Source organism: Rhizobium sp. AB2/73, from assembly GCF_020871915.1.
Classification (GTDB): Bacteria; Pseudomonadota; Alphaproteobacteria; order Rhizobiales; family Rhizobiaceae; genus Rhizobium; species Rhizobium dioscoreae.
Genome location: NZ_CP067073.1, coordinates 454,542 through 511,361, shown reverse-complemented (window position 1 = coordinate 511,361; position 56,820 = coordinate 454,542). Strand labels below are relative to the sequence as shown.

The 56,820-nt window shown below is 60.1% G+C and carries 55 protein-coding genes and 1 riboswitch (2 of these 56 running past the window's edge); of the genes, 30 read left to right on the top strand and 25 right to left on the bottom strand.

The window, feature by feature from the left end:
- The 7 genes from eutC to ehuA form a co-directional block, all read left to right on the top strand.
- Positions 1–285 carry the 3' end of an ectoine utilization protein EutC gene (gene eutC / locus I8E17_RS28395; protein WP_069615212.1) on the top strand. The gene continues 726 nt to the left of window position 1, outside the view, so the window shows 285 of its 1,011 coding nt (coding positions 727–1,011); the start codon falls outside the window, past its left edge; its stop codon occupies positions 283–285.
- 2 nt (positions 286–287) lie between these two features.
- On the top strand, positions 288–1,466 hold the full coding sequence (gene doeA / locus I8E17_RS28390; protein WP_219511734.1) for an ectoine hydrolase DoeA: 1,179 nt from the start codon (positions 288–290) through the stop codon (positions 1,464–1,466).
- A 9-nt stretch (positions 1,467–1,475) separates the two neighbouring features.
- Positions 1,476–2,495: a N(2)-acetyl-L-2,4-diaminobutanoate deacetylase DoeB gene (gene doeB / locus I8E17_RS28385; protein ID WP_113367425.1), complete on the top strand. Its 1,020-nt coding sequence runs from the start codon at positions 1,476–1,478 to the stop codon at positions 2,493–2,495.
- Between the two features lie 104 nt (positions 2,496–2,599).
- Positions 2,600–3,457 carry an ectoine/hydroxyectoine ABC transporter substrate-binding protein EhuB gene (ehuB, locus tag I8E17_RS28380; RefSeq protein ID WP_112723758.1) on the top strand — a complete coding sequence of 286 codons (858 nt, stop codon included), beginning with the start codon at positions 2,600–2,602 and terminating at the stop codon, positions 3,455–3,457.
- A gap of 93 nt (positions 3,458–3,550) precedes the next feature.
- Positions 3,551–4,216 carry an ectoine/hydroxyectoine ABC transporter permease subunit EhuC gene (gene ehuC, locus I8E17_RS28375; RefSeq protein WP_069615216.1) on the top strand — a complete coding sequence of 222 codons (666 nt, stop codon included), beginning with the start codon at positions 3,551–3,553 and terminating at the stop codon, positions 4,214–4,216.
- Positions 4,213–4,905: an ectoine/hydroxyectoine ABC transporter permease subunit EhuD gene (ehuD, locus tag I8E17_RS28370; RefSeq protein WP_069615217.1), complete on the top strand. Its 693-nt coding sequence runs from the start codon at positions 4,213–4,215 to the stop codon at positions 4,903–4,905. Before ehuC ends, ehuD begins: the two co-directional genes overlap by 4 nt.
- On the top strand, positions 4,902–5,666 hold the full coding sequence (ehuA, locus tag I8E17_RS28365) for an ectoine/hydroxyectoine ABC transporter ATP-binding protein EhuA (protein WP_112723757.1): 765 nt from the start codon (positions 4,902–4,904) through the stop codon (positions 5,664–5,666). Before ehuD ends, ehuA begins: the two co-directional genes overlap by 4 nt.
- Before the next feature lie 21 nt (positions 5,667–5,687).
- On the opposite strand, the gene I8E17_RS28360 is transcribed toward ehuA, so the two are convergent.
- From I8E17_RS28360 to I8E17_RS28335, 6 genes are all read right to left on the bottom strand, one after another.
- Positions 5,688–7,118: a PLP-dependent aminotransferase family protein gene (locus I8E17_RS28360; RefSeq protein WP_113367424.1), complete on the bottom strand. Its 1,431-nt coding sequence runs from the start codon at positions 7,116–7,118 to the stop codon at positions 5,688–5,690.
- Positions 7,119–7,260: 142 nt separating this feature from the next.
- Entirely contained in the window at positions 7,261–8,640 is a 1,380-nt protein-coding gene (locus tag I8E17_RS28355) for an aspartate aminotransferase family protein (protein ID WP_112723755.1), read from the bottom strand.
- Between the two features lie 30 nt (positions 8,641–8,670).
- Positions 8,671–10,167 (bottom strand): NAD-dependent succinate-semialdehyde dehydrogenase, encoded by a 1,497-nt coding sequence (locus tag I8E17_RS28350; RefSeq protein ID WP_113367423.1) that lies wholly within the window; start codon positions 10,165–10,167, stop codon positions 8,671–8,673.
- 119 nt (positions 10,168–10,286) lie between these two features.
- Positions 10,287–10,781, bottom strand: coding sequence for an Lrp/AsnC family transcriptional regulator (locus I8E17_RS28345; RefSeq protein WP_069615222.1), 495 nt, complete (start codon positions 10,779–10,781; stop codon positions 10,287–10,289).
- 281 nt (positions 10,782–11,062) lie between these two features.
- Positions 11,063–11,677 (bottom strand): hypothetical protein, encoded by a 615-nt coding sequence (locus tag I8E17_RS28340; RefSeq protein WP_229002262.1) that lies wholly within the window; start codon positions 11,675–11,677, stop codon positions 11,063–11,065.
- 293 nt (positions 11,678–11,970) lie between these two features.
- Entirely contained in the window at positions 11,971–12,915 is a 945-nt protein-coding gene (locus tag I8E17_RS28335) for a LysR family transcriptional regulator (RefSeq protein WP_112723752.1), read from the bottom strand.
- Positions 12,916–13,044: 129 nt separating this feature from the next.
- Between I8E17_RS28335 and I8E17_RS28330 the strand changes: the two genes are divergently transcribed.
- From I8E17_RS28330 to I8E17_RS28295, 8 genes are all read left to right on the top strand, one after another.
- Positions 13,045–13,758: a phosphoribosyltransferase family protein gene (locus I8E17_RS28330; RefSeq protein WP_113367421.1), complete on the top strand. Its 714-nt coding sequence runs from the start codon at positions 13,045–13,047 to the stop codon at positions 13,756–13,758.
- 461 nt (positions 13,759–14,219) lie between these two features.
- Positions 14,220–14,792 (top strand): aminotriazole resistance protein, encoded by a 573-nt coding sequence (locus tag I8E17_RS28325; protein WP_069615226.1) that lies wholly within the window; start codon positions 14,220–14,222, stop codon positions 14,790–14,792.
- A 19-nt stretch (positions 14,793–14,811) separates the two neighbouring features.
- Entirely contained in the window at positions 14,812–16,335 is a 1,524-nt protein-coding gene (locus I8E17_RS28320) for an ATP-binding cassette domain-containing protein (protein ID WP_113367496.1), read from the top strand.
- Positions 16,332–17,012, top strand: a complete 681-nt coding sequence (locus tag I8E17_RS28315) for an energy-coupling factor transporter transmembrane component T (RefSeq protein ID WP_069615227.1) — start codon at positions 16,332–16,334, stop codon at positions 17,010–17,012. Before I8E17_RS28320 ends, I8E17_RS28315 begins: the two co-directional genes overlap by 4 nt.
- Positions 17,002–17,634, top strand: coding sequence for a phosphoribosyltransferase family protein (locus tag I8E17_RS28310; RefSeq protein WP_069615228.1), 633 nt, complete (start codon positions 17,002–17,004; stop codon positions 17,632–17,634). Before I8E17_RS28315 ends, I8E17_RS28310 begins: the two co-directional genes overlap by 11 nt.
- A 1,150-nt stretch (positions 17,635–18,784) precedes the next feature.
- On the top strand, positions 18,785–19,759 hold the full coding sequence (locus tag I8E17_RS28305) for a mannonate dehydratase (protein ID WP_113367420.1): 975 nt from the start codon (positions 18,785–18,787) through the stop codon (positions 19,757–19,759).
- 36 nt (positions 19,760–19,795) lie between these two features.
- On the top strand, positions 19,796–20,704 hold the full coding sequence (gene kdgD / locus I8E17_RS28300; RefSeq protein ID WP_069615231.1) for a 5-dehydro-4-deoxyglucarate dehydratase: 909 nt from the start codon (positions 19,796–19,798) through the stop codon (positions 20,702–20,704).
- Between the two features lie 567 nt (positions 20,705–21,271).
- Positions 21,272–21,697, top strand: coding sequence for a DUF4168 domain-containing protein (locus tag I8E17_RS28295; RefSeq protein WP_113367419.1), 426 nt, complete (start codon positions 21,272–21,274; stop codon positions 21,695–21,697).
- A gap of 240 nt (positions 21,698–21,937) precedes the next feature.
- On the opposite strand, the gene I8E17_RS28290 is transcribed toward I8E17_RS28295, so the two are convergent.
- From I8E17_RS28290 to I8E17_RS28270, 5 genes are all read right to left on the bottom strand, one after another.
- Positions 21,938–22,243, bottom strand: coding sequence for a hypothetical protein (locus I8E17_RS28290; protein ID WP_162750984.1), 306 nt, complete (start codon positions 22,241–22,243; stop codon positions 21,938–21,940).
- 205 nt (positions 22,244–22,448) lie between these two features.
- Positions 22,449–23,480, bottom strand: coding sequence for an ABC transporter substrate-binding protein (locus I8E17_RS28285; protein ID WP_069615234.1), 1,032 nt, complete (start codon positions 23,478–23,480; stop codon positions 22,449–22,451).
- 31 nt (positions 23,481–23,511) lie between these two features.
- Positions 23,512–24,282: an ABC transporter permease gene (locus tag I8E17_RS28280; protein ID WP_112723743.1), complete on the bottom strand. Its 771-nt coding sequence runs from the start codon at positions 24,280–24,282 to the stop codon at positions 23,512–23,514.
- The gene (locus tag I8E17_RS28275) at positions 24,279–25,097 is read right to left on the bottom strand and encodes an ABC transporter ATP-binding protein (RefSeq protein ID WP_113367417.1); all 819 of its coding nucleotides are present in this window, start codon (positions 25,095–25,097) and stop codon (positions 24,279–24,281) included. The genes I8E17_RS28280 and I8E17_RS28275 overlap by 4 nt, the downstream gene beginning before the upstream one ends.
- Before the next feature lie 190 nt (positions 25,098–25,287).
- The gene (locus I8E17_RS28270; RefSeq protein WP_113367416.1) at positions 25,288–25,848 is read right to left on the bottom strand and encodes a type 1 glutamine amidotransferase domain-containing protein; all 561 of its coding nucleotides are present in this window, start codon (positions 25,846–25,848) and stop codon (positions 25,288–25,290) included.
- 132 nt (positions 25,849–25,980) lie between these two features.
- Between I8E17_RS28270 and I8E17_RS28265 the strand changes: the two genes are divergently transcribed.
- Positions 25,981–26,478: a cupin domain-containing protein gene (locus I8E17_RS28265; protein WP_113367415.1), complete on the top strand. Its 498-nt coding sequence runs from the start codon at positions 25,981–25,983 to the stop codon at positions 26,476–26,478.
- A gap of 19 nt (positions 26,479–26,497) precedes the next feature.
- Here the strand turns inward: I8E17_RS28265 and I8E17_RS28260 are convergent, their stop codons facing one another.
- A complete protein-coding gene (locus I8E17_RS28260; RefSeq protein WP_219511733.1) occupies positions 26,498–27,196 on the bottom strand; it encodes an isoprenylcysteine carboxylmethyltransferase family protein in 699 nt (232 codons plus the stop codon).
- Positions 27,197–27,355: 159 nt separating this feature from the next.
- On the opposite strand from I8E17_RS28260, the gene I8E17_RS28255 reads away from it, so the two are divergent.
- Positions 27,356–28,303: a bile acid:sodium symporter family protein gene (locus I8E17_RS28255; RefSeq protein WP_112723740.1), complete on the top strand. Its 948-nt coding sequence runs from the start codon at positions 27,356–27,358 to the stop codon at positions 28,301–28,303.
- 76 nt (positions 28,304–28,379) lie between these two features.
- Here the strand turns inward: I8E17_RS28255 and I8E17_RS28250 are convergent, their stop codons facing one another.
- Both I8E17_RS28250 and I8E17_RS28245 read right to left on the bottom strand, forming a co-directional pair.
- Positions 28,380–28,997, bottom strand: coding sequence for a 4'-phosphopantetheinyl transferase superfamily protein (locus tag I8E17_RS28250; protein ID WP_112723739.1), 618 nt, complete (start codon positions 28,995–28,997; stop codon positions 28,380–28,382).
- A gap of 7 nt (positions 28,998–29,004) precedes the next feature.
- Positions 29,005–33,048: a Pls/PosA family non-ribosomal peptide synthetase gene (locus I8E17_RS28245; protein WP_113367494.1), complete on the bottom strand. Its 4,044-nt coding sequence runs from the start codon at positions 33,046–33,048 to the stop codon at positions 29,005–29,007.
- 259 nt (positions 33,049–33,307) lie between these two features.
- On the opposite strand from I8E17_RS28245, the gene I8E17_RS28240 reads away from it, so the two are divergent.
- Genes I8E17_RS28240 through I8E17_RS28230 form a run of 3 tightly spaced genes read left to right on the top strand, consistent with a single transcriptional unit; the run spans position 33,308 to position 35,600 of the window.
- Positions 33,308–33,544 carry a hypothetical protein gene (locus I8E17_RS28240; protein WP_083258269.1) on the top strand — a complete coding sequence of 79 codons (237 nt, stop codon included), beginning with the start codon at positions 33,308–33,310 and terminating at the stop codon, positions 33,542–33,544.
- A 2-nt stretch (positions 33,545–33,546) separates the two neighbouring features.
- Complete coding sequence (locus I8E17_RS28235; RefSeq protein WP_113367414.1) at positions 33,547–34,218, top strand: response regulator transcription factor; 672 nt, start codon at positions 33,547–33,549, stop codon at positions 34,216–34,218.
- Positions 34,215–35,600 (top strand): HAMP domain-containing sensor histidine kinase, encoded by a 1,386-nt coding sequence (locus I8E17_RS28230; RefSeq protein ID WP_112723738.1) that lies wholly within the window; start codon positions 34,215–34,217, stop codon positions 35,598–35,600. The genes I8E17_RS28235 and I8E17_RS28230 overlap by 4 nt, the downstream gene beginning before the upstream one ends.
- Positions 35,601–35,681: 81 nt before the next feature.
- Here I8E17_RS28230 and I8E17_RS28225 read toward each other — a convergent pair whose 3' ends face one another.
- A complete protein-coding gene (locus I8E17_RS28225; protein WP_229002261.1) occupies positions 35,682–36,146 on the bottom strand; it encodes a hypothetical protein in 465 nt (154 codons plus the stop codon).
- A gap of 246 nt (positions 36,147–36,392) precedes the next feature.
- The gene (locus tag I8E17_RS28220) at positions 36,393–37,199 is read right to left on the bottom strand and encodes an MBL fold metallo-hydrolase (RefSeq protein ID WP_113367413.1); all 807 of its coding nucleotides are present in this window, start codon (positions 37,197–37,199) and stop codon (positions 36,393–36,395) included.
- Between the two features lie 380 nt (positions 37,200–37,579).
- Between I8E17_RS28220 and I8E17_RS28215 the strand changes: the two genes are divergently transcribed.
- Positions 37,580–39,265: a Na/Pi cotransporter family protein gene (locus tag I8E17_RS28215; protein WP_113367412.1), complete on the top strand. Its 1,686-nt coding sequence runs from the start codon at positions 37,580–37,582 to the stop codon at positions 39,263–39,265.
- 62 nt (positions 39,266–39,327) lie between these two features.
- On the opposite strand, the gene I8E17_RS28210 is transcribed toward I8E17_RS28215, so the two are convergent.
- From I8E17_RS28210 to I8E17_RS28195, 4 genes are all read right to left on the bottom strand, one after another.
- Complete coding sequence (locus I8E17_RS28210) at positions 39,328–40,281, bottom strand: sugar-binding transcriptional regulator (protein WP_069614393.1); 954 nt, start codon at positions 40,279–40,281, stop codon at positions 39,328–39,330.
- Positions 40,282–40,302: 21 nt separating this feature from the next.
- Entirely contained in the window at positions 40,303–41,769 is a 1,467-nt protein-coding gene (locus I8E17_RS28205) for an FGGY-family carbohydrate kinase (RefSeq protein ID WP_113367411.1), read from the bottom strand.
- A gap of 175 nt (positions 41,770–41,944) precedes the next feature.
- Positions 41,945–42,901: a transketolase family protein gene (locus I8E17_RS28200; RefSeq protein WP_069614391.1), complete on the bottom strand. Its 957-nt coding sequence runs from the start codon at positions 42,899–42,901 to the stop codon at positions 41,945–41,947.
- On the bottom strand, positions 42,901–43,710 hold the full coding sequence (locus I8E17_RS28195) for a transketolase (RefSeq protein ID WP_113367410.1): 810 nt from the start codon (positions 43,708–43,710) through the stop codon (positions 42,901–42,903). Before I8E17_RS28195 ends, I8E17_RS28200 begins: the two co-directional genes overlap by 1 nt.
- A 223-nt stretch (positions 43,711–43,933) precedes the next feature.
- On the opposite strand from I8E17_RS28195, the gene I8E17_RS28190 reads away from it, so the two are divergent.
- From I8E17_RS28190 to ribB, 7 genes are all read left to right on the top strand, one after another.
- Positions 43,934–44,914, top strand: coding sequence for an ABC transporter permease (locus tag I8E17_RS28190; RefSeq protein ID WP_112723734.1), 981 nt, complete (start codon positions 43,934–43,936; stop codon positions 44,912–44,914).
- A 116-nt stretch (positions 44,915–45,030) separates the two neighbouring features.
- Positions 45,031–45,960 carry a sugar ABC transporter substrate-binding protein gene (locus I8E17_RS28185; RefSeq protein ID WP_069614388.1) on the top strand — a complete coding sequence of 310 codons (930 nt, stop codon included), beginning with the start codon at positions 45,031–45,033 and terminating at the stop codon, positions 45,958–45,960.
- 28 nt (positions 45,961–45,988) lie between these two features.
- Complete coding sequence (locus I8E17_RS28180) at positions 45,989–47,467, top strand: sugar ABC transporter ATP-binding protein (protein ID WP_113367409.1); 1,479 nt, start codon at positions 45,989–45,991, stop codon at positions 47,465–47,467.
- A gap of 20 nt (positions 47,468–47,487) precedes the next feature.
- Positions 47,488–48,276 carry an SDR family oxidoreductase gene (locus tag I8E17_RS28175; RefSeq protein ID WP_113367408.1) on the top strand — a complete coding sequence of 263 codons (789 nt, stop codon included), beginning with the start codon at positions 47,488–47,490 and terminating at the stop codon, positions 48,274–48,276.
- Positions 48,277–48,280: 4 nt separating this feature from the next.
- Entirely contained in the window at positions 48,281–49,018 is a 738-nt protein-coding gene (tpiA, locus tag I8E17_RS28170; RefSeq protein ID WP_113367493.1) for a triose-phosphate isomerase, read from the top strand.
- Between the two features lie 77 nt (positions 49,019–49,095).
- Entirely contained in the window at positions 49,096–49,878 is a 783-nt protein-coding gene (locus tag I8E17_RS28165; protein WP_112723731.1) for a glucose 1-dehydrogenase, read from the top strand.
- 100 nt (positions 49,879–49,978) lie between these two features.
- Positions 49,979–50,125, top strand: a riboswitch (FMN riboswitch).
- Between the two features lie 112 nt (positions 50,126–50,237).
- Positions 50,238–50,864 (top strand): 3,4-dihydroxy-2-butanone-4-phosphate synthase, encoded by a 627-nt coding sequence (ribB, locus tag I8E17_RS28160; protein WP_069614449.1) that lies wholly within the window; start codon positions 50,238–50,240, stop codon positions 50,862–50,864.
- 57 nt (positions 50,865–50,921) lie between these two features.
- Here the strand turns inward: ribB and I8E17_RS28155 are convergent, their stop codons facing one another.
- The 5 genes from I8E17_RS28155 to I8E17_RS28135 all read right to left on the bottom strand — a co-directional run bounded on the left by I8E17_RS28155 (position 50,922) and on the right by I8E17_RS28135 (position 54,941).
- Entirely contained in the window at positions 50,922–51,842 is a 921-nt protein-coding gene (locus tag I8E17_RS28155) for a homocysteine S-methyltransferase family protein (RefSeq protein ID WP_113366045.1), read from the bottom strand.
- Positions 51,843–51,904: 62 nt separating this feature from the next.
- Entirely contained in the window at positions 51,905–52,594 is a 690-nt protein-coding gene (locus I8E17_RS28150) for an ABC transporter permease (protein WP_113366046.1), read from the bottom strand.
- A gap of 11 nt (positions 52,595–52,605) precedes the next feature.
- A complete protein-coding gene (locus I8E17_RS28145; protein WP_113366047.1) occupies positions 52,606–53,331 on the bottom strand; it encodes an ABC transporter permease subunit in 726 nt (241 codons plus the stop codon).
- Positions 53,332–53,343: 12 nt separating this feature from the next.
- Positions 53,344–54,117 carry a transporter substrate-binding domain-containing protein gene (locus tag I8E17_RS28140; RefSeq protein ID WP_113366048.1) on the bottom strand — a complete coding sequence of 258 codons (774 nt, stop codon included), beginning with the start codon at positions 54,115–54,117 and terminating at the stop codon, positions 53,344–53,346.
- Positions 54,118–54,161: 44 nt separating this feature from the next.
- Positions 54,162–54,941: an ATP-binding cassette domain-containing protein gene (locus I8E17_RS28135; RefSeq protein ID WP_113366049.1), complete on the bottom strand. Its 780-nt coding sequence runs from the start codon at positions 54,939–54,941 to the stop codon at positions 54,162–54,164.
- A 171-nt stretch (positions 54,942–55,112) separates the two neighbouring features.
- Between I8E17_RS28135 and I8E17_RS28130 the strand changes: the two genes are divergently transcribed.
- Positions 55,113–55,598 carry an Lrp/AsnC family transcriptional regulator gene (locus tag I8E17_RS28130; protein WP_113366050.1) on the top strand — a complete coding sequence of 162 codons (486 nt, stop codon included), beginning with the start codon at positions 55,113–55,115 and terminating at the stop codon, positions 55,596–55,598.
- A gap of 435 nt (positions 55,599–56,033) precedes the next feature.
- On the top strand, positions 56,034–56,820 hold the 5' portion of the coding sequence (locus tag I8E17_RS28125; protein WP_113366051.1) for an MFS transporter. Its footprint extends 554 nt past the window's final position; only the first 787 of its 1,341 coding nucleotides appear in the window; the start codon lies at positions 56,034–56,036; its stop codon lies off the right edge, out of view.

Below are 56,820 nucleotides of genomic sequence, written 5' to 3'. Positions count from 1 at the left end.
AAAGCCGCGCCCTACGTCGCCGATAGCCTGAAACAGACGCGGCGGCTGGGCGAGCTTCATCATGCGATCGTAGCAGGACTTGTGAGCGAGAGCGCCGATTTCCCCGAACTCGGCGCCATTATCGCCGGCAAGGCGGCGGGCCGCCGGTCGCCCGAGGCGATCACCCTTTGCGATCTGACCGGGACCGGCGTCCAGGATACCGCCATTGCCACGCTTGCCCATCGCCGCGCCGTCTCGGCCGGCGCGGGCCAAGCGATCGAAACGACGAAAGCATCAGGAGACTAAGCGTGAGCGAACCAACCCTCAATTTCACCCGCGCCGAATATGCCGAGCGGCTCGAAAAGACGCGCCGCGCGATGGAAAAAGCCGGTGTCGATCTCGTCATCGTCACGGATCCCTCCAACATGCACTGGCTCACCGGCTATGACGGCTGGTCCTTCTACGTGCATCAAGGCGTGCTGGTGCCAGGCTCCGGCGAGCCGATCTGGTATGGCCGCGGCCAGGATGCCAATGGCGCCAAGCGCACCGCCTATCTGGCCCACGGCAACATCATCGGCTATCCCGATCACTATGTTCAGTCCAATGAGCGCCATCCGATGGATCTCCTCTCGAAGGTCATCGAGGAGCGCGGCTGGGCCAATGCCTCGATCGCCGTCGAGATGGATAATTACTGGTTCACGGCGGCAGCCTATGCCTCGCTCGTCAAGCATCTGCCGAATGCCCGTTTCAAGGACGCCCAGGGGCTTGTGAACTGGCAGCGCGCCGTCAAGAGCCCGACTGAGCTCGACTATATGCGCAAGGCCGGGCGCATCGTCGAGGCCATGCACCAGCGGATCGTCGAGAAAGTCGAGCCGGGCATTCGCAAATCCGATCTGGTCGCCGAAATCTATGATGCCGGCATTCGCGGTGTCGACGGCTTTGGCGGCGATTATGCCGCGATCGTTCCCTTGCTGCCGTCGGGCGCCGATGCCTCCGCCCCGCATCTGACCTGGGACGACAAGCCGATGAAGAGCGGCGAGGGCACATTCTTCGAGATTGCCGGCTGCTATCGCCGCTATCATTGCCCGCTGTCGCGCACCGTCTTCCTCGGCAAGCCGACACAGGCCTTTCTCGACGCGGAGAAGGCGACGCTCGAGGGCATGGAGGCCGGCCTTGCCGCCGCCAAGCCAGGTAACGTCTGCGAGGATATCGCCAACGCCTTCTTCGCGGTCCTGAAGAAATACGGGATCGTCAAGGATAACCGCACCGGCTATCCGATCGGCCTTTCCTATCCGCCGGACTGGGGCGAACGCACCATGAGCCTGCGCCCCGGCGATCGCACCGAATTGCTGCCGGGCATGACCTTCCATTTCATGACCGGCCTCTGGCTGGAAAACATGGGCATGGAAATCACCGAAAGCATCGTCATCACCGAGAGCGGCGTCGAGTGCCTCTCCAACGTTCCCCGACGACTTGTCGTGAAGTGATCGCCTGAGATGAACAGCATGAGCATATCCAAACGTCCATCGCCGATCACGCCGTCAGTCGATTTCGATCGCGACGGCATTCAGCACGGGCACCTGCGCCTTCCCTGGTCGCGCGACGATTCCGCCTGGGGTTCGATCATGATCCCCATCTGCGTCATCAGGAACGGCGAGGGGCCGACGGCGCTTTTGACCGGCGCCAATCATGGCGATGAATATGAGGGCCCCGTTGCCCTCTTCGATCTCGCCCGGACTCTGAAGCCGGAGGAGGTCAGGGGAAGGGTCATCATCGTTCCGGCGATGAATTACCCTGCTTTCCGGGCGGGCACCCGTACCTCGCCGATCGACAAGGGCAATCTCAATCGAAGTTTCCCCGGTCGGCCCGACGGCAGTGTGACCGAGAAGATCGCCGACTATTTTACCCGATACCTGCTGCCGCTTGCCGATATCGTGCTCGATTTCCATTCAGGTGGCCGTACGCTTGATTTCCTGCCCTATGCCGCAGCGCATGAGCTGCCGGACAAAGGGCAGGAAAAGGCCTGCTTCGATGGAGTCGCCGCGTTCTCCGCACCCTATTCCATGCGGATGATCGAGATCGATGCTGTCGGCATGTACGACACAACGGCCGAGGAGATGGGCAAGGTCTTTGTGACCACCGAGCTTTCGGGCGGTGGAACCATATCGGCGCGCACGGCTTCCATTGCCAAGCGCGGCGTTCTGAATGTCTTGAAGCACGCCGGAATCGTTGCAGGCGCCCCGGAGGTCGAAGCGACGCAATGGCTCGATATGCCATCGTCGGATTGCTTCGTCTTTTCCGAGGCTGAGGGGCTTTTCGAGCCGCTGAAGGATCTTGGCGACACGATTGTCCAGGGCGAGATCATCGCCCGCATCCATCCAATCGGCCGCACCGGATCCGAGCCCTTTGACTATCGGGCGGCGCTGGATGGCGTTCTCGCCGCACGTCATTTTCCCGGTCTCATCAAGACCGGGGATTGCTTGGCCGTCGTCGCAACATTGACGGAGGCGCCTTGAATTCCCTCGCCGCGATGGCGCGGCGCGGGTCACCACCCCGTTGTTGGCAAAGATCCGGAAAACCGGACAGCCGATGACGAATTTCAACCACAGAGGAGTGAACCATGAGATCGAATTTTTACCGCAGCCTCGCCGCCATGGGTCTGACCGTTGGTCTGGCCGCATCTGCCCATGCCGCCAGCCTCGAGCAGATCAAGAAGGATGGCTACATCCGCGGTGCCAGCGCCAATGAGGTTCCCTATAGCTATATGGACGAGAGCGGTGCCGCCAAGGGTATTGGTCCCGATGTTGCCGCCGCCGTGCTGAAGTCGATGGGCGTTAAGGAAGTCGACTGGACCGTGACGCCATTCGGGTCGCTGATCCCCGGGCTGAAGGCCAAGCGCTTCGACTTCGTTGCCGCCGAGCAGAACATCCTGCCGGAGCGCTGCAAGCAGGTACAGTTCACCACGCCGAATTCGAGCTACGGCGAGGGGTTATTGGTGCCGAAGGGTAATCCGAAGAAGCTGCATTCCTATGAGGATATCAAGAAGGATCCGTCGCTCAAGGTCGCGATCGTATCGGGTGCCGATCAGCTCGATTTCTTCCATGGACTCGGCATTCCGGAGTCCCAGATCGTCATGATCCAGGCGAATGCGGATGCGCTGTCCACGATCCAGACCGGCCGCGCCGACGCCTATGCGGCAACCGAGCTGACTGTCGCCAAGCTCGTTCAGGGCAGCACGAATGTCGAGCATGCCGAGCCCTTCACCGATCCGGTGATCAACGGGAAATCCGTCAGAAGCTATGGCGGCTTCGATTTCCGGCCCGAGGACAAGGAACTCTACAAGGCCTTCAATACCGCTCTCGAAGCCTTCAAGAAGACCGACGACTACAAGAAGATCCTGATGTCCTATGGTCTCAGCGCCGAAAGCGTCGAGGCCGCACGCACGAAGAGCACCGAAGATCTGTGCGCGGGCAAATGAGCCTATCGATAGTCAAGAACGACCTGGCGGCCGGCCGCGGACGATTGCCGGGTCGTTCGGCCTCTCCCATTCTGGAACGGAGGTGACCCGGACATGAGCTGGACCCACTATCTGCCGGCATTGCTGAAGGGCGCGGAGGTGACGGCGCTCATCGCCATAGCCTCGATGTTCCTGGGCGCGATCCTCGCTTTTGCGGCCGGCCTTGCGCGCTTTGCCGGAGGGCGGCTGCTCTCCGCAATCGCGATCGTCTATATCGAGATCTTTCGCGGTACGTCACTTCTGGTGCAGCTTTTCTGGCTCTATTACGCGCTGCCGCTGATCGGGATCTCCTTCGATCCCATCACCACGGGCATCGCCGGCCTGGCGCTTAATATCGGCGCCTATGGCGCGGAGGTGGTGCGCGGCGCGCTGCAGGCGGTCCCCGATACGCAGCATGAAGCGGCGCGGGCGCTGAATTTCGGGCAGGGCCAGACGCTCTTCCATATCGTCCTGCCGCAGGCCGTGGTCGAAATGATGCCGGCTTTCGGCAATCTCGCCGTTCAGAATCTGAAGGACACCGCATTGGTGTCGCTCATCTCGATCAGCGATCTCACCTTCCAGGCGCAGCAATTGCGCAACATCACGCTCGACAGCGTGACGATCTACTCGTTGACGCTCATCGGATATTTCATCATGGCGCTCATTCTGGTTGCCTTCATGCGCTGGCTGGAGACCATTCTTCGTCGTGGCGTCGCCTTCCCGGGGAGGGCGCCGGCATGATGTATGGCTTCACCTGGGATACCTCGACGACGCTGTCCTTCGCTTTGTCGATCCTGCCGATCCTTGGCATCGGCCTGATCGTCACGCTGGAGGCGGCGGCCGCCGGCTTTGCGATCGCGCTTGTTCTCGGCCTTTTCTTCGCCTTGCTGCGGCGCAGCCGCTTCGCGGTGATCTCCTGGCCGACGGCTTTCGTCATCGAGTTCCTGCGCGATACGCCGCTGCTCGTCCAGCTCTTCTTCCTCTATTATGTCCTGCCGATCTACGGCATCGTATTGCCGGCCTTCCTGACCGGTGCGTTGGCGCTGGGGCTGCAATATTCGGCCTATACGTCTGAGGTCTATCGCGGCGGCCTGGATGCCGTGCCGCTCGGACAATGGGAGGCGGCGACGGCGCTCAATCTCAGCCGCGGCCGCACCTATTGGGATATCATAATCCCACAGGCGATCCCCCGCATCATTCCGGCCATGGGCAACTATCTCGTCTCCATGCTGAAGGAGACGCCGGTCCTGTCCGTCGTCACTGTGGTCGACATGCTCAATCTCGCCAATCTCATTGGGGATCGGACGTTCGAGTATCTGGTGCCGCTTTCCCTTGTCGGCCTGATCTTTCTCATCCTCACGCTCGTCTGCTCGGCGGCCATTCATTGGCTCGAAAAGGCGTTGCCGAAAAACGGAATTGCTCTCAAATGACGCAACCACTGATCCGCTTTCAAGATGTGACCAAGCGCTACGGCCACCTGACCGTTCTCGACAATTTTTGCTTCGACGTCACGCCTGGCGAGAAGGTGACGTTGATCGGTCCTTCCGGTTCTGGAAAATCGACCGTCCTGCGCATCCTGATGACGCTCGAGCCTTTCCAGGAAGGCACCCTGCATCTGGCCGGTATGTCCTACCATCAAGACAATGGCCGTGGTCGCTTCCTCGCCAGCGAGGCGCATCTGCGCCAGATCCGTACCCATGTCGGCATGGTCTTTCAGAGCTTCAACCTGTTTCCGCACATGACCGTGCTGCGCAATGTCGTCGAAGCGCCGACACGCGTGCTCGGGCTTGGTCGGGCGGAGGCCGAGTGCCGCGCGGTCGAGCTTTTGCGCATGGTGGGACTTTCGGAGAAGAAGGATCATTATCCAAGTCAGCTTTCCGGTGGTCAGCAGCAGCGCGTCGCGATCGCCCGCGCGCTCGCCATGCGTCCAAGGGTCTTGTTGTTCGACGAGCCGACATCGGCGCTCGATCCGCAGCTCGTCGGCGAGGTGCTCGGCGTCATCCGCGATCTGGCCCATGAACACGATCTGACCATGCTGCTCGTTACCCATGAGATGCGCTTTGCCCGCGAAGTCTCCGATCGCGTCTGCTTTTTCGACAAGGGCCGTATCTGCGAGCAAGGCAAGCCGGAAGAGATCTTCAGCGCGCCGAAGGAAGATCGCACCAAGGAGTTTCTGCGCTCCATTCTTTGATGGGATTGAGCTACGGCAAGGCTAAACGATTGATCCCACATCGAAGACGGGCGGCAGCTGTTCGAACGTGCCGCGAACGGTTTCGAGCGCTGAGCGGAGGGCGGAATGGGAGAGGCGGCCGCCGAGACAGATGCGGATGCCGCCGACTGGCCGCTCTCCACCGGCGACGAACGGATCGGATGGCGTGACCGCCACGCCCTTGCGGGCCAGCGCCCGCACGAGGCCTTCCTCGCTCCAACGTTCCGGAACAGAAAGCCAGGCGCAAAGCGACAGCGGATGGCTGCCGGCGACGAATGGCGCCAGCACATCGGAGACGATCGCCTGCCGGGCCTCCGCCTCGCTTCGCTGGACGGCAAGCAGGGCTTGCGCCGTCCCATCCAGCACCCAGCGCGACGCCATTTCGGCGACGACGTTGGTGGCGCTCCATCCGGTGACGCGCAGGATCGAAGTGGCGCGGATCGAATAATGAGCCGGCACGACGAGATAGCCGATGCGCAATCCAGTCATCACGGATTTCGTGAAGCTGGTCACGAAGAAGCCGAGCTCGGGTATGAGGTCCGCCATCGAGGGGAGGGGATCGCGCAGCATAGGCTTGTAGACCTCATCCTCGATGACGAAGATGCCGTGCCGGCGGGCGATATCGGCGATTGCGCGCCGACGCTCGGCCCCCATCACATGGCTGGTGGGATTACCAAGCGAGGAAACGATGACGAGTGCCGTCACGTCGCCGATGGCACATGCCGCTTCGAAGGCCTCGGGCAGGATACCCTCGCGATCGGCCGGAAGGCCACGCAGCGTGAAGCCGAGAACATTAGCAAGGCCGATGATGCCGTGATCGGTCAGGCTCTCGGTCAGGACCACCTCGCCGGGCCGAACGACCGAGGCGACGGCAAGGAAAAGTCCGTGCGCCGCGCCATTCGTGATCAGGATCCGGTCGGGATCGGTCTTCACGGACAGACCTGAGAGCCAGATCTGCGCCGCTGCGCGATGGGCATCGAGGCCGGCGATCGGCCGGCAGGGCCGCATGAAGCTGCTATTGTCGCTTTCGGCAAGCGCCTGCATCAGTTCACGGGCCGATCGCTCATGCGCCTCGGTATAGACAGCTCGGATGATGGAGAGATCGGCGCTGCCGCTCGGATCGCGATCGAGCATGAAGCTGTCGGCGCGTTCGGTGACGCGGCTGCGCACGAAGGTGCCGCGCCCCACCTCGCCGCGCAGGTAGCCGCGGCGCTCCGCCTCCTTGTAGCTCAAACTCACGGTTTGGACGGAAATTCCCAGTGCATGGGCAAGATCGCGATGCGTCGGCATCTGCGCGTGGACGGGCAGAATGCCGTCATCGATGTCCGATATGATCTTGTCGGTGAGCAGCTTGTGCTTGGTCACACCCTTGCGATGCTGAAGCACGGGCTTCCAGGCGCCATTGTCCTGGCCTTTTGAATCATGACGATACATGGATTGATCCGGTACAATTACAGGAGTCCATGTACACCATTCGGCACCGGATGGCGACGACCGAATGCAATGGCGCGGCCTATTGTCAACAACAGGCCGCGCCATTGGCTAGGATGTGCAGGGTCGCCTCGTCAGGAGCGGATCAGCGGTTCGAAAATACGCTTTCAATGGCGCCGGCCGCCGCCTTGACGACGATATCGGCTTCCTCGCGCGTCAGGCACAGCGGCGGTGCAAAGCCGAGGATGTCTCCCTGCGGCATGGCGCGGCCAATGACACCGCGCTCAAGCAGTGCCGCCGCCACCTGCGGACCGATCTTCTGCGCGGGATCGAAGAACTTGCGATCGTCCTTGTTCTCGACGAATTCGATGGCTGCCATCAGCCCGTCGCCACGAACCTCGCCGACATGCCGGTGGCCGCCGACGGCCTTGGCAAGTTCGGAGCGGAAATAGGCACCGGTCGAGCCCGCATTCTCGACGATGCCGAGTTCATCGACCAGCTCGAGATTGGCGATGCCGGCCGCCGCGCAGATCGGATGGGCGGAATAGGTCCAGCCATGGCCAATGGCGCCGAGCTGATCGGATCCCTGCACGAGAACTTGCCACACCTTGTCGGAGACGATGCTGCCCGAAAGCGGCGCATAGGCGGAGGTCAGGCCCTTGGCGATGGTGATCAAATCCGGCTTCATGCCGTAATGATCGGAGCCGAACATCGTGCCGAGACGGCCGAAACCTGTGACGACCTCGTCGGCCACGAGCAGGACGTCATATTTTTCGAGAACGGCCTGGATCTTCTGCCAGTAGGTCTTCGGTGGCGGAACGATGCCGCCGGTGCCGAGGATCGGCTCGCCGATAAAGGCTGCGACCGTCTCCGGACCTTCAGCGAGGATCATCTCCTCCAGTCTGTCGGCGCAATGCTGCGCGAATTGTTCCTCGTTCATCGCGCGGTCGGCGCGGCGGAAGAAGTAGGGCGCCTCGGTATGGAGGATCGGCGCACGTGGCAGGTCGAAGGCCTTATGAAACAGTTCGAGACCGGTGAGGCTGCCGGTCATGACGCCGGAGCCATGATAGCCGCGCCAGCGCGAAATTATCTTCTTCTTTTCCGGACGGCCGAGAATATTGTTGTAGTACCAGATGAGCTTGATGTTGGTCTCGTTGGCGTCAGAGCCGGAAAGCCCGAAATAGACGCGGCTCATGCCTTCCGGCGCGCGGTCGATGATCATCTTCGAAAGCGTGATGGAAGCTTCCGTGCCGTGGCCGACATAGGCGTGGTAGTAGGCAAGGTTCTTTGCCTGCTCTGCGATCGCATTGGCGATTTTCTCCCTTCCATAGCCGACATTGACGCAGTAAAGGCCGGCAAAGGCATCGAGGCTCTTCTTGCCGGTTGTATCCGTGATGTAGACGCCGTCGGCGCCGGCGATCACGCGAGTCGGCGTCTCTCCACGCGCGTGCATGCCCATATGAGTCGAGGGATGGAAGAAATGGTCCCTGTCCCAGGCATTCAATTCGTTGCGCTTGTCCAGCATATTATCGTTCCTTCTTTTTCATTCGCGGCGTCAGGCTGTCGTGTCGACGCAGAGATATTTGAGCTCGGTGAAAGCCTCGATGCCGTGGCGGGAGCCTTCGCGGCCGAGACCGGATTGCTTCCAGCCGCCGAAGGGGATCGGGCCGCCCGTGATCTTCACGCGGTTGATGGCCACCATGCCGTATTCGAGCGATCGGCCAAGCCGCATCTGCCGCGCACCGTTGGCCGTGACAACGTAGGCGACAAGGCCATACTCGCTGTCGTTGGCCCGGGCGACCACCTCGTCCTCGCTGTCGAAGACGCTGACGGCTGCGACCGGTCCGAAGGTTTCCTCATGCATGATCAACGCATCCGGCGCGGGATCGACGAGGAGGGTCGGCTGGAAGAAGAGGGAGCCGGCCGCATGGCGCTTGCCGCCGGTGATGAGCCTTGCGCCCTTCTTCAAGGCGTCCCTGACCTGCTCCTCGACCTTGGCAACGGCACGTTCGTGCATGAGGGGTCCGATATCGGAGGTGTCATCCAATCCGTTCCCGACCTTAAGAGCTTCGATGCGCTTGGCGAACGCCGTTACGAAAGCATCCATGATCGGGCGCTGAACAAAGATACGGTTGGCGGCGAGGCAGTCCTGACCAGAGGTCGCGAATTTGGCATTGATGGCGATATCGACAGCGCGGTCGAGATCCGCATCGTCGAAGACGATCAAGGGCGCATGGCCGCCAAGCTCCATCACAAGACGCTTCATTGTCCCGGCACACTGGCCGGCGATCATCTTGCCGATGCCGGTCGAGCCGGTGAAGCTCAATGCCCTGACCCGGAGGTCGTCGCAGAAGGCGCCGACGATGGTCGCGGCATCGCCGGTCACGACATTGAACACGCCGGCCGGAAGCCCGGCACGTTCGCCGAGTTCGGCAAGGGCCAGCGCCGATAGCGGGGTTTCGGACGACGGATGAGCGACGACGGTGCAGCCGGCTGCAAGCGCTGCAGCGGCCTTGCGCGTGATCATGGCGGAAGGAAAGTTCCAGGGCGTGACGATGCCGACGACGCCAAGCGCTTCCCGGCGCACGATCATTTCGGCATCCGGCAGATGGCTGGTCACGCTCTCAGCATTGATGCGCTTTGACTCCTCGGCATACCATTCGATGAAGCCTGCGGCGTAATCGATCTCGCCACGAGATTCGGCGAGCGGCTTGCCTTGTTCCAGCGTCATGATGAGCGCCAGATCTTCGCGTGCCTCCAGCATGAGTTCATACCACTTGCGCAGAATCGCTGATCGCTGCTGTGACAGCAGTGAACGCCAGGCGGCAAAGGCACGCGCGGCAGTATCGATGGCGTCAATGGTCTCCTGCCTGTCGAGACTGGCAACCCAGGCAAGCGTCGCGGACGATGCAGGGTCCGTGACCTCGAAGCTTTGATTGGCTTTGCCCGCGACCCAACGACCGGCAATATAGGAAAGATCTCGCAGCAGATGGCGGTCGTTCAGCCTTGAAAGGGCTTCATGATAGGTGGCGCGGGCGTGGAGCGCGGTCATGGTCGGGTCTCTCTTTCCAGATACCCGATGCTGCCATGGAACGCAGCGAGAGATTGTCCATTGCTGGCGGTTAGAAGAGAGAAAGGACCTAAAGTGAATGGTGTCTGTAGAGAATCTCTCTATTCGCCGCTAGGCGCATCCGGGGAAAGCAGGTCGGCGACGGGAAGCACCGTTTCTTCCTTCACGGTCTTGGTCACGATGTATGTGAAATAGCGTTCGATGCCGAGGTCGCGATTTAGAAGGTCGTCGATCAGACGCTGATAGGCATCGATATCTGCCGCCATGATCTTCAGGATGTAATCGACGCCGCCGCCGACGGCCCAACAGGCCACGATCTCCGGCGTCGCCGCGACCGTTCGTTCGAAGCGCTCGAAATCCGCCTGGCGATGATTGGCGAGCGTGACCTCGACCATGACGCTGGCGATCGGAGCAAGACGCCGCAGTGCCAGATGTGCATGGTAACCGGTGATAATTCCAGCCTTTTCCAGCTTTCGAAGGCGGAGCCAGCATGGTGTCGGCGACAATCCCACCTTATCGGCCAGCGCGAGCTTGGTGATGCGGCCATCGCGCTGAATGGCATCCAGTATCCGCAGATCGATTGCATCAAGTTTCATGTGAAAGCTGCTTGTTGTCGTCACTTATCGTTTCCAGACCAATGGCACTCGAAACCAGAGCTGACAAGCTTGCTTCGTGGAATTGGGCTGATCGCGCGGCGTTGTCTGATCCTGAATGAGGCTCTTTATCTGCCGGATGGGCAGCGCTGATAATGTTATGCGGCCGCTATCGGGAAACAGGTTTACGAGCGATGCTCTTCACATCCCGTCAGCGGTGGTATCATGGAAAAAATATAATAGATGTTTCTAATTTTGCGCTGCGATGCCAAATCTTCTAACGCCTATTCGATGACGTTCGGGATCGAGCGTTCAATGCGAACATCCAGACGGATGACGCGCGTGCTGAGAATTTGAGATTCGCGCACGGTTTCGAAAACGGGCAGGAAAACCGGACGAATGATCGTGAACCAGGAAGCGGCCTCGTCGATGCTCGCACTGACGCTTGTGGTCTTGCCGCTTTCATCCTTGCCGACGATCAAAAGATTGCCGGCCAGCGGCGAGGGGTGATCTTTCAAATCCGCTATGCTGGAAAGTCCGTCGATAAGGCCGTTATTATCGGCATAGAGAAGATGGGAGTCCGCGATTCGGACGATATCGATCCCACTGGAGCCGACCAACTTGCGGATGTGCTCGATCCGGTTGCCGGCGGGAAGCATCACCGTCCGGATCGTTCCGTCGACCGTGCTTAAAAGATATGACTTGGCTTCTGGCATGGGAATTTCTTCCGTTTGCCGTTCGACGAAGTGCGGCTCTTGCGCACGAACGAGGCGAAGCTGCGGTCGTGCTCTCCTATGGGATTCATATGGGCTATAATCATTCGCCATTCCCTTGCCACCTCGAGAATTAGCAGCAGAAGATATTGGTCCTATAGGCGCGAGGTTGTGCAACTTTTGCAAGCATCAAAATTCGTTCGGTGTGTTGCCTTTTCTTCAACGGCGTCGGGAGCGCGTCGCCTTCGATTCAAATATATTGAGCGATATTTACTTTAGCGGCCCCCGGAATACTTCCGCGATGTATGAATAACGTTACGCGCCGGCACTCCGGCCTGCCGCTCACGAAAATGACATGAGCGTCGACATCTCAAGCTGAAGTAAAAAATGCGATGCCTGCCACCTTTGATTGATAATGGGTCGACGGAGACGAGATAGCGCCGCCGAGCAAGGATCATCCTGTTGAGACAATGGAGCGACTATTCCAATGAATGCGCGGATGCCTTTCCGGCTCGAACTGCGATCTCATCGAGATATTCCTCGAAATATCTGCGGGCAATAATGGATGTCATCGAGAGGCTGCGTCTAGGGTCAACGATCAAGGAAAGGACCATTGGCGGCAAGCCGCTGTCGGCTAAGCGAGAATAGTGCAATCCGTCCTCATGCGGGAGGGGCATGCCGGAAGCGATCGCGGCCACCCCGAAACCGCAGCCCTCGCGGACCATGGACCGCATGAGCGACAAGCTGTTGGTCGTCAGGACAGGCTGAAAGCGGATGTCGATACGCGCCGCCGCAATATCAACGACATCCCGTAGATGACTGCTGGTGTCGGGAACGATCGTCGGCTTCTTGAAGAATTCGCCGATGGAGATGCTGGCCGGCTGCTCTACGCCGGGATCTGCGGGCAGCATGGCGATGAGATGAAAATCGGCGGAGCGTGTAACAATGACGCCCGGCAGGGGCAGGGGGCTGAAGGTCAGTCCGAAATCTGCGTTCCCGTCCTTGACCAGCTGTCGCACGCGATCGGAATCCTCCACTGCGATCGCATTGCGGATACGAGGATGGTCCTTCGTGAATCGCGCTATCACCGCCGGCAGGAAATCGGGCACGGTTTCCTGGGAGGCCGCAATTTTCACCTCGCCGCGGCGTAGTCCCTTCAGTTCCTCGATCTCGGATTTGATGCGGGAAAGGTCCTTATTCCATTCCCTGTAGCCGTTGACGAGCAATTCGCCCGCCGATGTCAGCCGCATGCCGCGCGGCAGGCGCTCGAACAGGGCAACACCGAATTCCTCCTCGGCGCTGATGAGCTGCTTGTTGATCGCCGAAGCCGACACATTCAGTCTTTCCGCGGCTTTTCTGATCGAGCCATGGTTGGCTATCTCGTCGAGGTAATGCGCGAAGCGAGAAAACATGAGTCTGCTCATTCGGAAGTACCTCGTTGAAGAAAAGGAAACACACCGGACGAATTTTGTTGGTTGTAAAAATCGTGTGATCTAGTGTCTATTAAGACAATAATTTGAATGCAATCAATTGGTGCCGAAAAAGGCCGCAGCATGTATCTGGAGACCCCGCAAACCCATCAGGTACAGGTTGCCGGCGAGAATTTCAGCTTGCCGATCGTCCAGCTGAGCGATCGGCGAGCAATCGCATTGCTGATGGTCATCGACATGGGTATCCGGTTCGGAGATCTCGTCGGCGAGGCCCTTGCCCGTCATTTTGCGCCGTTGCGGCCCGACATCGTCGTCGGCAGCGCTACCTTGGGCGTCCCTGTCGCCATCGAGGTCTCGCGGCGCCTTGGCATCGATCGATATGTAATCTTGCAGAAGTCGCCCAAATTTCACCTTGCCGACGCCTTGGTCGAGGATGTTCGTTCCATCACGACCGCAATGCCGCAGCGTCTTCTGCTGGACCGCCGTTCGATAAAGCTGCTTCAGGGCAGACGCGTTCTGGTTGTCGACGATGTCATCGCCACCGGTTCCAGCATGGCGGCGGCAATCAGGCTCGTGCGTCGTGCCGGCGCAAACATAATTGGTGCGGGCGCCATTCTAACCGAAGGTCATTCTTGGCGGACGCTACTCGGAAAGGACGCCAAGCTGGTGACCAGTCTGGGCCACATTCCGCAGTTTGATGTTATCGATGGAGTGGCGGCCCCGGATGCCGCGACCGAAAAGGATGCTTGGACGGAAGATCGCGTTTCGGTCGGCAAGCCTATCGCGCGGATCCGGCGGAAGCGTTCCATGGCCGAGAAAGACGTCGCGCGAATATAGGCAGGGTGCCGATGATTTGCTGAGCTATCTTTGCCGCACTCGTTGGTCGCGACGCGCATGATTGGATTGGCCTGCCGATGCTGCGGGTGCTAGATCAAGTTCCATATGCAATCATGGGTGGTTTTCGTGATTTGAATTCCTATACGTCGTTTGAATGTTTTGGAGAAAACTTCCGTGCGCGGGCAATTCATTCCAATTGCAATTCCAATCCGCGCGTTACGCTGGCTTTTTCTCCATTGTCCCTGTGAGTTTTAGGGGGCTGAAGCAGTAGTCTATGGGGGACCCCGAGGGTCTGTGGAGTGTGGCGTCCCGGCCTCCGTTCGTGATTGGATGAAGTCCGGGATCGGAGTAATCGGATGCGTCAATAAGAGAGCGCGAAACTGCGCCTGAATGATCGCGGAGGGCCTTCCAATGGGTTTTCCGAGAATTTCTGGAAATTACTTTTTAAAGGGACCAAGATCATGCAACCAGCGACCGTTTCACAAACCGACGGTAATACACTCTTTCCTATCGTACTCTCGATCGTGGCGGCTGCCGCGACTGGCGTGCTTTGGGCTTATGCCAATCCAATCCAGCTCGTGCCTGGCGTCATTCAATGGCGCATTTTCGCCTTCCTGCCATCGGTGATCGGCATTCTGCTCGGCTGGCGCAGCGGCTTCATTTGCGGCTATCTCGGCACCATCGTCTGGTCGCTGCTGGCCGGCACCTTCATACCTGCGCATTCGCTTCTTGTTGACGGCATCATGGTCGGCCTGACCGGCCTCGTGCCTGGGCTGCTTTTCGATCCTGCCAAGACGACCTTCGATCGCAGCGGGCTGATCAAGATTGCCGTGGTTTGCCTTATCGTCGGGCTCGTTATGGTGGCAGCAGTGTCTGCGAGCCTTGCCTATCTCGGCATTTTCCCGTTCTGGTGGGGTTTTGGCTATCTCGGTCTGTCCGACATCGTCCCGATGGTCGTCGGCACGCCGCTGCTGATCATCCCGGCCCTGAAAATTCTGAAGAGTGCGCATCCATCCGGTTTCAAGCGCTTCTGAACCCGATCTGGATCAACAAGTGCTCAATATCACTAATCTGACGATCGGTTTCGGCGGCGCTGCGCCAGTGCTTGCCGAAACCAATTTTATGCTCGACGAGGGGCAGCGGCTTCTCGTCTGTGGTGAAGCGGGCAGCGGCAAGTCGACATTGCTCGGCGTTGCCGCCGGTCTGATTCCGCGCCTTATTCCAGTTGCCGAATTCGCCGGGCAGGTGGAGCTTTCTGGCCGCCCACTGCTTTCCTTCACAAAGAAGGAACTGTTCGGCACGATTGGCTTCGTGTCGCAAAATAGCGAAGACCAGCTCTGGGATATCTGCGTCGAGGACGTCATCGCCTTTCCCCTGGAAAACAAGGGCGTCGAGCGAAACGCGATCCGAGATCGGCTGACCGAACTGATGGCCGAATTCGAGCTGCAGGCCTTGAGCGGCCGTCGGGTTCTCACCCTTTCCGGGGGTGAGCGGCGAATGGTCACCATCGCCGCGGCGATCGTCTCGAGCCCATCGATTCTGGTGCTGGACGAACCGACGACCGGGCTTGATCCCGCCGCGCGCGTGCGGCTGTCCAATATCCTGCTGAAAGTGCTGGACAGCACCCCGACACTGCTGGTCTCGGAGCAGGACCCATTGACACTCCGCTCCGTAATAGACAGCATTGCCCTGATGCGTCGCGGCGGCGTCTCTCCGAGCATGCCGCCGCAGACGGTGCTTAAGCACGACGCCGCCTGGATCGGCGCCGGCATTTTGCCACCGATGCGCGCCCGGCCGGCGCGGCAGACCGCTGAGCCGGGGCGCCCGCTGTTGACCGTTTCGGGTCTGACGAGCCAGCTTTCCCGCTCGCGCGGCAACCCGGTATTGAAGGACGTCAGTTTCGATGTCCGGGCCGGAGACGTGCTGGCGCTCATCGGCCGCAATGGTGCCGGCAAGACGACGCTGTTCAAATCGATCCTCGGGCTGGTGAAAACCACCTCGGGTTCCATCCTTCTGGACGGAACAAAGGCCGACGACTGGTCTGTCGCGGCGAGGGCGCGCAAGATCGCCTACATTCCCCAGAACATGCGCCATATCCTGTTCAACATGACCGTAATAGGCGAGGTGATCTTTGCTATTACGGCGTCGAGCGCATCGTCGAGCGACCTGGCCGTCGTTGCGCGCGCCAAGGCAGCGCTGGAGCGATACGCACTCTCCGACCTGGCGGAAGCCAATCCGTTTGCTCTTTCGGCCCGCCAGCAAGCACTGCTGGGGCTTGCTTGCGCCGATGCGACCGGCGCGCTTGTTGCCATCATCGACGAGCCGCTTTTGAGCAGGGACATCAAAGGCCGGCAAATGCTGGAACGTTTCATCTCGTCGATGCAGTCTTCGGGGCGGGCGGTCATGCTGATCTCGCACGATCTGGAATTGGTCGACGATCTGGCTACCCGCCTGATGATCCTCGACAATGGCAGGATCGCGTTCATGGGGGCACCCGAAGACGGTTGGGAAAGCGGCACCTTCCGTTCTCTCGGCTGGCAAGCCCCCTACGATATGACAGCCTGGAGCATGGCATGACGCGGCTTCACGAGCTCAACTTCTTTATTAAGCTGGGAATCGCCTTCATCATCATGCTGGCCGCCTGGTTTGCCCCGGGCTGGCGGTTCGGAGTACCCCTTGCGCTTATCTGCCTGGCCCTTCTGTGGGGCTTGAGGGTTCCCGGGCTCCGCGGCTATCTCAAGGGCGCCGCGCTGCTGACCGGCATGGTCATGGTGAGCTGGATGATAAATCTCTGGCTGCAGGGTCTTTCGACGCCGGAAGCCTTGTCGGTCGCGGCGGCGATGGCCGCCAGGCTGGTGACCACGACGGCCGCCTTCTATTTCGTCATGGAGACAAGCTCGCCAGGCGAAATATTGGCGGCGGCAAGCGCCGCGCGGCTGCCGTCCATCGCCACGCTCGTCCTGTCATTGACCTTCGGCGTCATTCCGATGCTCCGCGATGATTTCGAGCGCATTGCGGACGCCCAGCGTTCTCGCGGCATGGAGATCGACAATGTCAGCCTGCCGACGAAATTGCGTTTTGCGCTGGCACGCGGCATTCCGCTGCTCGTTCAGGCGATCCGCATGGCGCACGCCATCTCGTTTTCCCTCACCCTTTACGGGTATGATCTGAAACACAAGCGAACAACCTGGCGAGAAGTCGGCCTGATGGTCGAGCAGCGCCTCAGCATGAAGGATAAGGCCCATGACCCCTGAGACCGCGGACCCTAGAACCGGGCAGAACTGGAAGGTCGATGTTGCCGGCTATGCCGTCGAGTTGCCGATCGTGGCGATCAAACCGGATTTTGCCATTTCGCTCATGATGGTCATCGATCTCGGCGTGAAATTCGGGGAGCATGTCGGCATCAAGCTTGCCGCCAAATTCGCATCGCTCAAGCCCGACATCGTGGTCGGCACGGCGACGCTCGGCATTCCCGTCGCCATTGAAGTGACGCGGGCGCTCGGCCTCGACAACTATGTGGTCCTGCAGAAGTCGCCGAAGATCCATTTGGCAAATGCGCTGGAACAACGCATCTCCTCGATCACCTCCAAGGGCGAGCAGCGCCTGCTGCTGGACCGCGCCGCGATCCCCCTTCTCAAGGGCAAGCGCGTGCTTGTCGTCGACGACGTGGTCGCCTCCGGATCGAGCCTCAAGGGTTCGCTGGAATTGGTGCGTAAGGCGGGAGCCGAAGTTGTCGGCATTGGCGTTATCCTGACCGAGGCTCGCGATTGGCAGGAGACGCTGGGATCCGATCGCGACCTCATTCAGGGCCTCGCTCATATTCCTCAATTCTCCAGGACCGGCAATTCTGCCTGGGAGCCAATTCCCGGCACCTGAGGCCACGGCTGTAATAAACGTATTTCGTCTCCGCCGCTGTTTCGACACGTGTTCGATGCGCTGGGTCTGGGCGCGCCATCTGGACGCCCGGACGGCGGTCATGCGGTCCTCAGCCGGTCCAAAGTTCCGGCAATCAGGCTAGAGGGAACCCATGCATGAGGCGCTGCGCGCCCGCAAACCTTTTGTCAGGATCGGCAAGCTCGCAACGGCGCCTATTGCTTCCGGGCCCTGCAGATGACGGTACCGTCACCAGTCCGCGCCTTCTTGTCGGGATCGATGCATGTCAAGGCATTGGGCTCACAATCCTCGCGGAACTCATACACGCCATTGGGGCCCATAGCTTCCAGATTGCGGGTTTGCGACGGGCAATCCATGGCCTCGGTGCCGCGTTGCTCGCATGCGGAAAGCGTAAGACCGATCAAGAGGAGAGCAAGAAACTTGTGCATCATCCGTCTTTGATTACAGGATCATATGATGAATGCAAACCCACCATCACCATGGGCCATATTGAAACCAGGCGAATGGGCCCACATTAATCTGTCCTGGGGGGCTTCCGCATTCCGTTGTAGAAAAATCATGGCCACCAAATTCGTAATCATGATCCCGATGGGAATCGGATGACGATCTGCCTCGCGTGAAGATGGGAGCGATCGGCTATCGGTGATGCCCGCTTCAAGGAAACTCGCCTCGAACAGTTCGCGCGTATAGGCGTGGTGCCGGCATCCAAATCCACCTTGGTGAGTTCGTCGGTGCCGCCCTTCATGAGCAGCGCGCGATCGCATATACGCCTCCTCCCTCGAATATTATATAATACGTATGATGTTATGCACATCTCATAATATGAATATTCGAAGATCGACATGGCTTGCAAGGCGATGCGGGTGACCTGATGCGAATGTGCTGAGGTCAAAAGTTGCGACATGCGACCCGGGTCGCCTGAAACTGGCATAAGGGGCAATCCATCGGTTCCCACAGGCTTGGCGGTAAGGGGTACCAGATGGGGGGTGGCTTTTGATAAGGCCCGAGATGGGGCGGCTCGATATCAGCGATTGCGTGTGTCCCCTGCTCACGGAGCAGCATAGCTCTCGACATCTCGAAAAATTCATATTATGTCATATGATATGGCTCAATCTCACGGGAGAGACGCTGAGTGTATGTGGGAACACAGATCGAGGCGCGCGACGACGACGATTATCGCGTTTTCGCGCAATTGGGGCTGAAGCATATATGTGCGGATCCGCCGGGAAAGCCGGAGAGCTGGACGCTATCCGATCTTGAGCGCCTTCGCGACAAAGTCGAGAGTTTCGGGCTGATTCTGGATATGATCCAGCTTCCCTTGCCGTCTCAACCGATCGAAAAGGCATCCTATCCCGATATTCTACTTGCGGGACCGAATCGCGATCGCCAGATCGAGGCAGTCTGCAAGCTCATCGAAGATGTGGCGGCGGCCGGCATTCCAGCGGCAAAATACAATCTCAATCTCATCGGCATTCCGCGCACGCCGGAAGAGCCTGGACGCGGTGGTTCGATGAATGCGAGCTTCCGCTGGGACAAGGCAGACCACCAGGCCGCCCCCGGCCTTGCCGGCGTCCTGTCGGAAGACGAGAACTGGGAGCGCATCGATTATTTCCTGGAGCGGGTCGTGCCCGTGGCTGAGAGCAATCGTGTCCGCCTCGCTTGCCACCCGCATGATCCCTACACACCGCCGGGTTATCGCGGCGTCACGCGCGTGCTCGGCTCCGTCGAAGGCTTGAAGAAGTTCGTGCTGATGCGCGAAAGCCCCTATCACGGGCTGAATTTCTGCCAGGGATCGGTCGGCGAGATGCTCGACAATCCGCGCGAGGAAATCGACGACATCATCCGCTGGTTCGGCACGCGCGGCAAACTCTTCAACGTTCATTTCCGCAACATTCGCGGTGGCAAGCTCTCGTTCATGGAGACCTTCCCGGATGAGGGCGACATGGACATGGTTCGCTCCGCGAAGATCTACAAGGAGGTCGGCTATCAATACATGCTGATGCCCGATCATGTCCCGACCATCAGCGGCCGGGACCCGACCGGCGTCGCCTTCGCCTTCTGCTACGGCTACATCGCCGCCCTCGTCCAGTCACTCGAAGGCGCCTGAGACCATCGCCCTACCAATCGATAACAGGATTCCGATATGAACCCGATTGAACTGAAAAAGGCGGTTGGCAGCGGTCTACTGTCCTTTCCCGTCACTCACTTCGACAGCGACCTCAAATTCGACGAGGCGAAGTACCGCCGCCATGTCGAATGGCTGGCAGGCTATGATGCCGCCGCTCTTTTTGCCGCCGGCGGAACCGGCGAGTTCTTCTCCCTCAATCCCGCCGAAATCCCGCAGGTGGTTCGCGCCGCAAAGGCATCCGCGGGCAATACGCCGATCATCTCGGGCACGGGCTACGGCACGTCGCTTGCCATCGAGATCGCCAAGGCAGCCGAGAAGGTGGGGGCGGACGGTCTGCTGCTCCTGCCGCCTTATCTCATGTTCGCCGAACAGGCCGGCCTGATCGCTCATGTGAAGGCTGTATGCCAATCCGTCGGGATCGGCGTCATCGTCTACAACCGCGACAATGCGGTACTCAGCGCCGACAGCATCGCGCGGCTTACCGACGAGTGCCCCAATCTCATCGGTTATAAGGACGGGGTCGGTGACGTCGACAAGGTGATCGAGATCACCACGACCCTCAAGGACCGTCTCGTCTATGTCGGCGGCATGCCGACCCATGAAGTCTATGCCCAGGCCTATTTCGCCGCCGGCGTCACGACCTATTCCTCCGCCGTCTTCAACTTCATTCCCGCGCTTGCCCAGCGTTTCTACAGCGCTTTGCGGGGCGGAGATCAGGCAACGGTCGATGAAATCCTCACGGGCTTCTTCTTTCCATTCGTCGCCCTGCGCAATCGGAAGAAGGGCTATGCGGTCTCGATCATCAAGGCCGGCTTGCATGTTCTCGGCAAGGATCCAGGTCCTGTGCGCCCACCGCTGACCGATCTGACGCCGGAGGAACTGGCAGCGCTCGCAAAGATCATCGAGACAGCCAAGGCCGCGTGAGGCGCAGCCAAGCACATGCAAACGATCGTCGGCAATGCCGGCGATCACGCTTTGCAGGTGGAAGATACTCGTGGTTAGCTTGCCGTCTCGAATTTCTACCGCGATGATGGCCACGTCGGCAATGGTTGCATCGACCCATGTGTGTTTGCCAGACATTCGTCCATGCCATCGACCAGTCAAATGGCGCGCTCATGCTAATCGACTATTATCCCGTCGGCACCGCGCGAACTGGGTCGAAATCGTCACCCTTCCCCCATGAGGGACAAAGATCACGACTGCTTCGTCTCGCGGAGAGGCGTAGTGGCCGTGTATCGGCGGTCCGCCTGTCACAGCGACCGATTCTTTAGACCAATGACGGTCATGAGTACGCGATAAGCAATCGCCATAAAGCTGCCGCGCCGTGGCCAGGGGATCGCCACGCTATTGCCTAACAGAAAACGTTTGACCGCCACATTGCTGCCGGATCGTTCCTCAACCCTAACCGGCGGCTGAATCCAATACGGTATGCCAAATTTCGCTCTACGCCATCCAAGAGGTGTTCCCCCCGCACGACCAAGAGGAATTGAGATGATGATTCGTCATATCCCCGCTGTATCGTTGACTGCTGCAGCCTTGAGCCTGATGGTTCTCAGCAATCAAGCCTTCGCACAGCAAGCAACACAAGGGCAGCAGCCTGCCCAAACACAGCAGCCCGATAGCAATGCTGCCGCTCCCACGGTCAATGATCAAAAAATAGAGGCTTTTGCGGTCGCTTATCTCCAGGTGGACAAGATCAGGCAGGAATATTCGGCCAAGATCGGCGCGACACAGGATCCGACCGCGAAACAACAGCTGCAGACCGAGGCAAGCAAGCAGATGGTGCAGGCCGTTCAGACGTCTCCTGGGATGTCGGTAGACGAATACAACGCAATTCTAACGGCTGCGAAGAAGGACCCTGCACTCGTCAAGAAAGTCCAGGATAAGATTCAGAAAGCCGTACCTGCACAACAGTAAGCGACGAAACGATCTCCACGTAACGTGATATCAGATCGATGCCGCATCTCGGGGCGGCATCGACCGACATCTTCATCGCGATGAAGATGTCGGTGAGGCGATCGGCCGGTCTATCGCACGGCCGCTTTCAGCAGGCCGTTTCGAGCGAAGGTCTCGCGCAGCCGCCCGTCGACGGCGATGTAGGAATCGAGTGTCAGCGCGAGTTTTTTGCGATGATCGGTACGCTTTCGGCCAGCTTTATCAGACGCTGGGGATCGGAAAACACGATTTCTGCATAGTATTGAAGTCATTCTCCGAGGTCTTTGCGCCATAGGCGGAGAGAAAGCCGGTTTCCACCGGTGCATCTGCAGGTAGATAGGGTGGCAGGTAGAAGGTTGATGGATCGCCAAAGCCGATCATCAGGCCCTGTTGCCGGCCAAGCTTGGCCGCATACGCATCAGGATCGACAATGGCGCCCTTCTTCGGTGTGGATCGGCCGAGAAGGTAGGAACCGCTCCCGGCCAGAACCACTGCCGCGCCAAGTAGAAGACGCCGTGAGACAATCAATGTGCCAGTCCAACCAGGGCGCCAACATGCACGGCGGCTGGAACTGCGGCGTGAACTGGATCCATAATGCGGGAGAGCTTCCGCCATCAGCATCACGCCGGCCCACCGGCGCTTACCCGATCTGACAGGGATTCTGGTTCGCTAGCCCGGAGCCGACAGGCTATGGATGTGCCCGGTCAACCGCCGGGCAGACCCGTTGCTTCGGTCAGATCTTTGCAGCCTTGGCGAAAGTCGGATCGAATGTCTTCTCGAAGGGTACGTCGGCATTGGCGAGTTCGGGATCGAGTGTCTTCAACACGCCCATCATGGACTTATAGCCTTCCGGCGTGACCATGCCGTCCGGGGAATACATTTCCTTGGAATTCTTGAATGCCTGCATGTAGAGCTCACGATTGCCGAGCAGATATTCTTCCGGAACGACGCCGGCGACATCTTCGGGGCTTGCTGTCGCGATCCATTTCAGGGCCTTCATGAAGGCATTGACCGTCTTTTGGGTGGTGATTGGGTTCTCTTTCGCAAATTCGCGCTTGATATAGACGGTCGCGGCCGGGTTCGGACCACCGAAAAGCGCACGCGTGCCGGCCTCGGTGCGCGTATCCAGAAGCACCGTGATGTCGCCATCATACTGCAATTGCGCGATGACCGGATCGAGATGGGAAAGGCCGTCGATCTGTCCGCTCTTGACCGCGGCAACCGCGCCGGCACCGCCGCCGACGCCGATCAGCGACGCATCGTCGGTCTTCAGTCCGTTCTTCAGCATGGCATATTGGAACATGAGCGCCGTCGAGGAGCCTGGCGCGGTGACGCCGATCTTGCGGCCCTTCATGTCCGCCATCGACTTGATCTCGCCGGCGAGATCCTTGCGCACGGCGATGACGATGCCGGGGAAGCGGCCGAGATTGCAGATCGCGACGATATCCTGACCCTTGTTCTGCATGCGGATCGTATGTTCATAGGCGCCGGCGACGACATCGAGGGAGCCGCCGATCAGTCCCTCCAGCGACTTCGAACCGCCGGCGAAATCATTGATGGTGACGTTGAGACCCTCTTCCTTGAAGAAGCCCTTCCGTTCGGCGATCGTCAGAGGCAGATAATAGAGCAGCGGCTTGCCGCCGACTCCGATCAACAGGTCCGGCTTTTCTGGCTTTGCGTCCTGCGCCACCGCCGGCAGAATCCCCGCAAGCGAAGCGCCAATTCCAAAGCTCGCCGTCCCGATCAAAAATGTCCTGCGTTCCATAGTTTTTCCTCCACGTCTCTGTTTCTTTGCGCTACTGGCCGCGCCAGGCAAGCAGCCGTCGTTCAACCATCGTCATGACCCAATCCACCAGCAGGACGAAAGCGGTCAGAACCACCATGCCCGCAAAGACGCCCGTCACATCAAAGACACCCTCGGCCTGCTGGATGAGGTAGCCGAGGCCGGCGGCAGAACCGAGATATTCGCCGACAACGGCGCCGACGACCGCAAAACCCACCGAGGTATGCAGGCTGGAAAACACCCAGGAAAGCGCCGATGGCATATAGACATGGCGCAGCAATTGTCGCTCGTTCATGCCGAGCATGCGGGCATTGGACAGCACCGGCTGGCTGACTTCCTTGACACCCTGGTAGACGTTGAAAAAGACGATGAAGAAGACGAGCGTGATGCCGAGCGCGACCTTGGACCAGATGCCGAGACCGAACCACAGCGCAAAAATAGGGGCGAGCACGACGCGGGGCAGGGCATTCGCCGCCTTCACGTAAGGGTCGAAGACTGCCGCGATCAGCGGCCTGCGGGCGAACCAGAAGCCGAAGACGACGCCGCCGAAGGCGCCGAGCAGGAAGGCAAGGATCGATTCCGATAGCGTGATCCAGAGATGATACCAGATCGATCCGCTGGCGAACCACTGGATCACACGTTGCGCGACCTTGAGCGGATCGGCAAAGAAGAAGGATATGGTCTTCGGATTGCCGAAGAGGCCGGTATTCGTCGCCAGATGCCAGAAGACCAGAATGACCAGCGCCACCAGGATCTGCAGCAGGAGAAGGAGGGAGCGGTTCATGCGATCTCTCCGCTGCTCTGGCGATATGCGGTCATCACCTCGTCGCGCAGCGCCTGCCAGATATCACGATGAAGCTGGTTGAAGACGGGATCGTGCCTGATCTCGCCTATTTCGCGCGGCCGCTCCAGCGTCACCTTGAAGTTACCGATGATGCGGGACTTCGGACCGGCGGACATGATGACGACACGGTCGGCAAGGGCGATCGCCTCATCGAGATCGTGGGTGACGAACATCACCGCCTTGCGGTCCCCGGACCAGAGTTTCAGCAGCAGGTCGCCCATGATCAGGCGGGTCTGCGCATCGAGCGGGCCGAAGGGTTCGTCCATCAGGAGCAGTTTGGGATTGCGGATGAGCACCTGAGCGAGACCGACCCGCTTACGCTGGCCGCCCGAGAGCATCCGCGGGAAACGATCGGCAAATGTGGCAAGGCCGACACGCCCCAGCCAATCCCGCGCAATCCTTCTGGCCTCGGCCGTCTCCGTTCCCGTGATCTCTAGTCCGATCGCAACATTCTCGAGAACCGTTTTCCACGGCATCAGCGAATCCTGCTGGAAGAGATAGCCTGCCTGGCGGTTGACGGATTTCAGGGGCTGGCCGAAGACTTCGACCGTCCCTGACGCCGGCGTCAAAAGCCCCGCCGTCGCATTGAGAAGTGTGGATTTGCCGCAGCCCGTCGGGCCGACAATAGCCACGAACTCATGCGCCTCTACATCCAGATTGGTCGCCGCCACGGCGTCGAACCGTGTCTTACCGGCCATTTCAAAGGAAATCGCCACCTGTTTCAGGCTGACCGCCCTCACAGCCTCCGTCGTCATGCCCTGCTTTCCTCCCGCACGCCCGCAACCTCGCGCGGACATCAGGCATTGTCATGTTGGGCCAACAGATCAAAGCCAGCCGTACCAGTCAATATGCGATTAATGCAGGTTCCGTTCTATCGGAGGCGGGAAATGCGAAAACCCCAGCCTTCGATACCGGGGTTTTACGAGTTCCGTGGAAGTTGATCGATCAGGCCGCGCGCCGCCGGTGCTGGCCCTCCTGAACTTCTTCGACGATTTTGTCGACGAAGGCGGGAAGATCGTCGGGCGACCTAGATGTGATGATGCCTTCATCAGTCACGACCTTTTCGTCCTTCCAGGTTGCGCCGGCATTTCTGACATCCGTCTTGATGGACCAGTAGGAGGTTGCCTGGCGTCCACGCAATGCGTCGGCTTCGGCAAGCAGCCAGGGTGCGTGACATATGGCGGCGACCACCTTGCCGGAATTCAGGAAATCACGGACGACCCGCATGGCATCGCCATCCATGCGCAGCTTGTCGGGATTGATCTGGCCACCCGGCAGCACCAGCGCCTCGAATTGGTTCACGTCGACATCCTTGGCGATGATATCGACCTCAACACTGTCGCCCCAATCGGTCTTGTCCCAGCTCTTGATGCTTTCCTTCTTGATGGAGGCAACCTTGACGTCGGCGCCACGCTTCCTGAGTTCGTCGAGGGGAACGCGAAGTTCCGAACGTTCGTAGCCATCGGTCGCCAGAATGAGGATATGTGCGGAATTGATGGAAGGCATGATCTATCCTTTCGCTGTATCGTTGATCGGAATGCCCGTTTCCAAACCCCAGCCGCAGGCAATCGTTCCCCGGCTTTGTGGGAACCGCAGCGCGATCCCGCGGTTATGATGGAAATCGACAGGGAGAGATCGATGGAGCAGGCAATCAAATTCGAGCAGTCCGGTTGGATCCCGAATAATCAGCGATTTCCTGTGATCGTCTATCGGCAGGTGCTCGATGGCCCCGACAGGGCAGAGAGTTTCGAACGGCTCTTTCGAACCAATGGCTGGGGCGGCCTCTGGCGAAACGGCGTCTATTCCTTTCACCATTTTCATTCGACGGCCCACGAAATATTGGGCGTTGCGGCAGGTCGGGCCCGGCTGATGATCGGCGGACCTACGGGCAAGGAAATCACGGTCGAGGCCGGCGACGCCCTGCTGTTGCCGGCCGGAACCGGCCATTGCCGGCTCGAGGCGAGCGACGATTTGCTCGTGATCGGCGGCTATCCTCCCGGTCAGGAGGCCGATCTCTGCCGGGAGATGCCCACGGCCGAGCAGCAGGCGATGATCGAAAAACTTGGCGTGCCCGCAAGGGATCCACTGAAAGGAGGGGCCGGTGGCCTCCTCTCTCTATGGCATGGCAAAGCCTAGCGCCGGCCGAAATCGAGCATTACCAGACACCCGGCAGCAATCGGAACCGCACGCGCCCGGCATAATCGGCATAACCCTCGAGTTCCGCCTGCAGCAGGGCGTCCTCCCAGCTGGTACGCAGAATCAGCACGCCGCTTGCCCAAGCGGCTGGGATTAAAGCCCACCAGGAACCCAGCGCCAGCGCCAACCCTGCAAATACCAAGATTGCGCTGACATAGCCCGGATGGCGCACATAGGCGTAGGGACCATTGCTGATGACATGTTGGCCGCGTTCTCGCTGGAGGCGGACACCGGGTTCAAAGAAGCGATTGACGGCCTGCGCCCATGTGCCGAGTGCAATGCCGACCGCAAGCAGAATATAACCCAGGATCACGACGGAGGTTGGCATCACCGACCAATTCATCCTGCCGGAATCCAAGGTTCCAAGGGGTATTTCGGCGATCATACCCATACAGATGAGCGAGACCAGAATGAGATCCCAATGTTTGGTCCCGGCCTGGAAGCGGCTGCGTGCCCTGAAGATCATGGGGTTTACGCGTCGCATGACCAGTATTGCGATCCCGTAGATAACTAGGAGGAAAACAATAAAGACCCATCCGGGCTGCCAGTCGAGGCGACCGACAGGTAAAAAGACGAGAGCAAGCAGCGCAAGCGGCAGACCGATCGCGTAGGATATGGCCTTCTTGCGGGACATGGGTTCGGGATCGGTGACGGTCATGCATTTGCTCCTTGCAAGGCAAACCAGCTGCGCCCTTCGATGGATTTTTGCTGCTTAGATGATGGAAGCGAACGGATCGGGCGGTTCGAAGCCTTGACACGCGATGCGCCGGGTTTAGACCGGCCGAATATCATCATGCTCCTTCCCCCCGGAGATTCCATGAAATTCCTGGCATCCTTTTCCGCCTTCGTCGGCAAGACTTTTTCCATATGGGTCATCCTCTTTGCCGTTCTCGGCTTTTTCCTGCCCGATGTCTTCAAGCAGTTCGCACCCTGGATCGTCGTCCTTCTCGGCATCATCATGTTCGGTATGGGGCTGACCATATCCGTTGACGACTTTCGCGAGCTGGCGCGTCGTCCCCATGAGGTCGCGATCGGCGTCATCGCACATTTCGGCATCATGCCGGCGCTGGCACTGCTTTTGACGCGGATCATTCCAATGCCGCCGGAAGTCGCAGCCGGCGTCATTCTGGTCGGCTGCTGCCCGGGCGGCACCTCGAGCAATGTCATGACCTATCTTGCCCGTGGCGACGTGGCGCTGTCGGTCGCCTGCACGAGTGTGACGACGCTCGCAGCGCCCATCGTCACGCCGTTCCTCGTCTGGATGTTCGCGAGCCAGTATCTGCCTGTCAATGCCTGGTCGATGTTCATCAGCATCGTGCAGGTCATCATCGTGCCGCTGCTGCTTGGCGTCATCGCGCAAAAGGCCGTACCCAGCCTGGTTCGCGCGGCGATCCCGGTCCTGCCTCTCGTCAGCGTCATCGGCATCGTACTGATCGTTGCCGCCGTCGTTGGTGCCTCGAAGGCGGCCATCGTGCAGTCCGGCCTGCTGATCTTCGCCGTCGTCGTCCTGCACAACGGTCTCGGCTACTTGTTCGGCTATTATGCATCGAAAGTGCTCGGGCTCAATTTCTACAAGCGCAAGGCGCTGGCGATCGAAGTGGGCATGCAGAATTCAGGCCTAGGTGCAGCGCTGGCAACGGCCTATTTCTCGCCGATCGCCGCCGTTCCCAGCGCAATCTTTTCCGTCTGGCACAATATTTCCGGCGCGACCCTGGCAAACTGGTTTGCTTCGCGCCAAGACGTAGACGCACCGCCGCGGCCGTGAAATCTACGGTATGGATGGGGCGCGGCTTCAAGCCGCGTCGTGCCGGCCGAAATGCTTCCCATCGCTCAATGGTCGTTCAGCTCATATCCCTGGCAAGGGCGCAATAGACGGCTTGATCCACGGTTCCGCCAAGTCGGGTCACTGCGAGTGCAATCGGCGGCAGGCGCGATCCGGCGCCAAGATGGATTGTTGCGCCGTCGGTGCGGAGGAGGTTCAGCTGCGCCGACAGATCGGGCTCGTCCAGCCCGTCGAAGATGCCGCGGCCGCTGATCTTCAGCGCGGCCTCCTTGGCGACCCAGAGGCGGTAACAGGCCTCTAGCGCTGCTGCGCCGTCCAGGGCAGCGAGTGCCGCTGCTTCTTTCGTCGAAAAATGATCCGCGGCAAATGCTACCGGATCGAAGCCATTGACATCCTCTATCTCGATATCCACGCCGACAGCGCTACTAGGCGCGAAACCTGCCAGCAGCAGATCGGCGCGATGCGAAAGGGAAACGCCCAGCTCGTGATACGGAGGGTTTAGCGCCGGCCGCTCGCTCGGTCGGCGATAGATGGAAAGATCGTCCCGCTGCGTGGCTGTTCTCAAGGCTGTTTGCGCGATCTGATCACGCTCTGCTCGTCCGCCAGGCCTCGGGCGGACGAGAATGGCGATCGCATCCGCGACCGCCAGGACGACCTCGAATCGAGGGGCCGTCATCCCACGCTCACGCCGCGGCGGAGGGCAGGGCTTCTTTCTGAGCGACGGGAGCAGGCTCCTGCTCGGTTTGAACCGCCTGGGCAGGAGCCCCGACCCACGACGTTCCTCGCGGGATGGCCTCACCCTTCATGACCAGCGTCAGCAGTCCGATTTCGGCGAAATCGCCCACATCAGCCTCGTAAAGCACGGTGCTACCCGAGCCGATCGAGACGCCGTCGCCGATCGTGATGCGGCCGACCTTCATGATACGGTCTTCATAGAGATGGGTCTGCGGGCAGGAGCCCATATTGAGGACCGCGTGGTCGCCGATATGGGTGCAATCGAACTCGCAGATATCGGTGCTATTGATCCATGCTCCCTGGCCGATCTTGGCGCCGAAGGGACGGAGCAGCCAGGGCAGGAACGGCGTGCCGCGCAGATAGTCGAGCAGCATCTTGCTGGCGAGACCGCCGTAGAAGACCGCGACGGCTTCAGTGCGCATGGCCCACCATGACCACATCGGCCGGTTCATCGGCTTGTAGCTGCCAATCAGCGTCCATTTGAAGGCGACAGCGACGAGGTAAAGGATGCCGGAGGTCGCGAGGCCGGCGGCCATCAGCGTCCAGAAAAGGCTGCCCCAGGCACCATTGTCGATTTCGCTGGCCAACATGTCGGACATAGCAAGTGCCATGACGATGAGGATGGCGGTCGGCAGCGATGTGTGCATGGCCTCGAACAGGATGCGCATAAGGCGCATGCGGAGCGGCGGCGCATAGGTAGTGTTCGCAGCCGCCTGCAGCCTCTCGCGTGTCGGGAACTGGAAGGCGGGGCTGCCGCACCAGGTTTCGCCCGACTTGACATGCAGGGAGTCGGGTAGGCGCGTCTTGATGCCGATGAGCGAGTCGCTCTCGATCACCGCCCCCTGCGAAATGACGGATGAGTTGCCGAAGAAGCAGCGATCGCCTGTTTTCAGGCGCTTGAGTATCATCCAGCCGTTCTGGATTTCCTCGTCGCCGAAGATGGTCTCGTCACCGATGAAGTTGTCGCGGCCCATTTCGATCAGATCGTAGCGGCCGGCGAAGTTTGCCGAAATTTCCGTGCCCTTGCCGATCTTGGCGCCCATCAGACGGTACCAGTTGCGCATGAAGACGGTGGCGTAGAGCGAATTCAGCGTTTCCAGCATGGCTTCGGTGGTCAGGCCGACAATCCATTTGCGGAAATAGAGATTGCCGAAGATGGAGTAGCGGCCCGGCACGACGCGAGGCAGCAGTACCCATCTGAGCGCCACGACGACGGCCATGGATATGACGATCAGCAGGAAAGCGGCCGGCCAGGAGAGCGCGGCGATCATGCCCCAGGACAAGGCCTCGTCGGAGCCGGGTGCGTAAATCTGCTGGACGGCGGTGAAGAGATAAAAGGCCGGGAAGATCGGAAGAAGGCCGACGACGAGGCTGAGATTGTAGGCGACGAAATAAGCAGCGAACTGGAAGACGCGCCCGGCAGTTCCAAGCTCCGGATGCGCAGGCGCGTCCTCGTGCTCTACGTGACCCGTCATGTGGGCCGGCGAGCCGTCCCAGCGGGTGTGGGCTTCGACATGTGTACCGGCGGCGATCGCCGTCAGGTCACCGATGACGGCGCCATCGTCGATCTTGACGTTATGGCCGATGACGGAGCCATTGCCGACCTGCACGCCTTCGCCGATATCGATCGTGCCGACATGAATCTCATTGCCGATGACTTCGACATTGGCGAGCTTGATCTTGACGCCGAGGCTGGATCTCGCGCCGATGCGTACAAGATCGATCGCGCCTTCCTCGAACTCGTCGATCATCGCATCCTTGCCGATCTTGGCGCCGAGTGCGCGCATATAGACACGGATAAGCGGCGAACCTTTCAGGAATTTCGGAGCGGTGAGCTGGACTATGCGCTGCATCAGCCAGATACGGAAATAATAGGTGCCCCAGAGCGGATATACGCCTGGCCGTGTGCGGCCGATGACAAGCCATTTCAGCGCGATGACGATCAGCTTCTCGCCGAGATTGAGAGCCAGATAGACGCCACCGAGAATGAGAATTTCATTCCAGAGCGATGCACCGTCATCGATCAGCAGGATCGAGGCGAGCAGCAGACCGATCCATTGTAGCGTTGCGATCGCGACGATGAAGGGGAGCACCACGGCCTGAGCAAGACCGCAGAGGAAGCGCCGGTGCCACGGAGCCGGCTCGAAATTCTTGCGCTCCTGTCCGGAAGCGCGCTCCGCGCGCTGCTCAAGGATCGCCGCGATGCCGCGCAAAGTGCGGCCGGCATAGACGTCGCGCAGGGCGATGCCCGCCAGCAGCGGGATCTTGCGCACTTCGGAAACGAAGCGGGCCGCCAGCATGGAATGGCCGCCGAGCTCGGTGAAGAAATCCGCCTCGAAGCTGATGGAGCGCAGCCGAAGCGCTTCCGTGGCGGCCTTCAGCAGCTGTGCTTCGGTCCAGGTGCGCGGCGGCTCCTGCATCTGGGCCGACTGATCGGCCACCAGCGGAATGGCGGCAAGCGTCTTACGATCGATCTTGCCGGAGGGAAGGCGCGGCAGCGAGACATGGCTATGCCAGGCGGCGGGCACCATGTAGGGCGGCAGCTTGGCTGCAAGCACGGCGCGCGCCTTGTCGCGATCAAAGCTGCTGCCGGTGGTAACGACGTGGGCAACCAGCATGTCCTCGCCATCCGGCGGACGATGGACGACGACGGATGCGGCCTTCACGTCCGGAAGTTCGCCGACGACGGTTTCGATCTCGCCAAGCTCGATGCGATAGCCGCGAATCTTGACCTGGTCGTCGATGCGCCCGAGGAAATGGAGCTGCCCTTCCTCGTCCATCAGCACGGCGTCGCCGCTGCGGTAAAGCACCGGATCGTCCTGCCCTCCGAAAGGGTTTGCGATGAATTTCGCGGCAGTCAGCTGCGGCAGGTTTCTGTAGCCGGCAGCGACACCCGGTCCGCCGATCAGCAATTCGCCGGTATCGCCGCGTGCCACGAGTTGTAGGTTTTCGTCGACGACATAGGTAGTCGTGTTGGCGATCGGGCCGCCGATCGTGATCGGCCGGGATGGATCGAGTTCCGCGTAGGTTGCAACCACGGTCGTCTCGGTCGGGCCGTAGGTATTGATCAGGCGCCGGCCGGCTTTCGAAAAGCGGCTGACGATCGCCGGAGGGCAGGCTTCGCCGCCGACGATGATGACGCGCAGGCTTTCGACATCGCGCTCCAGCATGGTGAGCAGCGTCGGCACTGTGTCGATGACCGTGATCTTTTCGGCTTCCAGCACGTCTGCCAACCTGTCGAGCTCGGCCATAACGGCGGATGTCGCAACCTTCAGGGTCGCGCCGACCAAATAGGGAACGAATATTTCCTCGAGCGAAAGGTCGAAGGCGACCGAGGCCTGCTGAAGAACGACGTCCGATTCGACCATCCCGAGGACATCGTTGCCTGCCCGCAGATAGTGGCAGATATTCCGGTGCGTGATGACGATGCCTTTCGGCTTGCCCGTGGAGCCTGACGTATAGATCGCATAGGCGGGATCCTCATGCGTGGCGGCGCGGGGCCCGATGCCACCATCGTCTTCTGCGAGCAGTCCCTTGAGAATCAGGGTCTGGCCGTCGAATTCGGGGGCGAGGGCCGCCTTTTCATCATGGGTCAGCAGCCATTTCGCGCCGCAATCGGCGAGGCTGACTGCCACGCGGTCGGCAGGGGCCGCGGCATCGAAGGGAATATAGGCAGCTCCAGCCTTGAGAATCGCCAGAAGTGCGACATGTAGCTCGAGGGAGCGATGGAACCACAGACCGACGAAGTCGCCCGGACCGATACCGCGGCGGCTGAGCGCGCGCCCCGCCTCATCGGAGAGCCGGTCGAGCTCGGCATAGGTCATCGCCTGGTTGGTTCCGATCAGGGTCAGTGCCGTCTTGTCGGGGGTACGGGCAACCGTTGCCTTGAAGATGTCCACCAGGGTTTCATAGCGGACGAACTCAGGCCGAATGCCGCCTGAGGAAACCGAGAGGCTGGCATTTGGGGTAATCGACGAAATCTGGATAGTCATGATAACTTCTGCGGAACGAAACTCGGCACTATCGGCGTGCCATCTGCCCATGCTTATACACCCTTCAATTTGCAGCTCTCTTACGGGCCTTGTCAGTGAATTGTAATGTTGGGAAAGCTATGCTTGGTTTGCTGCAGGGCGAGCCCTGCGTGCCCTCTCGAAAGAAGGATTGATATCGTTGCGCATATTCGGGCGAAGAGCCGGCTGGCCCCGCTGGCTGTCCGTTCTCTTGGTGGCGGTTCTGCTAAGCTTCCCAGGCATGGAAGCATTAGCTCGCACACATAGCAGTATTCTGGTCGAAGATGCCGGCAGCTTGCGGCCGCTGCGCGACATCTATGCGGTCGTTGCGCGCGAAATGCCGGGAAAGGTGCTACGCATCAAGCGGGTTCGCCGGGCCGGGCGTCAGGCCTATGCCGTGCGCGTGTTGAAGCCGGATGGCAAACGTGGTGATATAGTGCTCGACGGCGCAACGCTTGCCGTAATCGAGAGGCGCTGAGAATGCGCATTCTGATTGCTGAGGATGAGCCCAGTATCGTGGCGGACATGCGCCGCTGCCTGGAAGATCAGCATTATGTCGTTTCGACCGTGAGCAACGGCGAGGAAGCCTGGTATCGCGGCGATATCGAGCATTTTGATCTTGTCATCCTCGATCTCGGACTTCCAAAGCTTGATGGTCTGACGGTGTTGCGGCGCTGGCGCGCGGAAAAGCGCGGTATGCCTGTTATCATACTGACGGCGCGCGACGGCTGGCGCGACAAGGTCGACGGCATGGATGCGGGTGCCGACGATTATCTGACCAAGCCCTTCCGCATGGAAGAACTTCTGGCCCGCGTGCGCGCCCTCATGCGCCGCGCCGCCGGGCAGTCCTCCCCGATCCTTTCCAATGGCGTGTTGGAGCTCGACACGCGCCAGCGCACCGTTTCGTTTCGCGGGCAGCCGGTTCAGGTGACCGCGCTGGAATACCGGCTTCTTGCCTATCTGATGCACAATGCCGGCACCGTGCTTTCCCGAACGCAGATCGCCGACAGCATTTATGACGAAGAGACGGAGCTTCTGTCGAACGCGCTCGAAGTGGTCGTCGCACGCCTCAGGCGCAAGTTCGACGGCTCCGTCATCGAGACCCGGCGCGGCCAGGGCTACATCATCCCGCGCGAGGCGCCGCCGTCATGACACCGTTCTCGCTGCGAGGGCGGTTGCTGCTGGGGTCCGTGGTGGCGATCATCGTCGCAACCTTTCTCGCCGGGGTCGGCATCAATGCCATTTCCGGGCTGGCCGTCAGGGCTCTCGCCCTCTCGGAGATAGACGAGGAGTTGCGCGTTCTTCTCGCCGCGGTCGATATCAATTCGTCCAATCAGCTCTTCCTTGATGACACGCCGACCGATCCCCGCTTCGGCATTCCGAATGGTGGCTTCTATTGGCAGGTCGGCCGCAATGGCACTGTCGAGCTGCGCTCCCAATCGCTCTGGGAGCAGAACTTGCCTTGGCTGCGTGCCCGGCCTCGCGATGCCGGACGGGCGACGGATATGAAAGGGCCAAATGGCAGCCGTCTTCTCGCCGTCGAACGGTCCATTTCGATCCCGTCGGCCACGGGCGACCAGATGGTCGATATCGTCATGGCGCTCGACAACAGCGAGCTCGCACCGGCGCGCTGGCGCTTCTTCTATGCCATGGCGCCCTCTCTTGGCGTGCTGTCAGTCGCCCTGATCGGGGCAGTCGTGGTGTTCCTGCGATATGGGCTGCGGCCGCTCAATGACCTGCGCACGGCCCTGATGGCGGTGCAGGAGCGATCCGCGCGCAAGATCACCGGTCAGTTTCCGCGAGAAGTCCAGCCTCTCGTGGACGACCTCAACGGGCTGCTTGCATCGCGCGAGACGCAGTTGACACAGGCGCGTGCGCGCGCCGGCGATCTGGCGCATGGCCTGAAGACCCCGCTCGCGGCGCTTGAGGCGACCGCGCGTATTCTCTCCGAAGAGGGTATGTCGGAGCGGGCCGCAGCGATCCAGACGGAGGTGAGCCGGATGGAGGCGCAGATCAAGCGGACGCTTGCGCAAACCCGCGCAAGCCTCGCCGCCGCCCATACCGTCGGCGTCATGGATGCCAGCGCCGATCTCCAGAAGATCATTTCGGTCATGCGGCGTCTCTCGGCGGAGCGGAAAATCGATTTCGAGCTCGTGGCGCCGCCGGAGATGTGGCTGGCGATCGACGAGGCGGATTTTGCCGACATTACCGGCAATCTGATCGACAATGCCAGGAAATGGACGGCCGGCAAGGTCAGGGTTCGCCTGTCGCAGTTGCCCGAGGGCGTGGAGCTGTGCATCGAGGACGATGGCCCGGGCCTGCCCGAGGATGCGGAAATGGCTTTCATCCGGCGCGGCAGGCGGCTCGACGAAAGCATCGCCGGAACCGGCTTCGGCCTGGCGATCGCCAAAGATCTGGTCGAAGCCTATGACGGCAAGCTAACGCTCGCCCGTTCCAGCCTCGGAGGGCTGTCCGTGACCGTCAATTTGCCGGCGCGGCTGGTCAAGGACAAGCAGACGGCGCTGGAAAACTAGTTCGCTATAGGCTCAAGCATTGCCGCCCGCCTTCTTGCTTTCGCAAGGCGGGCGGACGGATTGAATTTGGACCTTGTCGCCTCAGGCCGCGCGTCGGGTGCGTGTTTCGTTGGCGGCCTGCTCGCTAATGCGAAACTGTGCGAGCAGCTCGTTCAAGGTCGCGGCTTCCGATGCCAGACCGTACCAGGGCTGCTTGCGCGGCTCGTAATCCGCCGGAAGCGGCTGATTGGGAACGCTGGTGAAGACGCCCTGCTCGTCTCCGACATAGGTGGACATGAATTCGCGCAGCAGAACGGGATTATTGAAGGCGCTGCTGATGCCGGCCGGATTTCCAGCCTTGGCGGCGGCATTGGCGGCAAGTTCTGTCAGCATGACGCGTGCGCCCAGCCAGTTCGAAATACTCTGCGACGCCTGAAGGCCGGAGGATTCGATCTCTCCCTTGACCGCTTCGCGGGCGGCGGTGCGCTGAAGGCTGTCTATGTAAATTGAAAAACCAGAGAGGGCGGCGATGACGACCAGAGATGCCACGACCAAAATCTTCGTCATCAAATTGAAACGGGTTTGCACGGGATCGGTCCTTTACGGTGATCCAGCGTGCCGATGAGTGAAGAAACCGATGCGCCGGATGGGCCAAACGTCATGGTCATTCCCGCAAATGCCGTCATGGCGCCGCGAATGTCTTGATGAGACATGCGGTCAGATATGCTTGAGCATTAAGGTGCCTTTAATCATGATCGATGGCAGTTGCGGAAAAGGTGGAAGCAGAAACCGTATGCATAGCCCATTGAAATCTCAACTTGCGATCGCTTTCAGGTATCTTTCCGCAGAACGTTCCACCACGCGGTTGCCGTCGCTCGCGATCGTTCGGCCGGGGAATGCGCCGTAGATCGCTTCGAAACGATAGGGTCGGATGGCTTCCGATATCGCCGTCACGGCCTTGGCGTCGAGCGGAACAAGATTTGGGTAACTGCGCATGAAGCTGACGAACTTGCGGTCCATGGTCACCTGCATCGTGTCGCCGGCGAAGAGCGCGCCGCGCCCGCCTTCGAGCCAAGGGCAATGGAGCACGCAACTGCCGTCGAAATGGCCGCCACAGCGGATCATGGTCGCCTGGCCAATCGACAGTGTCTCGCCTGTCCATGGACGTAGCGCCGCATCGTGCCTTTGCACCCATTCGCTATCGTTGGCGTGGATATGGATCGGCACGCCGCCGCAGGCGGCACTCCATTCGGTCATCGATGCATAGAAATGAGGGTGGGAGATCGCGATCGCGCTCAAGCCGCCCATCGCAGCGATCCGTGCCTTGCCGGGCTCGTCGATAAGGCTGAGGCAGTCCCAGAGGATATTGCCGTCAGGTCCTTCGATCAGAAAGGCGCGCTGGCCGATGCCGAAATCGGGTGAGATCTGCAGGCTACGAACGCCTTCCGTTTCTTTGGTCCAGACCACACTATGCATCTGGCCGAGGCTCGCCATGTCGGTCCATTCCTGGCCCGATTGGGGTACGAACTGACGTTCATCGTCGCAGATCGGACAGGCTCGCGGCGGCGCGTCGCTCTCGCTGAACTGCGTACCGCATGTGATGCAGACAAAATGCGTCATCTCGAATTCCTCGCCAAGCTATCGCCTCAGCCGACGCGGGGGATCTGCCGCAGGCTCAGATGGGCTTTATGTTATATTGGGCAGATGTACCTCGGATCAAAGGGAAAAGGCGAGGTTGTGTTGTCGTGGACAGAAACCGTCGTTTTTGGACTGGCCTTTTCTCGTAAGGCGCTTATTCGTCATAGTGGAGCAGTCCCATTTGATCAGTTTATCGCGCTGATTTTAAATGCAAAAATGTTACAATAACCGTTTTATGACAATACGGCCTTGCAAAAGTTGCAAAGACGCAGAAACATAGTCGGCTAATAAAAGTTTACCATCTGTGATCTTGATTCCCGGCGGTTGTCTCGGGAGAGATCGTAGGCATATGGAGGACCACTATGGCGCTTATTTTCGGCCTCATCGCTTTGGCCGGTCACATCGCCCTTTTGCTCTGGGGCACGCGCATGGTCCAGACCGGTATCCAGCGCGCCTTCGGCCCCGATCTGCGCTCCTTTCTCGGCCGGGCGCTCAGCAATCGCACGAAGGCATTTTTTGCCGGGATCGGCGTCACCGCCATCCTGCAGAGCAGTACCGCTACCGGCCTCATGGCCTCGGGCTTTGCCGCCGGCGGGCTGGTGGATCTCGTGCCGGCGCTTGCCGTCATGCTGGGCGCCAATGTCGGCACGACCTTGATCGTTCAGGTGTTGTCTTTCAATGTCGCGGCGGCTTCGCCGGCGCTGATCCTGATCGGCGTGCTGATGTTCCGCCGAACCGGGAATTCACGCGTGCACGATCTTGGCCGCGTCATGATCGGGCTTGGCTTCATGCTTTTGGCACTGCATCAGCTCCTCGACCTGATGACGCAGTATGAGGGGTCGAAGGCGCTCGCCTATGTCCTTGATGCGATCGCCGCGACGCCGGTGCTGAGCATGCTTCTCGCAGCCATTCTGACCTGGGCTGCCCATTCCAGCGTGGCCGTGGTGCTGCTCATCATGTCGCTTGCTAGCAAGGGGCTCGTCGATGTCGATCAGGCCTTTGCTCTCGTTCTCGGCGCCAATCTCGGCACCGCGATCAATCCTCTGATCGAAGGGCAATCGGGAGCGGATCTATCCGTGAAGCGGCTGCCCATCGGCAATATGCTGACACGTATTGTCGGCGTCGCCGCGATGATCGGCCTGCTGGAGCCCGCTACCCGGTTATCGGCGCTGGTCGATAGCGACAGCGCCCGCGCCGTGGCCAATTTTCACACCGCCTTCAATGTCGTCCTGGCTCTCATTTTCATGCCGCTGTTGCGACCCTATGCCGATCTATTGACCAAATTGCTGCCGCAGAAGATCGACGAGGCCGATCCGACGCGCCCGAGATATCTCGATCCGGCCGCCAAGGAAACGCCTGTCGTCGCTCTCGGCGCGGCAGCGCGCGAGGCGCTGAGACTGGTGGACGTGCTCTCGGAAATGCTTGCGGGCGCCAAGTCTGCCTTATCGGACACGGATCGAAAGGCGCTGACGCGATTGCGGTCGCTGGACAATATCCTCGACAGCCTGAACACGGCGGTAAAGACCTATCTGACCTCGATCGATCCCGATGAGCTCGGCGAAGCCGACCGGCGGCGTCTGAACGAGATCCTGCTGTTTTCGATGAATATGGAACATGCGGGCGACGTGCTCGACCAGAACCTTCTGCCGCACCTGGCAAAGCGTCTGCGCCGAGGTTTGAGTTTCTCGAAGGAAGGGCAGCTCGAACTGGCAAGATTGTTCGACCGATTACAGTCGAACCTCCAGACGGCGGCTGCCCTGTTCATGACGCAGAATGAAAGTGCCGCCCGCATGCTGGCGGAGGAGAAGGTGATTTTCCGTAAAGCTGAGCGCGAGGGGACGGAAGCCCATTTCCAGCGCTTGCGCCAGGGCGGGATCGAGACGGCCGAGACCAGCTCGCTTCACCTCGACCTTCTGCGCGACCTCAAGCAGATCAATTCCCACCTCGTTGCCGCCGCAGCCTATCCCGTTCTGGAGGAGCGTGGCGAACTTTTGCAAAGCCGGACACCAAGCCCGGTTCCACCGGTTGCAGTGCCTGCACATGATTAAAAGAACCGGCTCAGCCGTCTAGGGGACGGCTGAGCCGGAATGCCGGACGCTGCCGCGGCCTCCTATAATTCTATAAGGCGCTCGGCGCTGAACTTATCCGTTATCAGCGTATCGATAACTCCGATCCTGAGGGCTCCGGCGATCGCCGCGGTCTTCTTTGCTCCGCCGGCAAGCGCGATGACCCGATCGACCCGTTCGAGATCTTCGAGCGGGAAGCCGATGACGCGCTCGTCGAGCGGCGTCTTGACAGGTTTGCCGTCCTTGTTGAAGAACCGCAGCGATATATCGCCGACTGCACCGGCCTCGGCAAGATCGGCAAGCTCCCGCGACGAGAAGATATTGCCGGATCTCGCCAGCAGTTCCGACGGCTCCACGGCGCCGATGCCGACGATGGCGAGCGTGATGCTGCCGAAAAGATCCATGGTCTCCCGCACGAACGGATCCGCCTGCATCAGGAGTTTGGCCTCGCGCGAGGTCGTAACACCCTGTACTGGAAGAAGCTTCGGTTCGGCGCCGGTCAGTCGAGCGAGGCGGGTGGTCAGCTGGGTGGCATGGGTCTGGACCGACGGGTCGCCCATGCCGCCCAGCGTCTGAACGACGTACTTGGCCTGGGCGCTCTTTTGCGGATGAATGTTCTCCACCATCCTGAAGATCGTCTGGCTCCAGCTCGAAACGCCGATGATTTCGCCGGGCGCAAGCGTCACCTCCAAAAGATGCGCGGCGGCTTCGCCGATCCGGGCCATGATGGCGCCGTCGCGATCCTCCGTGCATTCGACGACGATCGCCTCGGGGAGACCGTACTTCTCGCGCAGCGCTCCTTCGAGTTCGCTGTAGGTGCCCACGGGCGGAATGACGCTCGTGCGCACGATGTCTTCCGCCTCGGCCCGTTTCAGCATTCGCGACACCGTTGCCTGCGACAGGCGAAGGTGCTGCGCAATGTCCGCCTGCCGCTTGCCCTCTATATGGTACATCTGGGCAACTCGTGAGATGAGGCGGAGTTCGTTAAGGCGAGCCATCGTTGATCCCGGGGTGAATTTTTATTCACCTTTAACCGGAGTTGCGCGCAACGTCGAGCGGGCCAGCGCATCATTCCACCTGTTCAGGAGGCTTGTATTGTCGATGTTCTCCGGCTCGATGATCTTAGTGTTTCTCGGAAGCGCCGCGATGGCGCCGAGATTCGGCCACAGGCCTATCGAAAGGCCCGCAAGATAGGCTGCCCCTAGCGCGGAGGCTTCCGGTGCCTCGCATTGGATGACAGCGTGCCTCACCAGGTTTGATACGCACTGCATGAGAAAGTGGTTCTGGCTCGGGCCGCCGTCGACATAAAGCGCGCCGAGATCGCCACCGCTCTGCGCCCGCATCGCCGTAATCACATCATGAACCTGGAAAGCGATCGCGTCAGTAACCGAGCGCGCCATCTGCGCGCGGGTTGTGCTGAAGTTGATCTGCGAGAAAAGGGCGCGGGCGTCGGAATTCCAGTAAGGGGCGCCCAAGCCGACGAAGGCGGGCACGAAGCCCGGGCCATCAGGCTCAGCGGTCGCCGCTAGGTCGACAAGTGAGCCAACATCCGGAAGGCCTAGGATGCCGGCCATCCAAGGCAGGCTCGCGGCGCACACGAGGATATTGCCTTCAAATGCGAAGGTCGGTTGTCCGGCGATGCGCCAGGCGACCGTCGTGGTGATCCCATTGCGCGGCGCGATGAAGCGCGGAAGCGTGGTCATGACGGAAGACCCTGTTCCGAAGGTCGCCTTGCCGTCGCCCGGCTTGAAGGCTCCGTGTCCGAACAGGGCCGCATGGCTGTCCCCGATGGCTGATCTGATCGGCGTGCCGTCCGGAACGCCGGCAAGGCCGTGCGTTGTTCCGAAGTCCGCGGAACTGTCGAGTACCTCCGGAAGGAGCCGGATATCGACTCCGAAAATCTCACCCAATTCCCTGCTCCAGGTTTGGGCCTCAAGGTCGAACAACTGGCTTCGCGCGGCGTTCGAGGCGTCGCAGACATGCTTGCGACCGCCGGTAAGGCAGTGAACGAGCCAGCTGTCGATCGTTCCGATGCGGACCTTTTTCCCATGCGGGACCCGATCGAGAAGCCATCGGAATTTCGGACCAGGAAACATCGGATCAAGGGGAAGGCCGGTCAGCGCCTCGACGCGCTCGAGATGTCCGTCCGCAATGAGACGCTCGCAATCCGGCGCGGTGCGCCGGCATTGCCAGCTTAAGACCGGCCCATGCGCCTTGCCAGTTTCGGCATCCCAAATGGTGACGGATTCCCGCTGATTGGAGATCGCTATCGCTTCGATTGTCGCGCCGGGCGCGCTTCGCAGGCATAGTGCGATCGCGTCACAGACGGATTCGTAAATCCTGTCGGGATCCTGCTCGACCCAGCCCGGCCGCGGATAGGAGATGCCTACCGGAGCCGAGCCTCTGGCAATGATGTCTCCGCTTTCGGAGACCAGTACCGCCTTGGAGTTGGTGGTTCCCTGGTCGATTGCCAGAATGGCCCTCATCATATCCTCCACCGGAGCACGGCACCGAAAAGTGTGGGCGATTTTCGGACGACATCATGCTCTATTTCTTTGATTTTAAATCGGATTCAGACTTAGCTCGATTCCAGCTAAAATCATCCGCCTCCAATGAGTGGAACCGACGGCAATCCACCTCGGTTCCAACGCGTCTGTTTGTCTACTTGCGCTTAATAAGCGCTTGCGCGGCGTCCGCAATAGCCGATGGGGCCATGCCGAATTCGTCGAGCAGGAATTCGGCAGAACCGGTCGGCGCGTAGATGCCGGGAACGCCGAGGCGTGTCATCGGCACGGGGGCGTTGTCGACGACAACCTCGGCCACGGCCGATCCCAGCCCGCCAAAGATCGAATGTTCTTCCGCCGTTACGATCGCGCCGGTTTCCTTGGCGGCCGCAATGATGGCATCCTCGTCGATCGGACGAACCGTGGCGAGATTGACCACCCTGGCTTCTATACCGCGTTGCGCGAGGATATCGGCGGCCTTCACCATGCGATGGGTCAACGTTCCGTTCGCAATGAGCGTGACATCCGAACCTTCACGCAGGAGATTGGCCTTTCCAAGCTCGAACTTGTAGTCCTCCGGCAGCAGGTCGGGCACGCCGACCCGCGACAGGCGCAGGAAGCAGGGACCATTGTAATTTGCCGCCCATTCCACCGCCGCCGCCGTCTCGATGCGGTCGCAAGGCGCGATCACGGGGAGGTTGGGTAGAACTCGGGTCCAGGCGAAATCCTCTATCGAGTGATGGGTCGGGCCGAGCTCCCCATAGGCCATACCGGAGGAAATGCCGACGAGCTTGACGTTAGCGTTTGAGTAGGAGATGTCGGCCTTGATCTGCTCAAGCGATCTGCCTGTGAGGAACGGTGACGCGCCGCAGACATAGGGGAGGCGTCCGCCGTTGGCGAGGCCCGCGCCCACGCCGACCATGTTCTGCTCGGCGATGCCGACATTGACCAGCCGATCGGGGAATTTGGACTTGAAGCCGCCAAGCTTCGAAGAGCCGACCGAATCGTTGCAGACTGCGACGATCGTTTCGTTCTCGGCGGCAAGGCGTTCGAGCGTCGCTGCGAAAGCGTCCCGGCAATCATGGAGCTTGGGTGCGTTCACGGGCGCGTTCATTAAAGTGCCTCCGACAATTCTGCCAATGCGACTTCGTACTGTTCCTTGTTCGGAACCTTGTGGTGCCAGTCGACACGGTCCTGCATGAAAGAGATTCCGTGCCCCTTGTTGGTATGGGCCACGATGCAGTGGGGACGGTCACTTCGGCGCTCGAGCGCCGGGACGACCTCGTGCATGTTGTTGCCGTCGATTTCGCTGACGTCCCAGCCAAAGGCTTCGAGCTTCGGGCGAAGAGGTGCTATGTCGTTCGTATCCGAAAGCGCGGCACCCTGCTGGAAACGATTGTGGTCGACGATCAGGGTGAGGTTATCAAGCCGGAATTGCGCCGCGGCCATGATCGCCTCCCAGTTGGAGCCTTCCTGTATCTCGCCGTCGCCGGTGATCACGTAGGTATGGTAGCCGGCGCCGGATAATTTCGCCGCCTTGGCCATGCCAACCGCAACCGGCAGGCCGTGTCCGAGAGGACCAGTATTGGTTTCGACGCCCGGCACCTTGTTGCAATTGGGGTGTCCATTGAGCCGCGAATGCGGCTTCAGAAACGTTGAAATCTCGTCTTCCGGGATGAAGCCGCGTTTCGCCAGAGTGACGTAGAGCGCGCACGCCGTATGTCCCTTCGACAGCACAAACCTGTCCCGCTCGGGATGTTTCGGCTGATCCGGCCAGACGCGCAGCACGCGGAAATACAACGCGGTCAGAAGGTCGATCACGGACATCTCGCCGCCAATATGTCCGGCCCCTGCCTCGTAGACTGCCTGGAGGTCTCGCAGACGTATCTGGCGAGCAACACGTTCAAGTTCGGAAGGCTCCATTATTTCCTCGTGTGAATAAATATTCATTAGTTTATATTTTTGCACAGGAGAACCGTTAGTCAAGCCCCCATATATCCGTTGTCAATAAAATAGGCAGAAAAGACCCGGTTGACAGCGCCAGAGTGACTTGGTAATGAATTTTCCAGCATAGGTGAATAAATATTCTAGCTTGAAGTCCTAGCCGCCAGACATGGCCGCTAGCCTCGGGTCTCTGGGAGGAATGATGGTGGCGATCGACGTTAATGAACAGAGCCGTCCGTCCGTGGCATGGCTGAGAAAGCTCACCGGTGCTACCGGACCGCTTGTCGGATTGCTCGCTCTTTGCGTTTTCTTGAGCCTCAGCACCGATGCGTTTCTTTCGCTCCGCAACGGCCTCAACATTCTCGATCAGGTCACCGTGCTCGGAATCATGGCCGTCGGCATGACTTTCGTCATCCTGATCGGCGGTATCGATCTTTCCGTCGGTTCGGTTCTTGCGCTGTCCATGATGGTCATGGGCTGGACGGCAAATATCGCCGGCCTGCCGCTGGCCGCCGGCATCGTGGTCGCACTTGCCGCCTCCGCGGTGAGCGGACTGATCGTCGGGCTTCTCGTCACTCTTTTCAGGGTTCCGGCCTTTATCGCAACTTTGGCTATGATGTCGGCCGCGCGCGGCGTCGCGAACATGATCACGGATGGCCAGCAGATCGTCGGATTTCCCGACTGGTTCATGATGCTCGCGATCGATCGCCATTTCGGCGTGCTGACGGCAACGGTCTTCCTGATGCTGGCGGTCGTCGCCGTGGCCTGGGTGTTCCTTCACTTCCGCTCCGAGGGGCGCATGCTCTATGCCGTGGGCGGCAATCCGGAAGTGGCTCGTCTCGCCGGCATCAATGTTCAGCTCGTGACGATTGCTGTCTATGTCGCAAGCGCGGTACTCGCCGGTCTTGCCGGCATCGTGCTGGCGGCTCGTCTCGATTCCGTTCAGCCGTCCAGCGGCTTTGGGTACGAACTCGACACGATTGCGGCCGTCGTCATTGGCGGCACTTCGCTCTCCGGTGGGTCCGGCGGTATCGGCGGCACGCTGATCGGCGTCCTGATCATCGGTGTCCTGCGCAACGGTCTCAATCTGCTCAACGTCTCGCCATTCCTGCAGCAGGTCATCATCGGCATCGTCATCGTGCTTGCGGTCGGTGCGGAAACGATCCGCAGGCGGCGGGCCTGACATTCGGGTCCGCGTCGGGCGGATCCCAGCGATTTCCTCTCCGAAAGGTTTGGAGCGGATCATTTGCCCGAGGGGGAGGATATGCCCAAGGGTTCACGAAAAAAGGAGGAAATTAAATGAAACTTGCGCGCATTCTTCTGACCTCGGCCGCCGTGCTGGCGATGTCGTTGGGCTCTGTTCAGGCAAAAGACACCAAGAAGATCGGCCTGGCGGTCGCGAACCTGCAGGCAAACTTCTTCAACCAGATCAAGCAGTCCGTCGAGGATGAGGCCAAGAAGCGTGGCATTCAGGTCGTCACCGTGGATGCCAAGGGCGATGGTCCGACGCAGATCAACCAAATTCAGGATCTGCTCACTCAGAATATCGATGCCTTGATCTATATTCCGGCCGGTGCCGCTGCCGCGAGTGTTCCGGTAAAGCTCGCCAAGAACGCCGGTATTCCTGTCGTCAACGTCGACCGCAATGCCGACGGCGCGCCTGGCGACACTTTCCTCGCGACGGATTCCGTTGCGTCGGCCAAGGCCGTTTGCGACTACATCCTGAAGCAGGCCGGCGGCAAGGGCAAGATGGTGATCATCCACGGCCAGAAGGGCACGACGCCTGAAGTCGACCGCAGCAAGGGTTGCGCCGAATCGCTGAAGGCGAACCCCGGCGTGAAGGTGGTTGCCGAGCAATATTCCAACATATGGGCCCAGGACGAGGGCTTCCAGATCATGCAGAACATGCTGCAGGCAAATCCCGACGTATCGATCGTGTTTGCTCAGGCCGACGCGCTTGCCCTTGGCGCCGCGCAGGCGATCAAGGTTGCAAACCCGTCCCAGAAGATCGTTGTCGGCGGCTTCGACGGCGATACGGCGGCTCTGGAAGCGCTCAGCAAGGGTGTCTTCGATGTGACCGCGACGCAGCAGACGCAGAAGATGGGCCGCGACGCGGTCGCCAATGCCGTCAAGCTCGTCGCCGGCGAGAAGGTGCCTGCGGTGCAGCTCATGGACGCCACGCTGACGACCAAGGAAAACGTGGCCGGCTTCATCGCCAACCACCCGTAATCGTCCTGAAATCTTGAGGAGGTGTGCCGTGACTGAGCCCGTTCTTTCCCTGAGGGGCATATCCAAGCGCTACGGACCCCTTCAGGTGCTGAAGAATGTCAGCCTTGATGTCTATCCGGGTGAGGTGGTCGCGCTTCTCGGCGAAAACGGCGCCGGCAAATCGACATTGTCGGGCATCATCGCCGGATCACGCACGCCTTCCGAGGGAACGATGACATGGCTGGGGCAGCCCTATGCCCCCGCCACTCCACGCGAGGCGATCGACAAGGGCGTCGTCCTGATCCATCAGGAATTGCAGCTCCTGCCGCATCTTTCGATCGCCGAAAATGTCTTTATCGGGCGATGGCCGATGAAGAACGGGGGTGTCGATCGCCCTCAGATGGTCCGGCGCGCCCAGGAACAGCTCGCACGCCTGAACCTGCATATTCCAGCGACACGCAAGGTCGCGGGCCTGTCGACTGCCAATCAGCAGCTCATCGAGATCGCCAAGGCGCTGGCGCTCAATGCAAAGCTGCTGATCCTTGACGAACCGACGGCCGCGCTTGGTGGCGCAGAGACGGAAGCGCTGTTCGAGCAGGTGAGAAAGCTTCGGTCCGAAGGTGTCGGCATCATCTACATCTCCCACCGCATGGAGGAGATCAAGCAGATCACCGATCGCATCGTCGTCCTGCGCGATGGCGAGCGGGTTCAGGAGTTCGCCGACAGCGCCACACCCGTTCGTACCATCGTCGAAAGCATGGTCGGCCGTTCGCTGGACCGGATGTTCCCGGCTCTTCCCGAACCGACGGATCGCCCTGTTCTGCAGGTCAGCGGATTGAGTTCGCCTGACGGGTCCTTCCAGGACGTGACGTTCGAAGTTCGCGCCGGGGAGATCCTCGGCATTGCCGGGCTGGTCGGTGCCGGCCGCACCGAACTCGTCCGTGCCGTTTCTGGCGCTGATCCGATCATCGCCGGCTCGATCAAGCTGGAGGGTGAGGAGCTCAAGCTTCGCCATCCGGCCGATGCGATCGCCAAGGGCATCGTGATGGTGCCCGAGGATCGCAAGGAGCAGGGTCTCGTCGTCGGCCATCGCATCAGTGAAAACATCATCTATGCCAATCTCGATAAGCTCGGTGGGCGCTGGATCACATCACGCATCAAACGTGCTTTCGCCGAAAAGGCTGTGGCGAAATTCGGCGTCAAAGGCCGTGCCGAGCAATATGCCTCGGACCTGTCGGGCGGCAACCAGCAAAAGGTCGTCATCGCAAAGTGGCTGATGCGTGATCCCAAGGTCGTCGTCCTCGATGAGCCGACCCGTGGCATCGATGTCGGCGCGCGAGCCAGCATTTACGACATCATCGTCAACCTCGCAAAGCAGGGAGTGGCCGTCATCGTCGTCAGCTCCGATCTCGAGGAGGTTCTTGGTGTCTCCAACCGAATTCTCGTGCTTGCACAGGGCAAACAGGCAGGCATTCTCAATCGTGACGAGGCCAATGACGTCTCTGTCATGGAACTTGCGACAATCTAGACAAACAGAAAGGAAGAGCGGTGTCCGACATCACTCTGAACGCCCCGAAGCTTTTCGATCTTGAAGGACAGGTCGCGCTTGTGACCGGCGCTGGAAGCGGGATTGGGCAGCGTATCGCCATCGGTCTTGCGCAGTGCGGCGCCAACGTCGCGCTTCTGGACCGTCGATCCGACGATGGTCTAGCGAACACGGCTTCGCATATCGAAGCTGCCGGTCGCCGTTCCATCCTGATTGCAGCCGATGTGACCAGCAAGTCCTCTCTCGGGGAGGCGGTTGCGCGTACCGAGGCGGAACTTGGGGCCTTGACGCTTGCAGTCAATGCCGCCGGTATCGCCAACGCCAATCCCGCGGAAGAGATGGAAGAAGAACAGTACCAGACGCTGATGGACATCAACCTGAAGGGCGTTTTTCTGTCCTGCCAGGCGGAAGCACGCGCGATGCTGAAGAACGGGCGCGGATCGATCGTCAATATCGCCTCCATGTCCGGCGTTATCGTCAATCGCGGCCTGAGCCAGGCTCATTACAACGCCTCCAAAGCCGGTGTGATCCACATGTCGAAGTCGCTCGCGATGGAGTGGGTCGGTCGCGGCGTCCGCGTCAACACCATCTCGCCGGGATACACGGCGACGCCGATGAACACGCGTCCGGAAATGGTTCATCAGACCAAACTTTTCGAAGAGCAGACGCCGATGCAGCGCATGGCAACGGTCGATGAGATGGTCGGCCCCGCCGTCTTCCTGCTGTCGAATGCCGCGAGCTTCGTGACGGGCGTCGATCTGCTCGTCGATGGCGGCTTTTGCTGCTGGTGATGCGATGAGGAAACTGATTGCCGGCAACTGGAAAATGAACGGTCTCGCGTCCTCCCTGGCCGAGATCGAGGCGCTGAAGGAAATAACGGGCGAGGCGGCGTGTGACATCGTCGTCTGCCCGCCCTTCACGCTGGTCGAGAAAGCGGTCGAACGGGTGCGAGGATCAGGGATGGCCATTGGGGCACAGGATTGCCACGCGCGGACCTCAGGCGCCTATACCGGAGATGTTTCCGCCGAGATGCTCGCCGAAATCGGCGCTCGTTTCGTCATTCTGGGACATTCCGAGCGGCGCTCGGCCTATAGGGAGACGGACGACGCAGTTGCGGCCAAGGCTGTCGCGGTCCATGAGACCGGGCTGACAAGCATCATTTGCGTCGGGGAGACACATGCGGAACGAGACGAGAGCAGGGCGATCGAAGTAGTTCGTGCCCAGCTAGAAGCATCAATTCCCAACACCGTAACCGGTTCGAACACGGTCATCGCCTATGAACCAGTGTGGGCGATCGGAACAGGGCTGGTTCCGACCGTGGAGCAGATCGAGGAGATGCATTCGTCCATCCGTCAGGCGCTTGAAAAGCGGCTGGGAGAAGAGGGCAAGGATGTCAGGATCCTCTATGGCGGTTCGGTCAAAGCATCGAACGCAAGGGCGATTTTTGGTGTTCGCAACGTCGATGGTGCCCTGGTCGGGGGCGCGTCCCTGAAGGCCTCGGAGTTTGCCGGGATTATCTCGGCCGCCGTTTGAAGTCGCCAGCAACAGGCGGGGCGATCGGCTCCCTGAGCCGGCGCCTAGCGTGGCTGTCACCGCGAAAGGAATAGGAAATGCAGCGTTTCGAAAACAAGACCGTGGTCATCACCGGCGCGAGCCGCGGCATTGGGGCCGCGATCGCCAGACGGTTCGCGCGTGAGGGCGCCAATCTCGTAGTCTCGGCCAATGAGGATTCCGTCCATGCGGTCGCCGATGCGATCAAGGCTGACGGCGGGAAGGCGATTTCCTTCGTCGGTGACGTGACCGACAAGGCGAGTGTGAAGGGGCTCTACGAGGCGGCCGAGGTGGCCTTCGGCGCCGTCGATGTTTCCATCCAGAATGCCGGCGTTATCACCATCGCCCGCGTCGAGGAGATGACCGAGGGCGAATGGGACAAGGTCATGGCGGTCAATACCAAAGGCGTCTTCCTCTGCGCCCAGGAGGCGATTGCCCGCATGCGCAAACATGGCCGTGGCGGCCGCATCATCAATACCGCTTCCGGCCAGGCGCGGGACGGCTTCATCTACACGCCGCATTATGCGGCATCGAAGATGGGCGTTGTCGGCATTACCCAGAGCCTTGCCAAGGAAGTCGCGACCGAAGGCATCACCGTGAACGCCTTTTGCCCCGGCATCATCGAAACCGACATGTGGGCCTATAACGACCAAGCTTGGGGCAAGCTTTTGGGCAATTACGGCCCCGGCGAACTCATGAAGGAATGGGTCGAGGGCATTCCGATGAAACGGGCCGGATCGGGCGAAGACGTCGCCGGTCTCGTCACTTTCCTGGCCAGCGACGATGCGGCCTATATCACTGGCCAGACGATCAATGTCGATGGCGGCTTGATCATGTCGTAGTTCGACAATGAGGAACGGTGCGTTCGTTGGGCGGATCGGATTCTCGACGATTTGGCGATCAAAGCCTCTTGCGGAATAAGGCATTGATCCCTTATCTTTCAATTGTTCTCAGGGCGGGGTGTAATTCCCCACCGGCGGTGTGAGGAGTTTCCTCGAGCCCGCGAGCGCCTTCCGAGCTTTCGGAAGGGTCAGCAGATCCGGTGAGATGCCGGAGCCGACGGTATAGTCCGGATGGAAGAGAGCAACGCAGGAGACGCCGCGTCTTGGTGGCGTTCACATGCTTGTTCGCCCAAGGGAAAATGGTGGCTTTGACCGGCCATGCACGCCGTTTCGATCGGCAACCCTTGAAAGGCAGGAAAATGGCAATTTCGAAAATTGAAGATGCGATCGCTGCGATTGCGCGGGGCGAGATCATCGTGGTTGTCGATGATCTCGACCGCGAAAACGAAGGCGATCTGGTGATCGCCGCGGAAGCGGTCACACCGCAGGCGATCGCGTTCATGATGAACCATGCCCGCGGTCTCATCTGCGTTCCGATGGAGGGCGAGAGGCTCGACGAGCTCGATATTCCGTTGATGGTGCCGCGCAACACGGAAGTCCTCAAGACCGCCTTCACCGTTTCCGTCGACTACATTCCGGAAACTACGACCGGAATATCCGCCGCCGACAGGGCGGCAACCGTTCGAGCCCTCGTCAGGGACGGATCGCGTCCGGAGGAATTTGCCCGGCCCGGTCATATCTTTCCGCTTCGCGCGCATCCAAATGGCGTCCTGTCGCGTCCGGGGCACACGGAAGCAGCCGTGGATCTGGCCCGGCTTGCCGGCCTTTCGCCGGCCGGCGTCATCTGCGAAGTGGCGAACGACGACGGCACGATGGCGCGCCTTCCAGAGCTTGAGGTTTTTGCCGAGCGGCATGGCCTCCATCTCGTGACGATCGAGGATCTGATTGCCTACAGGGCGGCAAGCGCTCCCTTCAAGGCTGCCTGATCGTTCCGATACAGCCTATCCTGATCCTGCCGGGATCGATGCTTGCGCAAGGCTCTCCTATGCTCCTTGAGAATGAAGGAGGGCCTTCTTCAGCCGATGAATATGCCCGGCGCCGATCCCGCAGCAGCCGCCGACCATCGTCGCGCCGGCATCGACCCATGAACAGGCGAAGCGCGAATAGGCGTCATCATTCAGATCCTGACGGGTCGCGTGAAGGCCCTCGTTGGCGGCCGACTCGCCTTGTTCTCCCTCGAAAGCATTGGCATAGACGCCGATCCGCAGATGATTGCCGCCCTGCCTGAAAACCTCCGCTGCCGCATCGACGGCCTTTCGCATGACTTCCGGTTTGCTGCAGTTGAACAGGAGCGCTTCGGCACCGGATGACGCTGCCCACCGAGCCGCATCCTCGACAAGTTCGCCGGAGCGGAGCTTAGGCGAGGCGCCATTCCTTTGCGCGGCGTCATCCGCAAGCGTGAAGGAGATCCAGAACGGCTTGCCGGTTTCAGCGACCGCCGTCCGAACCGCCTCTCCCTCCGCGATCAAGCTGAGGGTTTCCCCGAGCCAGACATCGACGTAAGGATCTAGGTTTTCGACCAGAACCTTGAGGTAGTGCTGAACGCGTGAGGGATCGAAATTCTGCGGCTCATAGGAGCCGAATATGGGTGGCAGCGACCCGGCCACAAGGATTTTTCGGTTCTTGCACGCATTGGCGGCGTCGCGCGCCAGCCGTCCGGAAAGCGTGATGAGATCAGCCCCTTCCTTCCAGAACCGTTCCTCGCCGATGTGGAAGGGTACGAGCGCGTAGCTGTTGGTCGTAACGACATCCGAGCCGGCAGCGATGAATTCGTCATGCACCTGCCGGACAATCTCCGGCGAATTGACCAGTGCCAGCGCCGACCATTCCGGCTGCTTCAGTTCCGCGCCGAGACGCAGCAGTTCGCGGCTCATGCCGCCGTCGAGGATCAAGGGTTTGCTCATGAATGGGATCTCCAGAATGGCTCGGATCTGCGGAGAGGTTTGATCTCTCCTTCATGCCGGGGTTAGCGCCGCACCGGCACCTGCGCTTCCAGGAACCGGAAGCTTCGCGCGATGATGGCTGTGATGACGAGATAGAAGACGGTGACGACGATCAGAGGCTCGTAGACCAGCAGGGTGTCCTGGCGAACTTTCGTGGCAACGGCATAGAGGTCCATCACGGTGACGGTGAAGGCGAGTGGCGTTGCCTTCAGCTGCATGACGATTTCGCCTCCGATCGTCGGCAATGCGATGCGGATGGCTCGCGGTAGCCAGATGCGCCGCGTCAGCGTTAGGGGTCGCATGCCGAATGCGCGGCCGGCTTCCAGCTCGCCTTTCGGCACGGCCAGCAATGCACCGCGCAAAACCTCCGCCTCATAGGCCGCGTAATTGAGCGTGAAGCTGACGGCCGCGAAGAAGAAACCCTCGCGCAGGATCGGCCAGAACAGGCTTTGGCGGATTCCCGGGATCATCGGCAGAAGAGAGCCGACGCCGTAGTAGAGCAGCCAGAGTTGTATCAGCAGCGGCGTGCCCCGGAAGAAGGTGCAGTAGCCACGGGCAAGGGAGCGCAGGATGGGGCCGCCACTGACCTGGGCGAAGGCGAGGCCAATCGCGATGACAAAGCCGAAGACGACGGAGATTACAAGCAGCGACAGCGTTTGCACGGCTCCCGTCAACAGAAGCGGCCAATAGGCGGATATCCATGAGAAGGTCATGCCGGCACCCCTCAGGCAAGCTTCGGCTGGCCGCGGCGCACACGCCGCTCCAGCAGGTTGAAGAGGGCGTTCGAGGCGAGCGTGAGAGCGAGATAAATGAGGGCGGAAGCCAGGAAAAAGATGAAATAGTGCTTGGTGCTTGCGCCGGCGAGACGCGTGGCGAGAGCCAATTCCTGGTAGCCAACCACCGCGACGAGGGCGCTGTCCTTGGTGACCGACATCCATAGATTGGCAAGACCGGGCAGCGCGTTCGGCAGCAGGGCGGGTAAGATGATGCGACGGAAACGCAGGCGTGCGCCCATGCCGAATGCCTTTGCAGCCTCGATCTGGCCGACAGGGATCGCCAGGATCGCGCCGCGCAGGACTTCCGTCATATAGGCGCCCTGCACGAAGCCGAGCACGGCGACCGCGACGGCGAAGCCATTCAATTCGAATGCCGGCAGATTGAGCGTAATGAGGAGCCGATTGAGGCCGTCCATCCCTGCGTAATAGAGCCCGACGATCAGGATCAGCTCGGGGACCGCGCGGACGGCGGTCGTATAGAGTTCGAGCATCAGCCGGAGTGGCCTAATGCCCGAAAGCTTGCCGAGCGCGCCGCCCGTACCGAGCAGAAGGCCGATCAGAAAGGCGCCGGCGGAGATGGCGACCGTGGAGGCGGCCCCGGTCAAGAGTACTCCACCCCATCCGGGAGGATAGGGGGAGAGCAGGTCCAGAATGCCCTGGGGAGAGGTCGCCATCGTCGCGATCGTTTACTTGGCGCCGTAGATATCGAAGCTGAAATACTTCTTGGTGATCTCGTCGTATTTGCCGCTGGCGCGCACTGCGGCGATCGCTGCGTTGAGCTTAGCCTTGAGCTCGGTGTCTTCCTTGCGCAGACCGCCGGAAACGCCGGCTCCGAGGACTTCCTTGTCGTCGGCGACGTCGCCCATCTTGGCGCAGCAATCCTTGCCACTATCGCTCTTCAGGAAGGCATCAAGCGCAAGGGAATCGCCGAAGACGTAGTCGATGCGGCCTGCAGCGAGGTCCTGAAACGCCTCGTCGAGCGTCTGGTAGGTCTTCTCGTCGGCGACCTTGGCGAAGTACTTCTTGTAATATTCCGACTGGATCGTCGACACCTGGATGCCGATGATCTTGCCCTTGACGTCGTCTGCCGTCGTTCCGGTCTTTTGATCCTTCGGGCCTATCAGCGTGCTGGGCGTGTTATAATATTTGTCGGTGAAATCGATGATCTTCGAACGCTCCGCTGTGTTCGACATCGACGACCAGATCACATCGAACTTCTTGCTCTGAAGCGCCGGAATGAGGCCGTCCCAGGAAAGCTCGACGATCGAGCATTTCTCTTTCATCTGCTCGCAAACGGCGTCCATCATATCGATTTCCCAGCCCTGCCATTTGCCGGAGGCATCCTTGGCGAAGAAGGGCGGGTAGGATTCGTTCATGATGCCGAAGCGAACCTCCGCCTGCGCCGTCATCGAAGAGAGAGCGAGGGCAAGCCCGGCGAACAGAGTGGAAGCCATTCTCATATAAGGGATTCTCCTAATGGTGTTGTCTGCGAATGGGATGTGGATCAGGATGTCAGCATGCCGGTAAATTCCCGGCATCGGCTGCTGATCGGGGCGTCGAAGATCTGCTTTGGCGGCCCTTCCTCCTCAATCCGTCCCTGATGTAGGAAGAGAACGTGGTTCGAGACATCGCGGGCAAAGCGCATTTCGTGGGTGACCAGCAGCATGGTTCGGCCCTCTTCGGCGAGGTCGCGGATGACCTTGAGGACTTCGCCGACCAGTTCGGGATCGAGCGCCGATGTCGGTTCATCGAAGAGCATCACGGCCGGGTCGATGCAAAGCGCGCGAGCGATCGCCGCTCTTTGCTGCTGACCGCCGGAGAGAAAGGCCGGATAGGCGTCGCGCTTGTCGTAAAGCCCGACTTTATTGAGAAGAGCCTCTGCCTTCTCGGTCGCATCGCGACGAGGGGTGCCGAGGACATGCACCGGAGCTTCGATGACATTTTCGAGCACGGTCATGTGCGCCCAGAGATTGAAGCTCTGAAACACCATGCCCAATCCGCTGCGCATACGTTCGATCTGCCGCCAGCTTTTCGGCCACATCTGTCCCCGGCGTCCCTGCCTCAACGCGACTTCCTCGCCGTTGACGACGATACGGCCGCGATCGGGCATCTCAAGCAGGTTTATGCACCGCAGGAACGTGCTTTTCCCCGAGCCGGACGAGCCGATGATGGAAATCACGTCCCCTTGATGGGCGGTTGTTGAAACGCCTTTGAGGACCTGATGTGACCCAAAGCTCTTGTGGAGATCTTCCACGCGAAGAGCCTGGGAGGACAGTTCTTTCATATATGATTCCGATGAAAAACAATTTGCGGAGAATATCGCGAAGGAGAGCGCAATTTGCGCGCAATTTCCGATTATTTTGCATATAAAAAGCAAAAATGTATTTCTTGTGCATCTTTTGTGATGGAATAGAGATGTCGTCGCCTAATTTCATCGACGCCTAGAGGAGCGGGAATGGAAAATCTGGATCGCTTTGATCGCGATATTCTCGATATCGTTCAGCGCAATTGCCAGCTCACCGCCGAAGCGATCGCGGAGGAGGTCGGCCTTTCGACTTCGGCTGTGCAGCGGCGCCTGAAACGGCTGCGCGAGGACAGTATCATCAAGGCGGAAATCGCGGTCGTCGACCGCAAGGCGACCGGAACTCCAATGGTGTTCATTGTCGGCATGGAGATCGAGCGGGACAATTACGATGCGCTCGCCAAGTTCCGCCTTTGGGCGGAAAAGCAGGATCACATCCAGCAGGTCTATTACGTCACGGGCGCCGTCGACCTCATTGCGATCGTCACCGCCAGGGATGTCGAGCATTATGACGACATCGCCGCCATGATCATGGCGGAGAATCCGCAGATACGGCGCATGCACACGAATGTGGTGCTGCGTGACGTCAAGCTTGGTTTGTTCGTGCCGCTGGCAGATGGTAACGAGGCCGGCCGGTAAGCCGCGGGTCGCGGGATGATCGAGGGCGTGCAGTACTCGCCGATCATTGACATGTACTAGGCGAGAGGGAACTGTCCTTGGTCCGGCTCATATTGCCTGACCTTCAAGATTTTCTACGAATGATGATGAGGCCTCTGCAGGCGCGTTCAGCCCGACTGAAGGCCTTCACCGCCTCAGGCTGTGACGCAACAAGCTGCTTCAACGCATTGTTTCTATTGCTCGCAACAATGCGCCGCGGGATGGCAGGCTGGCGGAGCTTTACAAAACGAACTAGTTCGTACATTATTGTTGACGAGGAGTGACGGTGCTGCATCGTGCAGCATCGAAGACTGTCAGGATGATCTCGGATGTCCTTGCAAGCGGGCGCAGGCGGAGGCCGGATGCGCACGGTTGCGATATATCCTCGACATTCGAATGCTCTGGGGAGGAACGAGCATGAAAAGACAAATCGAACATAAAACACCCAAGCGCGCGGCTCTTGCGAGCTGGTTGGGAAGCGCCGTCGAATACTACGATTTCTTCGTCTACGGTACGGCAGCAGCGCTCATTTTCCCGAAGATATTCTTTTCGGCGGAAGACCCGCAAACGGCGGCCATCGCCTCATTCGCGACCTTTGGCGTTGCCTATATCATGCGGCCGCTGGGGGCGGTCGTCCTGGGTCATATCGGTGACAAGTTCGGCCGCAAGAAGGTGCTGACCTTCACCCTGCTCCTCATGGGTTTTTCGACTTTCATCATCGGCTGCCTGCCGACCTATAATCAGGCCGGCATCCTGGCGCCCATTCTTCTGGTTCTGGCGCGCCTGCTGCAAGGTATTTCGGCCGCCGGCGAACAGGCCGGCGCCAGCTCCATGACGCTTGAGCACGCGCCAGAAAATAGACGGGCCTTCTTTACCAGCTTCACGCTGAGCGGAACACAGGCCGGACTGATCCTTGCGACATTGGTCTTCATTCCGCTTGGAAGGCTCGAAGAAGCCGCGTTGATGTCATGGGGTTGGCGTATCCCGTTCTTCCTGAGCTTCGTGGTGGTCATCGTCGGATTCTGGGTTCGCCGCACGCTTGCCGAAACCCCGGCCTTTCTGGAGGAAACCAAGAAGGGCGAGATCGTAAAGCTGCCGCTCGCCTCGCTGCTCGCCAATTATTGGGCGGATGTCCTGCGCATCATCTTCGCGGCGCTGATTTCAGTCGTCAGCACCATCTTCAGCGTTTTCACGCTGTCCTATG

Bases quoted from the DNA above. Each gene is read 5' to 3' on its own strand.
- doeB (WP_113367425.1), top strand. From the start codon at position 1,476: ATGAACAGCATGAGCATATCCAAACGTCCATCGCCGATCACGCCGTCA.
- ehuB (WP_112723758.1), top strand. From the start codon at position 2,600: ATGAGATCGAATTTTTACCGCAGCCTCGCCGCCATGGGTCTGACCGTT.
- ehuC (WP_069615216.1), top strand. From the start codon at position 3,551: ATGAGCTGGACCCACTATCTGCCGGCATTGCTGAAGGGCGCGGAGGTG.
- ehuD (WP_069615217.1), top strand. From the start codon at position 4,213: ATGATGTATGGCTTCACCTGGGATACCTCGACGACGCTGTCCTTCGCT.
- ehuA (WP_112723757.1), top strand. From the start codon at position 4,902: ATGACGCAACCACTGATCCGCTTTCAAGATGTGACCAAGCGCTACGGC.
- I8E17_RS28360 (WP_113367424.1), bottom strand. From the start codon at position 7,118: ATGTATCGTCATGATTCAAAAGGCCAGGACAATGGCGCCTGGAAGCCC.
- I8E17_RS28355 (WP_112723755.1), bottom strand. From the start codon at position 8,640: ATGCTGGACAAGCGCAACGAATTGAATGCCTGGGACAGGGACCATTTC.
- I8E17_RS28350 (WP_113367423.1), bottom strand. From the start codon at position 10,167: ATGACCGCGCTCCACGCCCGCGCCACCTATCATGAAGCCCTTTCAAGG.
- I8E17_RS28345 (WP_069615222.1), bottom strand. From the start codon at position 10,781: ATGAAACTTGATGCAATCGATCTGCGGATACTGGATGCCATTCAGCGC.
- I8E17_RS28335 (WP_112723752.1), bottom strand. From the start codon at position 12,915: ATGAGCAGACTCATGTTTTCTCGCTTCGCGCATTACCTCGACGAGATA.
- I8E17_RS28330 (WP_113367421.1), top strand. From the start codon at position 13,045: ATGTATCTGGAGACCCCGCAAACCCATCAGGTACAGGTTGCCGGCGAG.
- I8E17_RS28325 (WP_069615226.1), top strand. From the start codon at position 14,220: ATGCAACCAGCGACCGTTTCACAAACCGACGGTAATACACTCTTTCCT.
- I8E17_RS28315 (WP_069615227.1), top strand. From the start codon at position 16,332: ATGACGCGGCTTCACGAGCTCAACTTCTTTATTAAGCTGGGAATCGCC.
- I8E17_RS28310 (WP_069615228.1), top strand. From the start codon at position 17,002: ATGACCCCTGAGACCGCGGACCCTAGAACCGGGCAGAACTGGAAGGTC.
- kdgD (WP_069615231.1), top strand. From the start codon at position 19,796: ATGAACCCGATTGAACTGAAAAAGGCGGTTGGCAGCGGTCTACTGTCC.
- I8E17_RS28295 (WP_113367419.1), top strand. From the start codon at position 21,272: ATGATGATTCGTCATATCCCCGCTGTATCGTTGACTGCTGCAGCCTTG.
- I8E17_RS28285 (WP_069615234.1), bottom strand. From the start codon at position 23,480: ATGGAACGCAGGACATTTTTGATCGGGACGGCGAGCTTTGGAATTGGC.
- I8E17_RS28280 (WP_112723743.1), bottom strand. From the start codon at position 24,282: ATGAACCGCTCCCTCCTTCTCCTGCTGCAGATCCTGGTGGCGCTGGTC.
- I8E17_RS28275 (WP_113367417.1), bottom strand. From the start codon at position 25,097: ATGACGACGGAGGCTGTGAGGGCGGTCAGCCTGAAACAGGTGGCGATT.
- I8E17_RS28270 (WP_113367416.1), bottom strand. From the start codon at position 25,848: ATGCCTTCCATCAATTCCGCACATATCCTCATTCTGGCGACCGATGGC.
- I8E17_RS28265 (WP_113367415.1), top strand. From the start codon at position 25,981: ATGGAGCAGGCAATCAAATTCGAGCAGTCCGGTTGGATCCCGAATAAT.
- I8E17_RS28260 (WP_219511733.1), bottom strand. From the start codon at position 27,196: ATGACCGTCACCGATCCCGAACCCATGTCCCGCAAGAAGGCCATATCC.
- I8E17_RS28255 (WP_112723740.1), top strand. From the start codon at position 27,356: ATGAAATTCCTGGCATCCTTTTCCGCCTTCGTCGGCAAGACTTTTTCC.
- I8E17_RS28250 (WP_112723739.1), bottom strand. From the start codon at position 28,997: ATGACGGCCCCTCGATTCGAGGTCGTCCTGGCGGTCGCGGATGCGATC.
- I8E17_RS28245 (WP_113367494.1), bottom strand. From the start codon at position 33,048: ATGACTATCCAGATTTCGTCGATTACCCCAAATGCCAGCCTCTCGGTT.
- I8E17_RS28240 (WP_083258269.1), top strand. From the start codon at position 33,308: ATGGAAGCATTAGCTCGCACACATAGCAGTATTCTGGTCGAAGATGCC.
- I8E17_RS28235 (WP_113367414.1), top strand. From the start codon at position 33,547: ATGCGCATTCTGATTGCTGAGGATGAGCCCAGTATCGTGGCGGACATG.
- I8E17_RS28230 (WP_112723738.1), top strand. From the start codon at position 34,215: ATGACACCGTTCTCGCTGCGAGGGCGGTTGCTGCTGGGGTCCGTGGTG.
- I8E17_RS28225 (WP_229002261.1), bottom strand. From the start codon at position 36,146: ATGACGAAGATTTTGGTCGTGGCATCTCTGGTCGTCATCGCCGCCCTC.
- I8E17_RS28220 (WP_113367413.1), bottom strand. From the start codon at position 37,199: ATGACGCATTTTGTCTGCATCACATGCGGTACGCAGTTCAGCGAGAGC.
- I8E17_RS28215 (WP_113367412.1), top strand. From the start codon at position 37,580: ATGGCGCTTATTTTCGGCCTCATCGCTTTGGCCGGTCACATCGCCCTT.
- I8E17_RS28210 (WP_069614393.1), bottom strand. From the start codon at position 40,281: ATGGCTCGCCTTAACGAACTCCGCCTCATCTCACGAGTTGCCCAGATG.
- I8E17_RS28205 (WP_113367411.1), bottom strand. From the start codon at position 41,769: ATGAGGGCCATTCTGGCAATCGACCAGGGAACCACCAACTCCAAGGCG.
- I8E17_RS28200 (WP_069614391.1), bottom strand. From the start codon at position 42,901: ATGAACGCGCCCGTGAACGCACCCAAGCTCCATGATTGCCGGGACGCT.
- I8E17_RS28195 (WP_113367410.1), bottom strand. From the start codon at position 43,710: ATGGAGCCTTCCGAACTTGAACGTGTTGCTCGCCAGATACGTCTGCGA.
- I8E17_RS28190 (WP_112723734.1), top strand. From the start codon at position 43,934: ATGGTGGCGATCGACGTTAATGAACAGAGCCGTCCGTCCGTGGCATGG.
- I8E17_RS28185 (WP_069614388.1), top strand. From the start codon at position 45,031: ATGAAACTTGCGCGCATTCTTCTGACCTCGGCCGCCGTGCTGGCGATG.
- tpiA (WP_113367493.1), top strand. From the start codon at position 48,281: ATGAGGAAACTGATTGCCGGCAACTGGAAAATGAACGGTCTCGCGTCC.
- I8E17_RS28165 (WP_112723731.1), top strand. From the start codon at position 49,096: ATGCAGCGTTTCGAAAACAAGACCGTGGTCATCACCGGCGCGAGCCGC.
- ribB (WP_069614449.1), top strand. From the start codon at position 50,238: ATGGCAATTTCGAAAATTGAAGATGCGATCGCTGCGATTGCGCGGGGC.
- I8E17_RS28155 (WP_113366045.1), bottom strand. From the start codon at position 51,842: ATGAGCAAACCCTTGATCCTCGACGGCGGCATGAGCCGCGAACTGCTG.
- I8E17_RS28150 (WP_113366046.1), bottom strand. From the start codon at position 52,594: ATGACCTTCTCATGGATATCCGCCTATTGGCCGCTTCTGTTGACGGGA.
- I8E17_RS28145 (WP_113366047.1), bottom strand. From the start codon at position 53,331: ATGGCGACCTCTCCCCAGGGCATTCTGGACCTGCTCTCCCCCTATCCT.
- I8E17_RS28140 (WP_113366048.1), bottom strand. From the start codon at position 54,117: ATGAGAATGGCTTCCACTCTGTTCGCCGGGCTTGCCCTCGCTCTCTCT.
- I8E17_RS28135 (WP_113366049.1), bottom strand. From the start codon at position 54,941: ATGAAAGAACTGTCCTCCCAGGCTCTTCGCGTGGAAGATCTCCACAAG.
- I8E17_RS28130 (WP_113366050.1), top strand. From the start codon at position 55,113: ATGGAAAATCTGGATCGCTTTGATCGCGATATTCTCGATATCGTTCAG.